Here is a 54910-nt window from a genome sequence, read left to right as displayed (position 1 = left end):
CCGCAGGCACAATCGGTTGGGGACTACGAAGCCTTGCTGCCATGGAACTGCTCGCCAGAGATGCCACGGTAAACGACTGCCTCATCTTGAGGTAGGTGTAGTTCGTGGATCGGTTACGAAAGTCCGTCATTGCTGTGCCTTACTCCAGACACAACTCATGGAGCCACGTCGATGCGGCGTAGAGGCACAAAATTCTGGTTGTGGACCAACACGCGGTTACCCCTCCATACGCATGAAGAGGTACTCAGCAATGGCGTGCACATCGAGGTGCAGGCACGGGTCAGTCATGAGGGGGTTACCCAGGTATTTATAGGCGTCTACGACACCGATGGCTGGACGATTTGCGAGGAGTTTCATGACCGCTACGCGGGTGAGCATTACTGTGTGGCGTTGAAGTGGGGGGCGCAGCGGGCGAGGGAAGTTGTGGCGGACACGCAGGAATTCGTCTCGCCGCACCGGGTGCAGCTGACCTTGAGTCCGGTGATCACCGATGAGTCGGTACTGGCGCTGCGGCGGATGGAAATGACCGAGCGCGAGTCGTTGAAGCTCAGGTCTGACGATGCCTGGGTGGAGTACTTGGCTGCCAAGGCAGCCATGCTGGTGCTGATGCGCTCAACCAAAGTCGACCCCAGGGTCTGGGCTGATCACAAGGATCGACTCAGGCAGGCCATCGATCGACGAGCCTGCGTACAACGCGCCTACCTGCGCTGACTCTGTCTCAGGTCTGGGAGCGTCGCAGAGCCTCAATGGTTTCGATCAGCTCATCGTAGGACAGCGGTTTTCCAATGTGCTGGTCAAAGCCCGATTGCTGTGACTTTTGAATGTCGCTGTGGGCGCCATAGCCGGTCAGCGCAATGGCCGGCACATCTTTGACGAGCGGCAACTGACGCAATGCGTTTATCAGCTCGTGGCCGTTCATGACCGGCATGCCCACGTCAGAAATGATCAGGTCGAAACGGGTGCTTTTTGCCGCGTCCAAAGCCGCCACCGGTCGATCGAATGCAATCACTTGCGCGTCTTCCATTTCCAGCAGCATTTTCAAGGTTTCCAGCACATCGGCGGAGTCGTCGACCAGCAGGATCGTCAAACCACTCAGCCTGCCAGAGGATTCTTCGACCTGAGTCGGGGATTGCGGTTCATCTTTGGTGTGGGCCAGGGGCAGGTAAATCGTGAAGGTACAACCTGTTCCCACCCCGGCAGAGTTCACCTCAACCGTTCCCCGTTGGGCCTCGGTCAACTGGCGGACCAGTGACAAGCCGATTCCAAGGCCTTCACGGTTGTGGCTGACGTGCTGCTTTTCAGCCTGGCCGAACAGGTCGAACACGTGATCGAGATTCTCGGGTGCGATGCCTGCACCGTTGTCTTTGACGTCCAGCCGGGCCATGTTTCCAACCTGGCTGGCGATCAATTGCACGTGGCCGTTGGAGGGCGTGAACTTCAGTGCGTTGTTCACCAGGTTCCAGATAATTTGTTCCAGGCGCGTCGGGTCGGCATGGACCATCAAGGCGCCTGAAGGCACGTGCAGTTCGACGATGGCGTCGTGTCGGTCGTTGAGCACGACGGCGTGAATGTCGCGCAACACACCGGCCAGATCCACGGCGATTGGTTTCAGTTTGAGTTTGCCGGTGCGCACCCGGGCAACATCCAGCAGATCATCGATGATCCGTGCCTGGCTGTTGACGGCGTCGCAGATGGTGTTGACGGCCTTGGCGGCCGGCTCCACCGACTTGGTCACCGGCAAGCGACGCAGCAGTTCTGCATTGAGCTGAATCAGGTTCAACGGATGCTTGAGTTCGTGGGACATGACCGCGAAGAATTCGTCCTTGAGGTCATTGGTGTTGCGCGTTTCGGCCAGTTGTTGGCTCTGCTCTTCATGCTGGCGCTTATGGCCGGTCAGGTCCCGGGCAATTTTCACGTAGCCCTGAAGGTTATCGCCGCTGAGCAGGGTCACCTCGCCGCTGCAAAAGAAGCGGCTGCCGTCCTTGCGCAGATGCCAGCGCTCATCTTCGCTGCGGCCATGGGTGCGCACCGCCAGCAGTTCGTTTTCAGGCACGCCGGACGCGCGATCTTCAGCCGAGAAAATGAAGTCGTAATAGGCGCCCTCGGCCTCAGCCTTGCTGTAACCGAAGATCAATTCGGCACCTTTGTTCCACGTGGTGATCAAGCCCTGCTCATCAAGGGTAATGATGGCGTAGTCGCGAGTGCTTTCGGCGACCAGGCGCATGCGTTCTTCGCCCATTCGCATCTCTTCTTCAGCCGCTCGACGTTTGGTGATGTCGATGAACGTCAGCACGGTGCCGTCGATGTGGTCTTCGCTGGAGCGATAGGGCAGCAGGCGGGCGATGTACCAGCGGTTGTCGGTGCTGCTGACTTCGCGTTCGATCATGTTCAGCGATTCGAACACTTGCGACGCGTCTGCGACCAGGTTCTCGTAATGCAGGCGATGGGTAATGTCGAGCAAGGAGCGCCCGGTATCCACCGCCAACATGCTGAAGATGTCAGTGGCGCGCGGGGTGAACCACTTGATGCGCATGCTGCGATCGACAAACACCGTGGCGATGTCGGTGGAGGCGATCAGGTTGGTCAGGTAGTCGTTGATCCTGTCGGTTTCTTCGACCTTGGTTTTCAGCTCGTAGTTGACCGTCAGCAGCTCTTCCTTGCTGGTCTCTAGTTCTTTCGCGCTCAAGGTTGGACAGCACCTGGCTTTCCGTCTGTAGCACGGTGGTGGCCGCTCGTTCGGAAGGGTCGACCTCGACTTCTTCGAAAATCACCAGAACGTATTCGCCGTCCGATTTTTCATCCTTGTAGGGATGCGCGACCAGATCGATCAGGCAACTGCGCTCATCACGCTTGCGCCGTTCCGGAAGAATCAGCGTCAGCAAGTTGCGCGACAATTCCGCCGACATGGCGCAAGAAACGCCCGGGGCGTCGACGATCACGCTCGGTGGTGCGGACTGTTCTGACCAATTGCGGCACGACATCCCGCTCGAGGGCTTCGAAAGCCTCCCTGTCACGGAAGAAGTTGGTCACGCCGATCAACATGTCGCCCAGCAACGCCTTGGTTTCTTCGGGGTTGGCTTGCAGATACTGGTAATAGGCGCTCAGGTCCGGCTGGCGGGTCACCTGCATCCGGCGTTCGATCCGGCGCAACACGGTGGCGCGTTTGTAGTGTTTGAAGTCATGGCCGGTACCGGTGCGCAACTGAATCAGGACGTCGCGCAGCATTTGTTCGGCAAGTGTCGCGTCACGCTCGGACACCGCTGCAATGGTTTGCAGTTCCGGATCGTTGGCGGTGGGCAAACAGATTTCTCTGGAGTTGCGCCAAAGCTCCAGAAGCTTTTACGGCATTTCCACCACGGGCAGCACGAGGTCAACCATGCGGGTTTCGATGGCGGCGCAAGGCATGCCATCGAATTTGGCATCTTCCGGTGCCTGGGCCAGGGTAATGCCACCTTGTTCCTTGATCCGTGACAAGCCAACCGCGCCGTCCGAACCGGTGCCCGACAACACCAGACAGAAGGCGCGCTCGCGGTGCAGATCGGCAAGGTCGCGGAAGAACAGACCGATGGACGCGTGGCGACCTTCGCGCGGATCTGTGGCGCTGACCTCCAGAAAGCCATCGTTCATTGCCAGCCGTTGCGCCGGTGAAATGACGTACACCCGGTTTTTCTCGATGGCCACCGTTTCGGTCACCTGCAGAACCGGCATCTTGGTCGACTCCTGGATGATCTTGTCAGCGATGCTCTGGTAGTCGGGCGACAGATGGAGAATGATCACGAATGCCATGCCATTGTCTTGAGGCAAGTTTTCAAAGAACAGTTTGATCGCTTGCAGCCCGCCCGCCGACACACCGATGCCCACCACCGGAAAATCCAGGGTGCTGGGGCTCAGGGCCTTTCGCTCAGGAGCAGGGGCCGAGTGCTTGGGAGTGGTGGTCATAACGCTTGCCTTTGGCGAGGGGGAAACGCCTCGAACTCAAGTGGGGTGTGGGTGCGCCTTAATAAATCAGGATAATCCCGATTTTCAATAACACCTTCAAATATTAAGCGCGTACTGAGCGGCATGACTTCATTAAGGGAACGCCACTACTGGCCGATAACCCGAACACTCATGGTCTTCTTCTTAAAATTGCCTGGAAATCTTCGATGCTGTCGTATCACCAAAAGCGTTTTTTGATCGTCGATGATTTCTCGGATTTCCGCAGTTCCGTCAGGTCCATGCTGCGCGAACTGGGCGTCAAGGATGTCGACACCGCCGACTCCGGTGAACAGGCGCTGCGTATGTGTTCGCAGAAGGCCTACGATTTCATCCTGCAGGACTTTCACCTGGGCGACGGCAAGAAGAACGGTCAGCAGGTGCTTGAAGACCTGATGATCGAGAAGCTGATCAGCCATGAGGCCGTGTTCGTCATGGTCACCGCCGAGACCAGTCAAGCAATGGTTCTCAGTGCGTTGGAACACGAACCCGATGCGTACCTGACCAAACCGTTCAACCGTTCCGGCCTGGCTCAACGGCTGGAGCGGCTGGAGCAGCGCAAGACCTTGCTCAAGCCGATTCTGCAGGCCCTTGACCGGGGCAAACCGGTTGAAGTGCTCAATGCCTGCATCGCCCTGTGCAAGCAAGACATCCGCTACTCGCCGTTGTGCCTGCGCTACCGCGCCGATGCCTTGCGCGACCTGAATCAGAACGAGGCGCTGGAGCGTCTCTACGACAGCATCATTGCTGATCGACCGTTGCCGTGGGCGTTTGCCGGTCTGGGCAAATTGCTGTTCAAGCGTGGCCAGGTCGCTCAGGCCAAAGGCGTGTATGAAAAAGCCCTGAAAGTGTTCCCGATGATGCCGGCGCTCTACGACGGCATGGCCGATGTGCTGGTCGCCGAAGGCGACACCAAGGCGGCCCAGAGTGTGCTGGAAGAGGCGATCCGTTTGTCGCCGCTGGCGGTGCGCCGGCAAGCGCAGTTGGGCAAGTTGGCGATGGCCAACGAAGATTTCGACACCGCCTCCAAAGCCTATCGCCAGGCCGTGGCGCAGGGCGCGCAGTCACGTTTCAAGGATGCGGAGAGCAACCTTGGCCTGGCCCATGCCTTGATCAGTAAAGGCAGCGAAAAAGGTCTGGATACCCGGACTCGACTGGAAATCAACACGACGCTGAGTGCGGTGGCCAAGGAAAACCCTTCCGACCCGGGTCTGCAGATTCGTGCGCGGTTGATGAAAGCCACCAGCCTGCTGCTCAACGATGCCGAGACCGCCGAGAAGCTCACCGAGCAGGCGATGATGCGCCTCGATGGCATGGAGCAGTTCATGAGCGCCGAAGCGGCGCTGCTGGTGGCCAAGCAACTGCAGATGCTCGGCCAGGCCAGCGCCGGTGCCTCGATGCTGAAAAACTGCGCGGAAATCTACGGCGACGACCCGACGGTGATGAAGGGCATCGCCAAGTTGACCGACGATCCGACCATTCTCAACTCCGGCAACGCCGCTGCCGACCTCAACCGTCAGGGCGTGCGGGTGTACAAGACCGGCAACCTGGTGGAGGCGCGGCAGGTGTTCCGCAAAGCCCTGGCGCTGCAACCCAAGAACATCAGTATCGCGCTGAACATGGCGCAGTCGCTGCTGCATGGCACCGACACCAGTGTCCCCTCGGCGGAGCTGGAGGAATGTCGGACGTGCCTGAAAATGGTCGGCCTGATGCCCGACTCCGATGCGCGTTTTCCCCGTTATCAGAAGTTGCGAAGCAAGGCGTTTGGCTAATGAACGACAGCGAACAGGCACTCGATTTTTCCACGGTGATTGCCTCCACCGTGCACGACATTAAGAACTCTCTGGCAATGCTGATGCAGGCCCACAGCCAATGGTTGGCGCGCTTGCCGGATCCGCAGCAGCACACCCCGGAGCAGGGCGTGATCGAATTCGAGTTCGCGCATCTCAATGGCATGCTGGTGCAGTTGCTGGGGCTGTACAAACTCGGCGTCAACCAGATGCCGTTGCAACCGGCCTACCATGAACTGGATGACTTCATCGAAGCGCAATTGGCCTGCCATCAGGACGTGTTTGCCAGTCGCGGCATCATGGCGACCTATGAAGTGGACCCGTTGAGCCCTTTGGGTTTCTTCGACCGGGAACTGATTGCTTCGGTGCTGGGCAACAGCATCAACAACGCCATTCGTTACGCCCGCCACGCGGTGTTGATTAGCGTCAGCGATGAAGCCGGGCAACTGGTGCTGACCGTCAACGACGATGGCGAGGGTTATCCACCCGAAATGATCGAGCGTCAGGCCGATTACGTGCAGGGCATCAACCACAGCAGCGGAAGCACTGGCCTGGGCCTGTATTTTGCCGGGCGGATTGCCGCACTTCATCAACGCAATGGCGAGGGCGGACGCACCGAAATCAGCAATGGCGGCCCGCTGGGCGGCGGCGTGTTCAGCCTTTACCTCCCCTGACGGGCACATCCCCCCGTAGGAGCTGGCGGAGCCTGCGATCTTTTGACGTTGCTGTCTAAACTAAAGGCAAGATCAAAAGATCGCAGGCTTCGCCAGCTCCTACCGGATTGTGGTGGCCGAAAATCAGAGGTGTTCAGCCAATGATTTTCTTTTTGTGCGGTGCTTGATATTCCGAACAGGTGGAGCCTATTTTGTACGGGTCGCCGTTCGCGGCTTGCACAACAACAAAGGATTGCGTCATGACAACCGATGGCCATAGTTCATTCGCGGAGCGATTGACGGGCATTGATGAGATCGAATGTGTTACGCCGGATTTGAATGGCGTACCCCGCGGCAAGGTAATGACCGCCGAGGGCTTCCTCGAAGGACGACGTTTGCAGATGGCGCGGGGTGTGCTGCTGCAATGCATCATGGGCGGATACCCGCCAGCGCGTTTTTACGGCAGCGATGATGGCGACCTGGCGCTGGTGCCCGACCCGGCACAGATCCATCGCTTGCCGTGGAGCCAGCAGCCGCGCGCCTTGGCCATTTGCGATGCGGATGAGTTGACCGGCGAAAGCTCGTCTCTGTCGACCCGCGGCCAACTCAAAGCCGTGATCGCGCGTTACGCGGCCCTCGGCCTGGCGCCGGTGGTGGCGACCGAGCTGGAGTTTTTTGTCTTCGCACCCAATACCGACCCAACTCAACCGTTCCAGCCGCCGCTGGGCCTGGACGGTCGTCGCGAGGACGGTCATTCGGCGTTCAGTATCAGTTCCAATAATGGTTTGCGGCCGTTCTTCAGTGAAGTCTACGCATGCATGGCGGCCCTGGGCTTGCCGCGCGATACCTTCATGCACGAGATGGGCGTCAGCCAGTTCGAGATCAACCTGCTGCACGGCGATCCGCTGCTGCTGGCTGACCAGACACTCCTGTTCAAACATCTGCTTAAAGAAGTCGCGCTCAAGCATGGCCTGACCGTGGTTTGCATGGCCAAGCCGCTGGCGCACACGCCGGGCAGTTCGATGCATATTCACCAGAGCATCATCGAGATCGGCAGCGGGCGTAACGTGTTCAGCGACAAGGCTGGTGAGCCGACCGCGACCTTCCGTCATTTCATCGCGGGTCAGCAGGCCGGCATGGCGGATTTCACCGCGTTGTTCGCACCGAACGTGAACTCGTATCAGCGCTTGTGCCATCCGTATGCGTCGCCGAATAATGCCTGCTGGTCCCACGACAACCGTGCGGCCGGATTGCGTATTCCGGCCAGTTCGCCCGCCGCTCGTCGGGTCGAGAACCGCTTGCCGGGGGCTGATGCAAATCCTTACCTGGCGATCGCCGCCAGTCTTGCCGCAGGGTTGTATGGCATTGAACACAAACTGGAGCCGAGCGAGCCTATTCAGGGTGAATTCGAAGTGCCGGACAATCTTTCGTTGCCGTGTACCTTGCATGCGGCTCTTGAGCGTCTGAAACGTAGCCAATTGGCGAAGGAACTGTTTGGCAAGGAGTTCATCGAAGGCTACATCGCCTCGAAGACCATGGAGTTGACCAGCTTCTTTGATGAAATTACTCCCTGGGAGCGGCGTGTTTTAGCGGCCCAGGCCTGACGATCCGTCGACATCAGGCTATCGTTTGTCGGTAGCCTGAAACTCACTGCAAGGAGCCGCTCGGAACGCCGATGCGCCAAATCTGGAAACCCTTTCGAGCGCTTTATTTTGCCTCGCTGATGATGTTGATCGGCTCTGGCCTGTTGAGTACTTACCTGGCCTTGCGCCTGGCCGCCGATCACGTCGACAGCCTGTGGGTCGGTGCGTTGATGGCGGCCAACTATTGCGGCCTGGTGCTGGGTGGCAAGATCGGCCACCGGCTGATTGCCCGGGTCGGGCATATTCGCGCCTATTCGGCCTGCGCCGGGATTGTCGGCGCGGCGGTGCTGGGCCATGGCCTGGTGGACTGGTTGCCTGCCTGGATATTCCTGCGGGTCATCGTCGGCCTCGGCATGATGTGCCAGTACATGGTCATCGAAAGCTGGCTCAATGAGCAGGCCGAAGCCTCGCAGCGCGGAACGGTGTTCAGCGGCTACATGATTGCCTCGTACCTGGGGCTGGTGCTGGGTCAGTTGATTCTGGTCATGCACCCGGGCCTGGGTCTTGAGCTGCTGATGCTGGTCGCCTTGTGCTTCGCGCTGTGTCTGGTGCCGGTGGCCCTGACCCGGCGGATTCACCCGGCACCGTTGCACCCGGCACCGATGGAGCCGCGGTTCTTCATCAAGCGCGTGCCGCAGTCGTTGAGCACGGTGCTGGGGGCGGGACTGATCATTGGTTCGTTCTACGGTCTGGCACCGCTGTATGCCTCACAGCAAGGGTTGTCCACGGAGCAGGTCGGTCTGTTCATGGGTAGCTGCATTTTTGCGGGCTTGCTGGTGCAATGGCCGTTGGGCTGGCTGTCCGATCGTTATGACCGGGCGCTGTTGATCCGTTGTTTTGCGCTGGTCCTGGCGCTTACCGCATTGCCGCTGGCAATCATGCAACAGGTACCGCTGGAGATTTTGTTTATCACCGGGTTCTGCTGTTCGCTGGTGATGTTCTGCCTGTATCCGCTGGCGGTGGCGTTCTCCAACGACCACGTCGAGGGTGATCGTCGGGTGTCCCTGACAGCGATGCTGTTGGTGACCTACGGTGTCGGCGCCAGTATCGGGCCGCTGGTGGCGGGGGTGCTGATGAAACTGTTCGGTAGCCACATGCTCTATGCCTTCTTCAGTTTCTTCGCGTTGGTGCTGGTGTGGCGGATTCGCCCGAAAGCGGTGACCAACCTGCATCAGGTCGACGATGCACCGCTGCATCACGTCGCCATGCCGGACAGTATGTCGAGTTCGCCGTTGGTGGCTTGCCTTGATCCGCGTGTCGATGAGCAGGTGGTGCAAGACCAGATGCAGAGCCCGATCCACCCTGAGCCGGACCCGGAACCCGAATCAGACCCCGAAACCGATCCGCCGCCCGAAGACCCTGATGCAGCTCGCGAGCAAAGTTTTACCGAGGCCAGACCTTAATGCATAAAAACAACGCATAAAAAAACGGGCAGTCACCGCAAGGGACTGCCCGTTTTCTATTGAAGCGTCGTATTACATGTCGTCTTTGTCGAAGCGTCGCGCTTCACGCTGAAGCTGATAGACGAACCGCTCGACCTGCCGCTGTACCAGCCCGCTCATGTTGTGAAAGCGTACGCCGGCGAAGGTGATGGAGATCCTTTCTTCGAAGTGCAGGTAACGCAGCTCGACGGGTGCCGTCATGTTGCCAAAGGGCAGGGCGGCGATGAAGCGGTCATAGACCTGGCCCAGTTGCAGGCTGTCCGTGATGTCGCCTTCGAAGCGCAACTTGCAGCCGGTGGCTGAGATGTCCAATAGCTTGCCGCTGATCGGCGACTTGAGCTTTTCACCGCCCAGATCGACGTTGACCAGTTGTGCCAGCTTCAATGCTGCGCGGAATGCATTGCGACGCTGGTGGTAAACCACTTCGGCGGGCAGGGCGCCACGGTAGCAGCGACCGCCACCAGATTCGTCGATGGTCAACGGGCCGTTGCTTTCCCAGGCAATACGCACGCCGTCGTGAAAGCCTTCGACCTTGAACGGTTCGCCGGCGAGCAGGAAGCGTTCACCATCGCGGGGAATCATTTCGTCCAGGGCAATCATGTTGCTGTCACGGTCAATGTCCACCAGATAACTCTGGAAGCGCTGGCTGCGCTCATGGAACGTGATGATCAGCGGATCATGGCTGTCTTGCAGCTGGCGCAGGTTGCCGGAGATCTCCAACGGCGTGGTGAGCACCTTGGGTGGCTGCGGAGCATCTTCCGCGCTTAAGGCATTGAACACGGTTCATCAATCTCCAGACAAAATATGACTACGGCTGGCCAGCATATTGCCAGCATGTTGCGCGTCTTGATAGTGCGCGCTTTTCAGCAAGCTCAAGCCTGACTGAGCGGGCGTGGCTTCGCAAGCATGGAGGTTGATCCGCGCGCATCGTAGAGCGCTGGCGGCTCGCCGCCGTTGAGGATTTTCAGCTGATTGGCCGTCGCGGCCTGTTGCACCAGGATCGACTGGCCATTCTTGACGTTGGCCGCCTGGCACTGAGCCAGAAGATCGGTCAATACATCGCTTTGTTCCAACAGCTGATCGCCAATACTCGAATGGCTGGCAAGTTGCTCCAGGCCGTTGCGGTTGGTCGGCAGGTTGAGGCTGGCGAGGATTTCACTGCGCTTGCGGCCATGCTGATCGAGCAAAATGATCAATGCCTGTTTCTGCGCCAGAATCTCTTCGAGCAGTGGCATGTCGCGACCATGCAAGGCGAGGGACTCGGTTTGCAGTAACTCCAGCAAGTGCTGTGCTGGAGCGAAATCGTCGGTGATCAGTTGCAGTAAATTAGTGTCGTGCATGGCTGGCCTTGGGTTTTAAGCGTCCAAAAGCCTGGCGCAGGCCTTGGCCTAGCGCTGGGCTTCGAAGTTGAGCAGTTTGCTGGCTACACGGTTGCTGTCGACTTTGTAGCTGCCATCGGCAATCGCTGCTTTCAACTCGGCCACGCGGGCGTTGTCGACGGCAGGCTGATCGCGCAGCTTGTCAGTGACCTTCTGCAACTGTTGAGCCTCATTGCTGAGATGTACCGATTCCCCGCTTTTGACGGTACTGGCCTGTTCGGCCGGGGTATTCAGCGGCGCGGATTTGCCGGCTTCGGCGGTTTCCTTCGCTGCGCTGGTACGTGTACTACCGGTAAGTGACGAGGAACTGTTTAAACGGCTGAAATCGATGACCATGACAAAAAACCTCTGGGTATTTGGACGCTTGCCATGTTTTCGGCCATACCCGGAAAAACTTTAGGCCCAATTATCAATGAGCTTGCGCGCGTCAGCGCTTGCCCTGCATAGGGCACAGTCTAGGGAACAGTCGAGTGGCGCGCCACATCTTCACAAGCAGAGAGTTCTACATGGCCACTTCCACCTGGCCGGGCGCGGTGACTTGCGCCTTGATGACCCGCTGGGAGTTGAGGTTTTTCACCCGAATCTGTTCGCGCAAGCCGCCGTTGGACAGCGCTTCACCCGGCATGCGCACGCTGAGCGTTCCACTGCGGGCGGTAATCACCACCTGGTCGCCCTTGCTGATGACTTCTGCCTGTTCCATGTGCACCAGGGTCATGACCTGGTCGGCGACCATTGGTCGGGTAAGTTTCTGCCCTATCGCCTGGTCGACGGAGGTCAGGTAACCCTGATTGATCAGGCTGATGTCGCGCTCGCGCAGGGTCACATCCTGAGGCTCGACGATGCCGGCGCGCCGCAGCGCACGGGTGGTGGTCACAATGTCGCGAAACAGGCGCACTTGAGCGGGTACGAACACGGTCCAGGGGGACGTGCCTTCGCAAGCAACCTTGACGGTAACCCGCCCCAGCGGCCTTGCCGGACTCTCAAGCGTGGCTGTCAATTCCTTGTCACACATGGGCATGCGCAGCCGTGGATCGAGCTGCTTGACCTCGATCTCGTAGCGGCCTTCCGTTTGACTGGTTGCCAAATAGTCTTCTACGGTGAATTCAAGAAAGCCCTGAGTGACGCCGATAAGCATGTCAGGCAAGGTAACCGCGTCAGCAAGGGCAGGGCAGCCAGCGTTGAACAGGCAGACGGCCGACACCGCGCAAAGCAATTTGCGGGCGTTTGATGTCAGGCGTCGGAAAAATGTCGGTTCTGTGTTCATAAGAGTTAAAAAGCAAGCGCCGTGCCGTTTAGTGATGAATGCGCGTCGCAACACACTTAAGCGTTGGTGTAGGAGTCTGTGCATGGCTGGTGTAATGGATGCGGTAAACCAGCGCACGCAACTGGTAGGGCAGAATCGCCTTGAGCTGTTGTTGTTCCGTCTCGACGGCCAGCAGCTGTATGGGATCAACGTGTTCAAGGTTCGGGAGGTGCTGCAATGCCCCAAACTGACGCTGATGCCCAAGTCCAGTCCTGTCGTGTGCGGTGTGGCAAATATCCGGGGGGCGACCATTCCGATCCTTGATCTGGCGATGGCGACCGGTTCCGGTGCGCTGAAAGATCAAAGCAATCCCTTCGTGATCATCACGGAGTACAACACCAAGACCCAGGGTTTCCTGGTGCGGTCGGTGGAACGCATCGTCAACATGAATTGGGAGGAGATTCATCCGCCCCCCAAGGGCACGGGACGCGATCATTACCTGACGGCTGTGACTCGGGTCGACAATCAGTTAGTCGAAATCATCGACGTCGAGAAAGTGCTGGCAGAAGTGGCGCCGACACCGGAAGCGATTTCCGTTGGCGTGGTGGATGTCGAAACCCAGCACAAGGCGCTCTCTTTGCGAGTACTGACGGTCGATGACTCGTCGGTGGCGCGCAAGCAGGTGACCCGTTGCCTGCAGACGGTCGGTGTCGAAGTGGTGGCGTTGAACGACGGTCGGCAAGCGCTGGATTACCTGCGCAAGCTGGTCGACGAGGGCAAGAAGCCGGAAGAAGAGTTCCTGATGATGATTTCCGACATCGAGATGCCGGAGATGGACGGGTACACCCTCACGGCCGAGATCCGCAACGACCCTCGCATGCAAAAGCTTCACATCATCCTGCATACTTCGTTGTCGGGTGTATTCAATCAGGCGATGGTCAAGAAGGTCGGTGCCGATGACTTCCTTGCCAAATTCCGTCCTGATGACCTGGCATCCCGGGTAGTCAACCGGATCAAAGCAGCAGACATCAGCTAGGGGCCTTCTGCCCCTAACGGTTAATACGATTTAAGAGGCGGCATCTTTGTCTACGGGTAATTTGGATTTCGAACAGTTCCGGGTCTTCCTGGAAAAAGCCTGTGGCATTTTGCTCGGTGAAAACAAGCAGTACCTGGTCTCGAGCCGTCTCAACAAACTGATGGAACAGCAAGCCATCAAGTCCCTGGGTGAGCTGGTCCAGCGCATCCAGACCCAGCCGCGCAGCGGTTTGCGCGAGATGGTGGTGGATGCCATGACCACCAACGAAACCTTGTGGTTTCGTGACACCTATCCGTTTGAAGTCTTGAAGAACAAGGTGCTGCCCGCAGCGATCAAGGCCGCCCCTGGCCAGCGTCTGCGGATCTGGTCGGCGGCCTGTTCGTCGGGTCAGGAACCGTATTCGCTGTCGATGTCGATCGATGAGTTCGAGCGCGTGAACATGGGCCAGTTGAAGATGGGCGTGCAGATCGTTGCCACCGACCTGTCCGGCACCATGCTGACCAACTGCAAGACCGGCGAATACGACAGCCTGGCCATCGGCCGTGGTCTGTCGCCCGAGCGCCTTCAACGTTACTTCGACCCGAAAGGGCCGGGGCGCTGGGCAATCAAGGCACCGATCAAGAGCCGGGTGGAGTTTCGCTCGTTCAACCTGCTGGACAGCTACGCGAGCCTCGGCAAGTTCGACATCGTGTTCTGCCGCAACGTGCTGATCTACTTCTCCGCCGAGGTGAAGAAGGACATCCTGTTGCGCATTCACAGCACGTTGAAGCCCGGCGGTTATCTGTTCCTCGGTGCTTCCGAGGCGCTGAACGGTTTGCCGGATCATTACCAGATGGTCCAATGCAGCCCGGGGATCATTTACCAGGCGAAGTGATGCAAAAGCGGCAAAAAAAACGGGAGTCCCTTAAGGGCTCCCTTTTTTTATGCCTGCCGCTTTTGCATCACGTAGGAGCTGCCGAAGGCTGCGATCTTTTGATCTTGTTTTTTACGATCAAGATCAAAAGATCGCAGCCTTCGGCAGCTCCTACAGGGGGCGGGTGCAATCCAGGAAAGCGGCAGAAAAGCGGCAGGCGGCGGAAATCGGTTGCCGCTTTTCTGGCATTGCCACGTTGCCACTGCCCGCAAAGCCCCGGTTTACGGCCTTTTTTTAATTGGCACGACGCTTGCTATGTCCATGTTACGAAAAATCAGGTCACCCGAAGGTTTCCGACATGAGCATCAGCTTCGATAAAGCGCTCGGTATCCACGAACAAGCCCTGGGCTTCCGCGCTCAGCGTGCCGAAGTCCTGGCCAACAACATCGCCAACGCCGACACCCCGAACTACAAGGCTCGGGACCTGGACTTCTCGAAAGTGCTCGCCGCACAGAACGAGAAGACCAAGAGCGGATCTTTCGCCTTGAACATGACCAACAGCCGTCATATCGAAGCCGAAGGCCTGGGCAATGGCGACGAATCGCTGCTGTATCGCACGCCGATGCAACCGTCGATCGACCAGAACACCGTGGACGCCCAGCTGGAACAGTCGAACTACGCGGAAAACGCGGTCAACTTTCAGGCCAGCTTCACCCTGCTCAACAGCAAATTCAAAGGGCTGGTGTCAGCCCTTCGTGGAGAGTAAGTCATGTCTCTAGCCAGCGTTTTCAACATTGCCGGTAGCGGCATGAGTGCCCAGACCACTCGCTTGAACACCGTCGCCAGTAACATCGCCAACGCCGAGACGGTCTCGTCGAGCATCGACCAGACCTACCGTGCACGGCACCCGGTATTCGCCACCATGTTCCAGGGTGGCCAGAGCGGCGGCAGTGACTCGCTGTTTCAGAACCAGGACGCCGCCGGTCAAGGCGTGCAAGTGCTGGGCGTGGTCGAGGACCAAAGCAACCTTGAAGCGCGCTACGAGCCGAACCATCCGGCGGCCGACGCCAAGGGCTACGTCTACTACCCGAACGTCAACGTGGTGGAAGAAATGGCTGACATGATTTCCGCGAGCCGTTCGTTCCAGACCAACGCCGAAATGATGAACACCGCCAAAACCATGATGCAGAAGGTCCTGACCCTCGGTCAGTGATAAGGGGCGACTGAGATGAGTGTTACCGATACCACCAGTGGCATTAGCCTCAAGGACATCCTGGCCAACTCCTCGATCAAGACCAACACCAGTGCCGACGGCCTGGCGTCGGCGACGAATAGCGCCACCGGTAAAAAGGCCCTGGGCAAGGACGCGTTTCTGCAGTTGCTGGTAACGCAACTGAAAAACCAGAACCCGCTGGAACCGCAAGACAACGGTGCGTTCGTCGCCCAGTTGGCGCAGTTCAGTAGCCTGGAAGGCATCACCACGCTCAACGACACCGTCAGTGGCCTGGCGAGTAATTACAACTCGTCCCAAGCGTTGCAGGCGTCGTCGCTGGTCGGGCGTTCGGTTATTGCACCGGGCGGCACGGCGGTGGTCGATACCTCCAAGAGTTTCAGCGGCACCATTGCCGTACCGGCGTCGGTGGACCCGGTCAAGGTCAAGATCACCGATGCCGATGGCAAGGTTGTCCGCACCATCGACATGGGCAGCGAAGTCGCCGGTACTTCCACTTTCATCTGGGACGGCAAAAACGACGCAGGCGAAGTGGCCAAGGCGGGTACCTATACCTTCGGCGCTACGGCGACCTACGACGGCAAGGCGACCTCGCTGGTGACGTACCTGCCGGCGACGGTCAACAGCGTGACCATCAGCCAGACAGGCGGTGAGTTGATGCTCAACCTGGCCGGGGCGGGCAGCATCGCGCTGTCCAAAGTACAAACCATTGGTATGTAGAGCCGACTAACACGGCACAAAGGAGTGGAATATGTCTTTCAATATCGGCCTTAGCGGTCTCTATGCAGCCAACAAACAACTGGACGTGACCGGCAACAACATCGCCAACGTCGCGACCACCGGCTTCAAATCGTCCCGTGCGGAATTCGAAGACGTTTACTCGGCCACCAAGCTGGGGTCCGGCAGCAAAACCATCGGTAACGGCGTGCGCCTGGCCAACGTTTCCCAGCAGTTCACCCAGGGCGACGTCAACAACACCGGCAACGTGCTGGACATGGGCATCAACGGTTCCGGCTTCTTCGTGCTGAGCGAGAATGGTTCGATGTCCTACACCCGTGCCGGTACGTTCAAGGTCGACAAAGACGGTTACGTTACCAACACCGATGGCTCTGCGCGTCTGCAGGGTTATGGCGTGGATGCCAATGGCAAGATCCTCAATGGCGTTTTGACTGACCTGCGCATCGATACGTCGAACCTGGCGCCAAAAAACACCTCCACGGTTTCGTCGACGATCAACCTGAACTCCACAGCTCCCATCATCAACCAGACTACCAATCCGTTTGACCCGTCCAAGGAAGCGTCCTTCACCAAGCAGTTCAGTACCCCTATTTACGATACCCAGGGTAACAAGCACGTCATGGACCAATTCATGGTCAAGACTGCTGACAACACCTGGAAGACCTACACCCTGATCGAGGGTCGCAACCCGGATGGTAGCGACCCTACTCTTACTCCTCCTGTCGCTTCGACCATGGCGTTCGATTCGTCAGGCAAACTGGTTTCCGTCACCACTCCAGCTGCCCCTTTGCCGATTGTCAGCCCTGACCTGAAAGTCACCGGCTGGATTCCGGGTACCGTGACCAATGGCGTGTGGACAGCCAACGGCGCTGCCTCCGGCGTCGTTACGGTCTCCATGGACAAAACCACGCAGTACAACGCTGACACCGCGCGTTCGATTCCTTCACAGAACGGCTACGCCACTGGCCAGATCACCAACCTGACCATCGACACCAGCGGTATCATGCTGGCCAACTTCAGCAACAGCCAGACCAAGCCCATCGGCCAGATCTCGCTCGCCAGCTTCACCAACGAACAAGGTTTGCAGCCTGTAGGCGGCACCAGTTGGAAAGAAACCTACTCGTCGGGTATCCCGGGCTACGATGCGCCGAACACCGGTACCTTGGGCGAGATCCACTCCAACTCTCTGGAAGAGTCCAACGTCAACCTGACCAATGAACTGGTCGACCTGATCAAGGCACAGAGCAACTACCAGGCGAACGCCAAGACCATCTCGACTCAGAGCACCATCATGCAAACCATCATTCAGATGACCTGATGCGGGTTGGCTGAAAGCGCTGCACAAAAAGCCCCTCAATCGAGGGGCTTTTTTTTTATGGCTGGCAAAAAGATCGCTGCCTCGTTTCACTCGACAGCTCCTACAGGAAATAGCGGTCCCCTGTAGGAGCTGTCGAGTGAAACGAGGCAGCGATCTTTTGATCTTGAAAGGCAGGCAAAAGAAAACCCCCGACAATCCAGAGGACCGATCGGGGGTTGTCCAGGTAAGCGCCTTTCAGCGCTCACCGGCTCAGCTTATTGGCAAGCTTCGCAATCCGGCTCGTCGATGGCGCAAGCCTTCGGTACTGGAGCAGGGCCGGCAGGCGCTGCCAGGACCGAATCTTCACCGTGGTTGCCGCCGCTGGAAACAGCGTTCAGCTTACCGGTGTTGATGGTCGACTTCTCGGTGCTGGTCGCGGCCAGGGCACGGAGGTAGTAAGTGGTTTTCAGGCCACGGTACCAGGCCATGCGGTAGGTCACGTCCAGCTTCTTGCCCGATGCGCCAGCGATGTACAGGTTCAGCGATTGAGCCTGGTCGATCCACTTCTGACGACGGCTTGCCGCGTCAACGATCCACTTGGTGTCCACTTCGAAAGCGGTCGCGTAGAGCTCTTTGAGTTCTTGCGGGATGCGCTCGATCTGTTGCACCGAACCGTCGTAGTACTTCAGGTCGTTGATCATGACCGAGTCCCACAGACCGCGAGCCTTCAGGTCGCGAACCAGGTACGGGTTGATCACGGTGAATTCGCCCGACAGGTTCGATTTCACGTAGAGGTTCTGGTAGGTCGGTTCGATCGACTGCGATACGCCAGTGATGTTGGCGATGGTCGCGGTCGGTGCGATGGCCATGATGTTGGAGTTACGAATGCCTTTCTGCACACGGGCACGAACCGGTGCCCAGTCCAGGGATTCGTTCAGGTCAACATCGATGTACTTCTGGCCACGTTGCTCGATCAGGATCTGTTGCGAATCCAGCGGCAGGATGCCTTTGGACCACAGCGAACCCTGGAACGTCTCGTAGGCGCCGCGCTCGTCGGCCAGGTCGCAGGAAGCCTGGATCGCGTAGTAGCTGACCGCTTCCATCGACTTGTCGGCGAACTCGACGGCAGCGTCGGAACCGTAAGGAATGTGCTGCAGGTACAGCGCGTCCTGGAAGCCCATGATGCCCAGACCGACCGGACGGTGCTTGAAGTTGGAGTTCTTCGCTTGTGGCACCGAGTAGTAGTTGATGTCGATAACGTTATCGAGCATGCGAACGGCGGTGTTCACGGTGCGTTCCAGCTTGGCGGTGTCCAGCTTGCCGTTGGTGATGTGGTTCGGCAGGTTGATCGAGCCCAGGTTGCAAACGGCGATCTCGTCCTTGTTGGTGTTCAAGGTGATCTCGGTGCACAGGTTCGAGCTGTGAACCACGCCGACGTGCTGCTGCGGGCTGCGCAGGTTGCATGGGTCTTTGAAGGTTAGCCATGGGTGGCCGGTTTCAAACAGCATGGACAGCATTTTGCGCCACAGGTCTTTGGCCTGGATGGTCTTGAACAGCTTGATCTTGCCCGGGTACTCGGACAGGGCTTCGTAGTACTCGTAACGCTCTTCGAAGGCCTTGCCGGTCAGGTCGTGCAGGTCCGGCACTTCGGACGGCGAGAACAGGGTCCACTTGCCGTCATCGAAGACGCGCTTCATGAACAGGTCAGGGATCCAGTTGGCCGTGTTCATGTCGTGGGTACGACGACGATCATCACCGGTGTTCTTACGGAGTTCGATGAACTCTTCGATGTCCATGTGCCAGGTTTCCAGGTAGGCACAGACAGCGCCTTTGCGCTTGCCACCCTGGTTAACGGCGACGGCGGTGTCGTTCACGACTTTCAGGAACGGAACAACGCCCTGGGATTTGCCGTTGGTGCCCTTGATGTACGAACCGAGTGCACGAACCGGGGTCCAGTCGTTGCCCAGGCCGCCCGCAAATTTCGACAACATGGCGTTGTCGTGGATCGCGTGGTAGATGCCCGACAGGTCATCCGGCACGGTGGTCAGGTAGCAGCTGGACAGCTGTGGACGCAGGGTACCGGCATTGAACAGGGTCGGGGTCGAGGACATGTAGTCGAAGGACGACAACAGGTTGTAGAACTCGATTGCACGGTCTTCTTTGTTCTTCTCTTCGATCGCCAGGCCCATGGCCACGCGCATGAAGAAGATCTGCGGCAGTTCGAAGCGGATACCGTCCTTGTGGATGAAGTAACGGTCGTACAGGGTTTGCAGGCCCAGGTACGTGAACTGCTGATCGCGCTCGTGGTTGATCGCCTTGCCGAGTTTTTCCAGGTCGAAGGTCGCCAGGATCGGGTTCAGCAATTCGAATTCGATGCCTTTCGCGATATAGGCTGGAAGAGCCTTGGCGTACAGGTCGACCATTTCGTGGTGGGTCGCGCTTTCGGCGACTTCCAGGAAGCTCAGGCCTTCGGCACGCAGGGTGTCCATCAGCAGGCGAGCGGTCACGAACGAGTAGTTCGGTTCACGCTCAACCAGGGTACGGGCGGTCATCACCAAAGCGGTGTTGACGTCGGTCAGGGCCACGCCGTCGTACAGGTTTTTCAGGGTTTCACGCTGGATCAGGTCGCCGTCGACTTCTGCAAGGCCTTCGCACGCTTCGGTGACGATGGTGTTCAGGCGGCCCATGTCCAGAGGCGCAAAGGTGCCATCGGCGCGGGTGATGCGGATCGACGGGTGAGCGTTGACGGCTTCTTCGGCCGGTGCGTGGGCGGCGCGTTCTTTCGAACGACCGTCACGGTAGATCACGTAGTCGCGGGCCACTTTCTGCTCGCCGGCACGCATCAGGGCCAGTTCGACCTGGTCCTGGATTTCTTCGATGTGGATCGTGCCGCCCGAGGGCATGCGACGCTTGAAGGTCGCGGTGACTTGTTCGGTCAGACGGGCAACGGTGTCGTGGATTCGCGACGAAGCGGCAGCGGTGCCGCCCTCAACTGCGAGAAACGCTTTGGTGATAGCGACGGTGATCTTGTCATCGGTGTAAGGAACGACAGTGCCGTTACGCTTGATCACGCGCAGCTGGCCAGGCGCGGTGGCGGACAGATCCGAAGTCGAATCAGCGGCCTGCGGCAAGGTGCCCTGCGGGTTCTCGCGAGTTGTGTCGGTTTGCATGGGGGGTTGTCTCCACATTCTCTATGTTTGTTTGGGCACCATCACGGTGCCCACCGTTCCGTCCTGAAGCACTACAACCGGCGAGGGGCCGGGCATACCAACTTCGGGACAGATCAGGAAGGGGCAATTGGGGCGCCGCTTCCATGCCGAAGTCTTTGGTCCCAGGCCTTGAACCTGAAACCGGGATCCTTTTGGGTGACAGTAATTGACTGCAACACCCGTACCGTTAACGCCGTTTTCGGCTCAAAAACAGTAGCCATCCGCACGCGCGGTTTGGTCTTTCGAAAATACGTTTGGTTCAACCGGAAAGAGGCAATAAAAGCGCTTGAAATCGGTATCCGGTTTGTGTTTGGTTTTTGGCGTAAAACCCTACATGTAGGGTTTTTTTCGCGACGAGGTACAAGATAATGCGTTTTGGAGGGTGTTGCAACGTACTGCCTGTGGATAAACCTGTGCGTAAATTGTGTGTGAAACGTGGAACGAGCGTGTAGGCCGCGACCTAGCTGGAGCGGACCGTTTTTCACTGATTTTCACTGATTGAAAACAGTCGCTCGGGTTTTTAAGGGCGCGAACCCTATCACAAAAATCCGGGTTGTCCGAACGCATTTACCGGCTTGTGTTCTCGGCGGGCGGCGTTTATACAATCGGCCAGTGCGTACGCATTCTTATCCTCCCCAATCATTACAAAAAGACGGGTGGATCCTTCCTTATTAAGTGTTGTTGGCAAGCAGAGGTCACCGTGGAGCAAGAAGCCTGGCAGGTATTGATTGTGGAGGACGACCAGCGTCTGGCCGAACTGACCCGCGATTACCTGGAAGCCAATGGCCTGCGCGTATCGATCGAGGGCAACGGCGCCTTGGCCGCGGCCCGCATCATCAAGGAGAAACCGGACCTGGTGATCCTCGACCTCATGTTGCCGGGCGAAGATGGCCTGAGCATCTGCCGCAAGGTCCGCGACAAGTATGACGGCCCGATCCTGATGCTCACCGCCCGCACCGACGACACCGATCAGATTCTTGGCCTGGACCTGGGTGCCGACGACTACGTGTGCAAACCGGTTCGCCCACGCCTGCTGCTGGCGCGCATCCAGGCCCTGTTGCGACGCAGTGAAGCCCCTGAAGTGGCGCCGGAAAAACAACGGCGTCTGCAGTTCGGTCCCTTGGTGGTCGACAACGCATTGCGCGAAGCCTGGCTGAACGACAACGGCATCGAGTTGACCAGTGCCGAGTTCGATCTGCTTTGGCTGCTGGTCGCCAACGCCGGACGCATCCTGTCCAGGGAAGAGATTTTCACTGCATTGCGCGGCATCGGCTATGACGGCCAGGACCGTTCCATCGACGTGCGCATCTCGCGCATCCGCCCGAAAATCGGCGACGACCCGGAGCATCCACGACTGATCAAGACCATCCGCAGCAAAGGTTATCTGTTCGTTCCGGAAGCCTGCACCCTGTGAACTCGATCTTCCTGCGCATCTACGGCGGCATGTGCGCGGCGCTGATTCTGGTGGCGGTACTCGGCGTGCTGGCCTTGCACCTGCTCAACCAGGTGCGCGGCGAGCAATACCGCGAGCGCCTGGCCCACGGCACGTTCTCGCTTATGGCCGACAATCTGAACCCGATGAACGAAACCGAGCGCCACCGGGCCTTGCTGGTGTGGGAGCGGTTGCTGGGGATTCCGTTGGCGCTGAAAACCTTTGCCCAGACCGATCTCGACCTCACCCAGCGCACCCGCGTGCTGCGCGGTCAGGCGCTGGTGGAGCAGACCGGTCCGCATGCAGCGAAGGTGTATCGACTGGTCAGCGACAAGGAACAGCTGGTGCTGACCGGCGAAGTCCAACAGATCAGCGAACAACTGGCCCGGGCGACTATTTACCTGCTGGCCGACGAACTGGTGCGCTACCCGGTGGCTGAGCAACCCGAGCGCCTGGCGCAGTTGAAGCGCGATAAAGGGTTTGGTTTCGACTTGCGGCTGGTGACGATCGAGCAGGCGGACATGGACGAGGACCAGAGTCGCCGGGTGTCCGAGGGCGACACGGTGATGGCGCTGGGCAAGGGCGGCGATTCAATCCGGGTGTTTGCCGGCATGGTCGGTACGCCGTGGGTGCTGGAGATCGGCCCGTTGTATCAGATGAATCCTTATCCGCCGGAATGGCTGGTGCTGATCGCCGCCCTGGGTTTGAGCCTGATCGGTTTGATCGTCTATTTGTTGGTGCGCCAACTTGAGCGCCGCTTGCGTGGCCTGGAAGCGGCCGCCACGCGCATCGCCAAGGGCAGCCTGGAAACCCGCGTGCCGGCACGCGGCGCGGACTCGGTGGGACGGCTGGCTTCGGCGTTCAACGGCATGGCCGAGCACCTGCAGCAGTTGCTGGCGATCCAGCGTGAGCTGGTGCGCGCCGTGTCTCATGAGCTGCGCACCCCCGTGGCGCGGTTGCGTTTTGGTCTGGAAATGATCGGCTCGGCCACCACGCCGCAGGCGTTGGAAAAATACTGTGAAGGCATGGACCACGACATCGAGGATCTCGATCGACTGGTGGACGAGATGCTCACCTACGCACGACTGGAGCAGGGTTCGCCGGCGCTGAATTTTCAGCGGATCGATCTGGATACGTTGGTCAATCAGGTGATCGAAGAACTGGCGCCGTTACGCGCCGAGGTCACGGTGCAGCGCGGTTTGTGTTTGTCCGCCGCTGACAACGACGACGCCTGGGTCGAGGCCGAGCCGCGTTACCTGCACCGGGCGTTGCAGAACCTGGTGAGCAATGCCATGCGCCACGCTCAATCACGGGTGACCGTCAGCTATCAGGTCGGGCAGCAGCGCTGTCGGGTGGATGTCGAGGATGACGGGCCGGGCGTACCGGAAACAGCCTGGGAGAAGATTTTTACACCATTCCTGCGCCTTGATGACAGTCGCACCCGCGCCTCCGGTGGGCATGGGTTGGGGCTGTCCATCGTGCGGCGAATCATCCATTGGCATGATGGCCGGGCGTTGATCAGCAAGAGCAAGAGTTTGGGGGGGGCGTGTTTCAGCCTGAGCTGGCCGAGGAATCAGGAGAAGCGGTGAGACATGTGGTGAATGAACCACCGCTTTCGCGAGCAAGCCCGCTCCCACATTGGATCTATGTCTCACCGCAAATCCCCTGTGGGAGCGGGCTTGCTCGCGAAGAGGCCCTCCCAAACACTGAAGATCCTCAGGCCTTGATGCTGACCAGACTCAACAACTGCCCATCCACCACCCCGAACTGCGCATCCAGCTCAGTGCCATTGCGCCATTCGCTGGACAAATCAGTCAGCAGCCGCAGCCGCACTTCACCGCTTTCCGCCCACTCCAGAACTTCGGCATGTTCAAAATAAAAGCGCTGCTGAACGATCGGATACAGCGCCTTGAACAGGCTTTCCTTCACCGAAAACGTCAGGGTCACCAGCATCGCCAACTGATCGCGACGGCCAGCGGTCATGCGTTGCAACTCGGGCGGGGTGAGGATTTCCCCGGCCAGTCGTTCGGCCCGTTCAGGGTTGAGCAGGTTTTCCAGATCCATTCCCAGGCCGCGCCAGTGGGTTTTCTTCGCGACAATCGCCGAGGCCCGGCCGGTGCTGTGGGTGATCGAGCCCGTGATGTGCGTCGGCCATACCGGTGCCCGGTCCTCGCCGATGGCCGGGATGAAGTTCAGCCCTTCCAACTGTTGTAACGCAGCCCGAGCGCAAACCCGCCCGGCGAGGAACTCCGCCTGACGCTTGGCGACCGAACGCTGGATGGTGGGCGGTGGCTCGATGGCGCTGCGCTGGAAATCATCGCTGGCCAGTTGCGAGGTATCGAAGTGAGTGCTCAACAGCACCGTATCCGGCAGCGCAAACGGCAGCGGCCAATGGGCATCGAGTGGAGTGCAGCAGACGGGGAGGGCGGGGGCGCGATTCATGTGGGGCATTTTGCCGGGTTGCTCTCAGGCTGGGTAGTACAAAGCTTTGGATTGGCGTCGCGGCCATCGTCGGATCGCCGCGCCGCGGTCTACCTGATCAACCAAAAATCTTCTTGAAAAACGCCTGCATGTCCGCCCAGGATTTTTCATCCGCCGCCTTGTTGTAGCCAATATCCGGCCCACCATGATCGCCATGGCTCAACCGATCCGCATCAGGGTTGCTGAACCCATGCTTGGCGCCTTCCAGGCTGACGAACTTATAGTCAGCCCCGGCCTTGTCCATTTCAGCCTTGAACGCTGCCACGTTATCCGGCGTGATCATGCTGTCCATCGCCCCATGTTCAACAAGGATTTTAGCTTTCACACGGCCGGAGAAACAGCCGCAAACCGACCCGAACAAAGGCCAGTAATACGAGGGCGAGGAAAATACGCATCGTCGGATCTCCTGCAAAAGTTATCAAAACAGCCTAGTCGATTTGATTCAGCTCAGGTTCAGAGTGCGTTCAGGGGGAGTTCAGGGTCGGGTGAGTAACCTTGCCCCGTACCCAAATAGCACATAGCGCATAAGGAACTCCCCTATGACTGGCTTCAAAAAACTTCTTCTGGCTTTCACTGTCCTGAGCGCGAGTACCGCGGCTTTCGCTTCCGACGACAATTTCGCCAGCCTTACTTTTGGACAGACCAGCGACAAGGTCAAAAAGTCTCACGCCCTGAACGACAATCTCAACCACCCGAACGCAGACGGCGTGATCGGCAAGGACAACACCTGGGGTGTGCGTCTAGGCCAGCAAAACAGCCAAGGCCGCTACTACGCCACCTACGACAACGTGTCGGGCTCACACAATGGCATTAAACTGCGTCAGGAAAACCTCCTGGGCAGCTACGATCTGTTCTACCCGGTGGGCGGCAGCACCAAACTGTTCGGCGGCGCCACGGCCGGTTTGACCAAAATGACTCAGGAGTCGCCAGGCTTCAGCCGCGACAGCGACATCGGTTACGCCATCGGCGGCCAGTTGGGTGTCCTGCAACAGGTTTCGCAAAATACCTCGGTGGAACTGGGTTACCGTTACCTGCGCAGCAACGCCAGCACCGAGATGAGCGAGCGCGGTGGCAGCAAACAGGGTTCGCTGGACCTGACCAGCAGCGCCCAGACCTACCTGTCGGCGAACTACGCTTTCTAAGAAGCGCGTCCGAAAAGGCCTGCGCCGGATCAATCCAAAAGACTGATCCGGCGTCGCCATGTTAGCCATCGAGGTACGCATGCCTCTGGAGATGATGATTTGCCTGGGAGAGCGTTATGAAACTGCTGGTCGTCGAAGATGAAGCGCTGTTGCGCCATCACCTGCAAACCCGCCTCACGGACAGCGGCCACGTGGTCGAGTCCGTGGCCAATGCCGAAGAGGCGCTGTACCAGACCGAGCAGTTCAACCATGACCTGGCGGTGATCGACCTCGGCCTGCCGGGCATGGGCGGGCTCGAGCTGATTCGTCAACTGCGCTCGCGCGGCAAGACGTTCCCGATCCTGATCCTCACCGCCCGCGGCAACTGGCAGGACAAGGTCGAAGGCCTCGCCGCCGGCGCCGACGATTACGTGGTCAAGCCGTTCCAGTTCGAAGAACTCGATGCGCGCCTGAATGCCTTGCTGCGCCGCTCCAGCGGTTTCACCCAATCGACCATCGTCGCCGGGCCGTTGCTGCTGGACCTCAATCGCAAACAGGCGTCCCTCGATGAACAGCCGCTGGCGCTGACCGCTTACGAGTATCGGATCCTCGAGTACCTGATGCGGCATCACCAGCAAGTGGTGGCCAAGGACCGCTTGATGGAGCAGCTCTACCCGGACGACGACGAGCGCGATCCGAACGTGATCGAAGTGTTGGTCGGCCGTCTGCGCCGCAAACTTGAAGGTCCGGCCGGCTTCAAACCGATCGATACCGTGCGTGGCCTCGGCTACCTGTTCAATGAGCGCTGCACTTGATTCGTTCCCTTCGTGTCCGTTTGATGCTCGCCGCCACGATCCTGGCGGTGTTGTTCATGCTGGCGTTGCTGCCGGCGATGCAGGGCGCGTTCAGCCTGGCGTTGCAGGACTCGATCGAACAACGCCTGGCGTCGGACGTCACCACGCTGATCTCCGCTGCGCGGGTGGAAAATAACACCCTGCAAATGCCGGCGCAGTTGCCCGACGAGCGCTTCAACCTGACCGACAGCCGTTTGCTCGGCTACATCTACGACCGCGAAGCTCACTTGGTGTGGCGTTCGAAAGCCACCCGCGAAGAGAAGATCAACTACAAACCGCGTTACGACGGACGCGGCAACGAGTTCGCCCGAATTCGCGAGGCCGACGGTCAGGAATTCTTCGTCTACGACGTCGAAGTCAAACTGCTCGGCGGTAAAAGCGCGGCGTTCAGCATCGTCGCGCTGCAACCGGTACGTGAGTACGAAGCCACCCTCGAGGGCCTGCGGGAAAACCTCTACCTCGGATTCGGTGCCGCCTTGCTGGTGTTGCTCGCGCTGCTGTGGATCGGTTTGACCTGGGGCTTGCAGGCGTTGCGCCGGCTCAGTCAGGAACTGGACGAGATCGAAAGCGGCACCCGCGAAAGCCTCAGCGAACAACACCCGCGCGAACTGCTGCGCCTGACCGGCTCCCTCAACCGCTTACTGCACAGCGAGCGTGAACAGCGCAGCCGTTATCGCGATTCCCTCGACGACCTGGCCCACAGCCTGAAAACCCCGCTGACCGTGCTGCAAGGCGTCAGCGAAGACATGGCCCAGCGCCCGGCCGATCGCGATCAGGCCTGGGTGCTGCAAACCCAGATCGAACGCATGAGCCAGCAGATCAGCTATCAACTGCAACGCGCCAGCCTGCGCAAAAGCGGTCTGGTGCGCCATCAGGTACGCCTGCGCCCGGTGCTGCAAAGCCTGTGCGACACATTGGACAAGGTCTACCGCGACAAACGCGTGAGCGTCGCCTTCGATCTGCCGGACCCGTGTTACGTGCCGATCGAACAGGGTGCCTTGCTGGAAATGATGGGCAACCTGCTGGAAAACGCCTATCGCCTGTGCCTCGGCGAAGTGCGCATCAGCGTGCGCGAAAGCCTTGGCGGGGTTGAGTTGTGCGTTGAGGATGATGGGCCGGGCGTGCCGCCGGATCAGCGAGCGCGGATTCTGCAAAGGGGCGAGCGGCTGGATCGGCAGCATCCGGGGCAGGGGATTGGGTTGGCGGTGGTCAAGGATATTATCGAGAGCTACAGCGCGAAGCTGACGCTGGGGGACTCGCCCATGGGTGGGGCGGCGTTTCGGATTCATTTTCCGGTGGTTTGATGGTGTTCTTACGGGCCTCTTCGCGAGCAAGCCCGCTCCCACATTTGATTTCTGTCGTACACAAATGCTGTGTTCACTGAAGGTTAAATGTGGGAGCGAGCTTGCTCGCGATGGGGTCAGTGGCTACGCCAGAAAAAACCAGCGCAAGAACTCAATTTTCTTGAGCCCGATACGCCCCAGGCGTCAACCCGGTCCACTTCTTGAACGCCCGATGAAACGCCGAAGGCTCTGAAAACCCCAGTTGCTCGGCAATCTGCTGCAACGACAAATCCGCCCGCCCCAGGTGATAGATCGCGATGTCCCGGCGCAGCTGATCCTTCAATTCCTTCTGTCCGACCATTCATCGCTACTGTCAGATCTGACAGTAGTTCTTTTCATTTCTTCAGTCCAAGTTACTTCAGTTCGTCGCGTAGCTGGGCCGAAGCTCAGGTTTGCACCGATGCGCGTGATGTTAATGAAAACAAGGAGACTGAAAATGGTTGAGTTCGTGGCGGTTCAAAATCGAAAACGGATTGTTGAAGAATTGACTGGTGCCCAGATCGTATTGCCGCCGGCATCCATCGATGAGGCTCGGGAAGGTTTTATCAGTCTAGAGCAGTTGGGCAGGGGGCTTACCGTGCGTATTCCTTCTTTTGAAGGACAACAAGTCGGTGCGCGTTTTCACGTTATTGTTGTAAGTGAAGATCCGGATGTCTCATGGGGGGAGCCCGGAATAATCGAAACACTTGTCGGGGATACACTTGTACCCATTCCTGCCGATCGCGCTCTGGCATTCAGAGGTCTGCAGTTAGAACTCTTTTATTTTTATTTCGACACTGATCCCCCGACTTCTCCATCTGCCACGTATTTTGCGGGGGACGACATTTATCGACCTGTCGTGGATGAGGCAGAAGGTCGTGTTATCCCGTTGGCTTCCGTCAACAACGGCGTGAACCTGCGCCTCAGGGCATCCGAAGCGCTGTCAGGCGGGGCTCTGGTTTCTGTCTATTGGCTCGGTACTGCTTGCGAGGCCTGCCTTGTCAGGCATCTTCGGATCGAGACCGACGACGAAGGCAAAGATGTGGTGCTTCCCATTGAACCCCGCTATCTGAGGCCAAACAAATACGGCACGGTTCAGGTGGTTTACACGGTGGAAAATGCGGGCCGGAAGTGGATCTCTCACCTGGTTGAACTGGACGTCGAGGGCGACCTGCTGATTCCGCAAGCCGTCTATGAATACGAACCTGGACACTACAAACCTGGCCAGCTCCAGCTCGTAGACGAGGGCGGGAGGATTCCGATGAAGCTCAGCACACATGGAATGAGCGTTGGCGATGTGGTGACCTTTTTCTTTGTTGGCAATAAAACTGGCACTTCCTATGTTTTGCGTCAGACGTTGGCACCTCACCAAATCGGTCATGACCTGCTAATCGGCGTGCCGATCAGGTTCGATCAATTGGGTGGGGGTGCCAAGGCTATGAGTTTCGTTGAGCGGCAATCTGGAGACATCGTCGGTGCACCGCTGCTTCGGCTTTCATTAATGAGTTAGCTCGTCCGGGGATTGCCCGGATCAAGGAAGCAGGGGGATATTTGGTGTGCACCCCTGCGTTCTTGCACGAATACGAAATAACGAATAAACGCGGTTGTTTAAAACACATCTCCAGACACTCACTCCGGCTACACATCCTTGCGCCGCTGCCTACGACTACGCCAGAATCCGCCGGCTTGTGCGCCTTGGGTCTGGGGCTCTATCGTTTCCCTGTCGCTGACCATCAGCGATCGGGTTTAGCAGCTCGGGTCATCTCTAGACGTACAGCGTCCGCCGTAGATGTTATGGCGGCTTTGCGTGGGGCACTTCGGTGCGCCGGGTTCTAGAGTCCTGGTCTGCTAACCCGCGTACAGCCGCCACCCCTTTTTCGTTTAGCAGCGATGCGTAGCGGCTCCATTACTCTAGGAGCTCAAATGTTCAAGATCACCCCCAATCCGCCTGAAACCCCGCGCACACCCAGCAAGATGTTCATCGTCAACCCGGAGCTCGATACCGAAACCCTGCTGGCCCATGCGTGCGAGTCGCTGGCCTCGGCCAATGTCATGACCATGGATCTCGCGGATCATATGGAGGGGACGAGTCGCAATTCGCTGTTGGGCATTGCGCAAATCATCATGCTGGGTGAACTGGCGGTGAATCGGGCGCTGGATAGGCTCGATCTTCAGTAGTAGCGGTAGATCAAAAGATCGCAGCCTCGTTTCACTCGACAGCTCCTACAGGTGTACGCCAAACCCCGTAGGAGCTGTCGAGTGAAACGAGGCTGCGATCTTTTGATCTTAATTCTCTTGCGCGCGGTAGGCCCCAGGCGTCAACCCGGTCCACTTCTTGAACGCCCGGTGAAACGCCGAAGGCTCTGAAAACCCCAGTTGCTCGGCAATCTGCTGCAACGACAAATCCGCCCGCCCCAGGTGATAAATCGCAATGTCCCGCCGCAGCTGGTCCTTCAACTCCTGAAAACTCGACCCTTCTTCACGCAAATGCCGACGCAAGGTCTGCGGGCTGATGTGCAGGTGTGCGGCCACCGCTTCCAGGTCCGGCCAGTGTGAACTGTCGCGGCTGAGCAACCGGCGCAACTGGCTGCTCAAACTGTCGCCATCATCTGGGCGCGACAACAGGTCGGCGGGGGAGCGTTCGAGGAAATGTTTGAGCGTCCGTTCGTCCTGCAACAGCGGCATATTCAAGTAGCGACTGTGAAACAGCAGACTGCTCTGGGCCGTTGAAAACTTCATCGGGCAGGGGAACAACAAGTCGTATTCGGCGCCGTGCTCGGGCCTTGGGTAGCTGAACGTCGCCTGTTCCAGCCGAATGCGCTGGCCGATCAGCCAGCTGCCGAGTCGATGCCACACCATCAGCTGGCTCTCGGTGAGGAAGTGGTCCGGGTCGCGGAACTGCGAATCGTCGAGGCTGAGGCGAATCATGTCGTCTTCGCGGGTCAGGGTCAGACGCGGACCGTCGGGGAATAAGCTATAAAACAATAAGCCGCGGTGGAGTGCTTTCTCCAGATTGCGGCAGTGGATCACCGCATGGCACATCATCGCGAAGCTGCCGGTTTTGCTCGGGACCGGCCCGAAGCCCAGGTATTCGTCGTCCAGTGCCAGCCACAGTCCCTGGATCAATCGGGTGAACTGTTCAGGCGCGATTCTCGCTCGTGGCTCTTCAAGCAACTCCGGGCTGATGCCGAGTTGTTGCAGCAGGTTTGAATAGTCATAACCCAGCCGTCGCGCACCACCGAGGGCGGCACGGGCGAAATGACTGGCGATGGTGCGTTCGCGCATAGAAGGCAAGTCCGTCCATTGAACGGCGGATGGTAGCCGTGGTGCCTGATGATGAACAAGGCGGATATCCGCCAAATTGTAGGACGAGGTCTGGTCGATGGGCGGAAATCCGCCACTTTGCCGTGCCTGTTTGGTGACAAAGATAAACCTGTAACCCTTGATGTCAAAAGGCGTGCTGGCGATTTGACGAAGGTGGCACGGGCCTTGCGATACAACCCGCAGATGCCTGCCGTTGCGCAGCTCGACAAAACAAATCCCTCCAGTGCAGGAGGGTTCGCAATTGAAGTGTCTTGGGCAACAGATGGATGTTGTCACCGGGCACTCTTGAGGAACTTTGCAATGACGACTCGTCAGCCACTGTACAAATCCCTGTATTTCCAGGTGATCGTTGCTATTGCCATCGGCATCCTGCTCGGTCATTTCTACCCGCAGACCGGTGTAGCCCTCAAGCCGCTGGGTGACGGGTTCATCAAACTGATCAAAATGATCATCGCCCCGATCATCTTCTGCACCGTCGTCAGCGGTATCGCGGGCATGCAGAACATGAAGTCGGTCGGCAAGACCGGCGGTTACGCGCTGCTCTACTTCGAAATCGTTTCGACCATTGCATTGTTGGTCGGTCTGGTGGTGGTCAATATCGTGCAGCCGGGTGCTGGCATGCACATCGACGTCACTACGCTGGATGCCTCCAAAGTCGCTGCATATGTAGCGGCCGGTGCTGATCAAAGCGTTGTTGGCTTCCTGTTGAACGTGATCCCGTCCACCATCGTCGGCGCGTTCGCCACAGGCGATATCCTGCAAGTGCTGATGTTCTCGGTGATCTTCGGTTTCGCCCTGCATCGCCTGGGTGCCTACGGCAAGCCGATCCTGGACTTCATCGATCGCTTCGCCCACGTGATGTTCAACATCATCAACATGATCATGAAGCTCGCGCCACTCGGTGCCTTCGGTGCCATGGCGTTCACCATCGGCGCCTACGGTGTGGGTTCGCTGGTGCAACTGGGTCAGTTGATGGCGTGCTTCTACATCACTTGCCTGTTGTTCGTTCTGGTGGTGCTGGGCGGTATCGCTCGCGCTCACGGCTTCAGCGTGCTGAAAGTGATTCGCTACATCCGTGAAGAACTGCTGATCGTGCTGGGTACTTCTTCTTCGGAATCGGTGCTGCCACGCATGCTGATCAAGATGGAGCGTCTGGGTGCGAAGAAATCTGTTGTGGGTCTGGTGATCCCGACCGGTTACTCGTTCAACCTCGACGGTACGGCGATCTACCTGACCATGGCGGCGGTGTTCATTGCTCAGGCAACCGACACCCACATGGACATCACTCACCAGATCACCCTGCTGGTGGTGTTGCTGCTGTCCTCCAAAGGCGCCGCCGGTGTGACCGGTAGTGGCTTCATTGTGTTGGCTGCCACCTTGTCCGCCGTTGGCCACTTGCCGGTTGCCGGCCTGGCGCTGATCCTCGGTATCGACCGCTTCATGTCCGAAGCCCGTGCCCTGACCAACCTGGTCGGTAACGCTGTTGCCACCCTGGTTGTGGCCAAGTGGGTCAAGGAGCTGGACACCGACGTGATGCACGCGGAACTGGCTTCTGGCGGTCGCGGTATTTCCGACGAGCGTGAAGAAGACGACCTGGGCGTGGCCGAAGGCCCAACCCCAAGCAACGTCAAGTAAGACGGCTGCACTGAAAAAACCCGCTTCGGCGGGTTTTTTCATGCCTGGGATTTGAGCGCAACGGTCAGCGCATCTGACGCATAAGGTGATTGCTGCAATGCCGTCGGCTGCCTAGTCTGGGAACATCGTTTACGGAGAACGCCCATGCTCGGTCCACTGGCATCACTCAAGGTTCTGGATTTCTCGACACTGCTGCCGGGGCCGTTCGCCTCGTTGTTGCTGGCAGACATGGGCGCCGAGGTGCTGCGCATAGAATCGCCTACGCGCATGGACCTGCTGCGGGTATTGCCGCCTCACGATCAGGGTGTTTCTGCCAGCCACGCCTACCTCAATCGCAACAAGCGCAGCCTGGCGCTGGACCTCAAGCAACCTGAGGCGCTGGAGGTGATCAAGCAGTTGCTTGCGGACTACGACATCGTGCTGGAGCAGTTCCGCCCGGGTGTGATGGAACGATTGGGCCTGGGTTATGAAGCCTTGAAGGCGATCAATCCGAAACTGATCTACGTGTCGATCACCGGTTACGGCCAGACCGGCCCCTACAAGGACCGCGCCGGCCACGACATCAACTACCTGGCGCTGGCGGGGCTGGCGAGCTACACCGGCCGCGCCGACAGCGGGCCGCTGCCGTTGGGCATGCAAGTGGCGGATATCGCCGGTGGCTCGTTGCACGGGGTGATCGGGCTGCTGGCGGCAGTCATCGCCCGGCAGCAGACCGGGCAGGGGCAGCATCTGGATGTGAGCATGACCGACTGCGTGTTCAGCCTGAACGCCATGGCCGGCGCCGGGTATCTGGCCTGTGGCGTGGAGCCGGGAAGGGAGGATCAGATGCTCAACGGTGGCAGTTTCTATGACTATTACCGTTCCCGCGATGGGCGCTGGTTCTCGGTGGGCAGTCTGGAGCCCGCGTTTATGAAACAACTGTGTGCGGCGCTGGGGCTGGAGGAGCTGGAAACTTTGGGCTTATCGCCTGAACCAGCCTTGCAGAAGGCGCTGAAGAACGCGCTGAGGATTGAATTCGAGACGCGCGATTTCGCCGAGTTGTGCGCGCTGTTTGCCACGTTGGATGCGTGTGTCGAGCCGGTGTTGAGTTTGGGCGAAGCGGTGCGGCATCCGCAGTTGAAGGCTCGGGCGCTGGTGACCGAAGTGCCGCGTGGTGACGGGACGACTCAGGCGCAGATGGCGTGTCCGTTGAAGTTTTCAGAGGGGTTGCCTGAGCCGAAGCACATTGGCGCGGCGCTGGGGCAGCATACGGATCAGGTGTTGGGGGAGTTGGGGGTTAGTGCTGAGCGGATCGAGCAATTGCGGGCTGCCAAGGTGGTTGTGTAGCGCCTGCCAGGACGCCTTCGCGAGCAAGCCCGCTCCCACAGGGGATCTTCGGCGTGACATAAATCCAGTATGGGAGCGGGCTTGCTCGCGAAGAGGCCGGCACAAACACAGAAAATCTAACTACTCGACCCGCATTTCCCCGCTGAACACCAACGTACTCCGGCACCGCCGACACAAATACCGCCGCCCTTGCCGCACCAAGCCATGGCGCTGGGCCGAAAACGGAAAGTCACTGTCCGCACACGGACACTTGTAGATGTAGCGGGTCACGCTGCGGCGTTTGACGTCATAGGTGTGGCAACGATTGGGCGGCAGCTCGTACACGCCGCGCATGATCAGTTGCCACTCTTCGCCATGCGGCTGGATGCGATCGCCGAACAGTTGATGGGCGATCAGGTGCGCCACCTCGTGGGCCACGGTCTGCTTGAGGAAGTCTTCGGTGTTTTCCCGGTACAGCTGCGGATTGAAGCGCAGCAGGTTCTCGTGCAAATGCGCGACACCGGCTTTTTGCCCGCGCAGCTTGAGGCTCACCACGGGGCGTTTGAAAGGTCGTTTGAAAAAGGATTCGGCGAGTTGGTAACAGTCTTCGACGCGGGTATTGAGTTGCTCGGGCATGCTTGATGGATCTCCAGAGACGTCGAGTATGCCGCAACCCTCGAGAGTTGCGAATCGCCGAGGCGCCGAATGGTCGTCACCGTTTTCTATCCTTGAGCATTAGAAGGCCGCCTTGCGGCGGCCTGTGTTGGCAGATCTTGTTTTTGGGTGATGTGTTGCTAATTGGTGTAGACCGGCCCCACGCCGAGTCCCCAGACAATTACAGTGAACGCCATGATGGCCACCAACACCACCAGGCCTACAGCAAGCACCGAACTTGAAAACAGAAATCCCTCGTCTGATGGAATGTTCATGAAAGTGGGTAGCCCCACATACAGCAGGTACACCGTGTAGCAGATGGCCGCGGTGCCGACGATCATCCCAAGCCACATGTGTGGGTACAGCGCCGCCAGACCGCCGATAAACAGCGGTGTCGCGGTGTAGGTCGCAAATGCAACGCAGCGTGCCAGACTAGGGTTGGCGTCATAGGTACGAGCCATCCAGTGGATGAACGCGCCCATTACCGCCACACCGCCGAGCATCGCCAGGTACGACATGACCGTCATCCATATCGCGCTTTCCACCGTGAGCATCACCGGTGCGCGACTGCCAATGACCCAGCCAACCTGAGTGGTGCCGATAAACGCGGACACCGCGGGGATCGCCGCCAGAATCAGGGTATGAGTGAGATACATGTGGCTGATGCTTTCCTCCTGATCGCCACGGATCTCTTTCCATTCTTGGTCAGGGTGGGTGAAGAGCCCCACTACGTGATGGATCATGCCAGTCACTCCTCTTGTTTTTGCCGTCGCCCCCCAGTGGAGCGCCTACGGGCCAAAGTGGCCGAGTAAGGAAAGGTCTGGATATGTGTGCGACCTTATGTCGCAGTATAGGAAGGACTTAACGACGCAGGTTGCAGGGCTTTAGAGCAAATTGCGCTGTAAACACGCCTGCTAATCGCCGCAGGGTCTGTCACCACAATCCATGTGGGAGCGGGCTTGCTCGCGAATGCGGTGTGTCAGGCAATATGGTTTCGACTGACACACCGCATTCGCGAGCAAGCCCGCTCCCACAGAGGATAGGGGGCTCTTCGCCCGTGACCGGTTTTTGCGTAAAATGCCGGCCTTTCGTCACACCTCACGGATTTCGCGTCATGGGCACTCTTACGGTCAACCAGAACAAACTGCAAAAGCGCCTTCGCCGCCAGGCCGGTGAGGCTGTTGCCGATTTCAACATGATTGAAGATGGCGACAAGGTCATGGTCTGCCTGTCCGGTGGCAAGGACAGCTACACCATGCTCGACGTGCTGATGCACTTGCAGAAGGTCGCTCCGATCAAGTTCGAGATCGTGGCCGTGAACATGGACCAGAAGCAGCCGGGTTTTCCTGAGCACGTGCTACCGGCCTACCTCAAAGAGTTGGGCATTGAGTACCACATCGTCGAGAAAGACACCTATTCGGTGGTCAAGGAGCTGATCCCGGAGGGCAAGACCACCTGTTCGCTGTGCTCGCGCCTGCGTCGCGGCACGCTCTACACCTTCGCTGACGAAATCGGCGCGACCAAAATGGCCCTCGGTCATCACCGCGACGACATCGTCGAGACCTTTTTCCTGAACATGTTCTTCAACGGTTCGCTCAAAGCCATGCCGCCGAAGTTGCGCGCCGACGATGGCCGCAACGTGGTGATCCGCCCGCTGGCCTACTGCAACGAAAAAGACATCCAGGCCTACTCGGACTTCAAGCAATTCCCGATCATCCCGTGCAACCTCTGCGGTTCTCAGGAAAACCTGCAACGTCAGGTGGTCAAGGACATGCTTCAGGAGTGGGAACGCAAGACGCCAGGCCGGACCGAAAGCATATTCCGCAGCTTGCAGAACGTGATCCCGTCGCAGCTGGCGGACCGCAATCTGTTCGACTTCACCAACCTCAAGATCGATGAAACCGCAGCTTCGCGCTTCGTCAATGTTGTAAACATCTGAACAAATTTGTGGGAGCGAGCTTGCTCGCGATAGCGGTGTGTCATTCAGCAGAGATGTCGACTGATACTCCGCAATCGTCGGAACGCCGCCCGGACCAAGCTCGCTCCCACAGGTTTTTCGATTACCTCAGGAGAGGGCATGCGCGATTACAAGTGGCTACACGAATACTGTCTGAACCGCTTCGGTTCAGCGGCTGAACTGGAAGCCCATCTGCCCGTTCCGAAAACCCCGGCGCAATTGCGCAAGATCAGCGACGACCGCTACCTCTCGACCATGGCACTGCGCGTCTTCCGCGCCGGGCTCAAGCACAGCCTGGTGGACGCCAAATGGCCAGCGTTCGAAGAGGTGTTCTTCAAGTTCGACCCTGAGAAAGTCGTGCTGATGAGCGCCGAACACCTTGAGCGTTTGATGCAGGATGCGCGGATCATTCGTCACCTGGGCAAACTCAAGAGCGTGCCGCGCAACGCGCAGTTCATTCTGGATGTGGTGCATGAGAAGGGCAGCTTCGGCGCGTTGATCGCCGATTGGCCGGTCACGGATATCGTTGGGTTGTGGACCTGCCTGAAAAAGCGCGGTCATCAATTGGGCGGGTTGTCGGCACCGCGGTTCTTGCGGATGGTGGGTAAGGACACGTTTGTGCCGAGCTACGACGTGGTCGCGGCGTTGAATGCGCAGAAGATCGTCGACAAGGTGCCGACCAGTCTGCGGGATCTGGCCACGGTGCAGGGCGTGTTCAACCAGTGGCATGAAGAGAGTGGTGGGCGGCCGATGAGCCAGATATCGATGATGCTCGCCTACACAGTGAATCATTAACACCGAGTCGCGCCCTTCGCGAGCAAGCCCGCTCCCACAAGGACAGCGTGAACCCTGTGGGAGCGAGCTTGCTCGCGATGGCGGCCTATCAGGCGACGGAAATCTCCCCCTCGCCAGCCAACTTGCGGTTCAACTGAAACCGCCACCGCACATACAACAGCGCCGAGCAGAACACCGCCAGGCTCGCGCCCATTTCCAGCAAACCGAACAGCTGCCGGTTCGGGTCATACGCGGCCAATGCGCCCTTGATGAAATACAGGTTCACCACAAAGCACATCCATGAATGCCCGCGCGCACTGCCGATAATCATCCCCGGCGCCAGCAACAGCAGCGGCACCAGTTCGATCAGCAGAATCACCCACGGCCGGGCGCCGTGCAGGTCGGCGACCACCAGGTAGTAGGCGCACAGCAAACCCACCAAACCGAAGTAGCACAGCAGGCTGATGACACGCATCGCTCGGACCCGCGGTTCGAGCCATTCGATGGAGGGTAAAATCTTCGGCTTTTTGGCCACGTCAGTTCCCCAGTTTCTGTGCAGTCTTCGCCAAGCGCAGGCCCAAGGCCCGACACAGCGCGACTTCATGTTCATTCAAGCCGCTTTTGCCATCGGCCCCGGCGTGATGGCTGGCGCCGTAAGGCGTGCCGCCGCCACGGGTTTCCAACAGGGCCGATTCGCTATAAGGCAGGCCGGTGATCAGCATGCCGTGGTGCAGCAAGGGCAACATCATCGACAGCAGCGTGGTTTCCTGGCCGCCGTGCAGGCTCGCGGTGGAGGTAAAAACGCCAGCCGGTTTGCCCACCAAAGCGCCGGTCAGCCACAGGTTGCTGGTGCCGTCGAGGAAGTACTTGAGCGGCGCGGCCATGTTGCCGAACCGGGTCGGGCTGCCCATGGCCAGGCCCGCGCAGTTCTTCAAATCGTCGAGGCTGGCGTACAGCGCACCTTCGTCGGGGATGTCCGGCGACACGGCTTCGCATTCGGTCGAGATCGGCGGGACCGTGCGCAACCGGGCTTCAAGGCCGGCCTGCTCGACACCCCGGGCGATCTGCCGGGCCATTTCATTGGTCGAGCCGCTGCGGCTGTAATACAGAACCAGAATGTACGGCGCACTCACGGCAGCAACTCCAGCACATTCTCCGGCGGCCGGCCGATGATGGCTTTGTCGCCGACTTCCAGAATCGGTCGTTCCATGAGTTTCGGGTTGGCGGCGATGGCGGCGATCAATTGCGCCTCGCTGAGGCTGCTGTCGGCCAGGTTGAGAGTCTTGTACTCGTCCTCACCGGTGCGCAGCAGTTGCCGGGCGCTGATGCCGAGCTTGGTCAGCAGGCTCTGGATTTGCGCGGCATTGAGCGGGGTGTCCAGGTAGCGGACCACCGTCGGGGTCAGGCCACGGGCTTCGAGCAGTTCGAGCGCACCGCGGGATTTCGAGCAGCGCGGGTTGTGATAAAGCGTCAGATCGGTCATGTGCGGTTCGCATCTTGCGTAAGGTGACGGCTATTCTAACTGTGCAGCGCGTAATCCAGAACCTTGGGAGGCGATGGGTCGCAGGCGCATTCAATTTTGAACAAGGAATACGACATGACTAGGCGACTGGCAGCGGCATTGGCGATCATCGGTACGTTATTGCTGGGGGGCTGTGGTAACGACTATGGCATCGACCAGAGCGGCCAGAAAGTCGCCGCCGAACGTCTGGACAAACAATGGCTGGTGCTCAATTACTGGGCGGAATGGTGCGGGCCGTGCCGGACCGAGATCCCGGAATTGAACACCCTGGCCGATCAGCTAAAGGCCAAGAAGATTGGTGTGTTCGGGGTCAACTTCGACAATCTGCAGGGTGAAGAGCTGAAAAGCGCCAGTGAAAAACTGGGCATCAAGTTCACCGTGCTGGCTTCTGATCCGGCCGATCTTTTCGAGTTGCCGCGCAGTGAGGCGTTGCCGGTGACTTACATCATCGATAACAAGGGCAAGGTACGGGAACAGTTGATGGGCGAGCAGACGGCGGCGGGGGTGATGGCGAAGCTTGAGGCGTTGCAGGCGAAGAACTAAAAGCAAAAGATCGCAGCCTCGCCAAGGCTCGACAGCTCCTACATGGATTGCCGAACACCCTGTAGGAGCTGTCGAGCCTTGGCGAGGCTGCGATCTTTTCGGGGCTGATGATCAACCCTCTTCAAGCCACCAACGTAGCGGCTTCCCTTCTGCCGGCCAGAAACGCATCTGGTCGATCGGCGAGACGTCCCAACGCTGAACGTTTTCCAGCGCCTGAAGGAAACGTTTCTCCTGCTCCATCAACGCCGGCGCACACAGTTTGCGCGTGCTGCCGACCTTGCCGAAGCTCAGCTTGTCGCCTTCCAGGGTGTACGGCGCGAACCAATGGTTGCAGCCGCCGTTGCCGTAGGCCCGACCGTCTTCACCGAGGGTGACGGTCAGGTGGCTGTAGTCCATCAATGGACGTTCGCCAATCCACTCCAGAATGTAGCTGCGGTTCTGTTGCAATTGCACCGGCTCGGCGGCGCAGCCCAGCAGGCTGGCGCCAACCATAGCGGTCAGAGCGAGGCGTTTCATCACGCGGGCTCCTGGCATTTCGGGCACAGGTGCTTCTCGCCAACCGTGGTCCAGCCCAGTTCGGTGATCCGCGCGGTGGCAGCAGGCTTTTCAGCCTTGTTGCCCAGCTTGGCGTCGACCGCGAACTCGAAGCTCAGCTCTTTGGCGCAGCTGTCGCAGTTGACTTTCCAGGTATGGATCGCCAGTTCGCCGAACACCGGACCACTGGCCACCGCGACCCATTGGCCTGGCGGATTGATCAAGTGGCGAACCGTTTCGACGGTCAGGCGCATGGACAAGTCCTTGGCGCCTTTGAGGGTCACTACCAGCACGTCGTTGTTACGAATCGAGCCGCCGTTGCCGGTGACTTGATAACGCCCCGGCACAAGGGCGCGGCATTCGGTGAGGGTGTGTTGCGGGTTCATCAGGCTATAGCGGAAATCGTGTTCGACCATGGGTCCTCCAAATATGCGCGGCATGCTAGCACGGACATCAGCGCAGCATGGCGCGGGCGTATGACCTTCGATCTGGTTCAGTCACCCTTTACCAGATTCGCAGGTGCACCCGCCGCCCAGGCGGCGATGTTCTGCAGGGTGGTCGCGGCAATCGCGCCCAGGGCCTCGCGGGTCAGGAAGGCCTGGTGAGCGGTGATGATCACGTTCGGAAAGGTCAGCAGCCGCGCCAGCACATCGTCCTGCAGTGGAAGGTCGGAACGGTCCTCGAAGAACAGCTGTGCCTCCTCTTCATACACATCCAGTCCCAGATAACCCAGTTGACCGTCCTTCAACGCGTCGATCAGCGCCGGTGTGTCCACCAGACCACCGCGGCCGGTGTTGATCAGCATCGCACCCGCTTGCATGTGCGCCAGTGACTCGCGATTGATCAAGTGTTTGCTTTGTTCGTTGAGCGGGCAGTGCAGGCTGATGATCTGCGACTCGGCCAGCAGTTCCGGCAGGCTCAGGTAACGGGCGCCGAGGGCTTCGACTTGCGGGTTGGGGTAAGGGTCGTAGGCCAGCAATTGGCAGCCAAAGCCGTTCATGATTTTCGCGAAGGTCGCGCCGATCTGCCCGGTGCCGACCACGCCGACGGTCTTGCCCACCAGGTCGAAGCCGGTCAGCCCGTGCAGGCTGAAATCCCCTTCGCGCGTGCGGTTGTAGGCGCGGTGCAGGCGTCGGTTGAGCGCCAGGATCAGCGCCACCGCATGTTCCGCCACCGCGTGGGGCGAGTAGGCGGGGACTCGCACAATCGCCAGCCCCAGACGCTTTGCCACTGCCAGATCGACATGGTTGTAACCGGCCGAGCGCAGGGCGATCAGGCGCGTGCCGCCCGCGGCCAGGCGTTCGAGCATCGGCGCGCTGAGGTCATCATTAATGAAAGCACAGACCACCTCGTGATGCTCCGCCAGCGCCACCGTATCAAGGCTCAGTCGCGCCGATTGAAAGTGCAGTTCAATGCCGGCCGGTAGCTCGGCACTGAGAAAACTGTCGCGGTCGTAGGTCTGGCTGCTGAAAAGAATCGTGCGCATGCGGTCCTCCTGGAATGTACATCAGGCATTTATACGGGCATGGGCGGCCAGGCGATTGATGGCCCGGTCGAGGTCTTCCAGCGCGCCGGGGGCTTTGGGGTCCTGTTGCTTGAGCAGGGTTTCGCTGCGCTGGCAGGCGGCGCGCAGTTGCGGGACGCCGCAATAGCGTGTCGCGCCATGCAGACGATGGACGCGCTCGATCAGGGCGTTCTGGTCGTTGTTTTCCCGGGCGAAGCGAATCGCCTCGCGGTCGGCTTCCAGCGACGCCAGCAGCATTGCCAGCATGTCCGCCGCCAGATCAGCCTTGCCGGCGGCCAGGCGCAAACCTTCTTCGTGATCGAGCACCTGCAATTCATGACCGCCACCGTGGCTGTCGCTGGAGTGCTCGGGCCCATGGTTACGCAGCGCGAGGCCGGTCCACTTCAGCACCACTTGGGCCAGTTGTCGTTCGCTGATCGGTTTGGTCAGGTAATCGTCCATGCCGCTTTGCAGCAGCGCACGCTTTTCGTTGGCCATGGCGTGAGCGGTGAGGGCAACGATCGGCAGCGGCGTGCAATGCCGTTCACTTTCCCACTGGCGAATCGCTTCAGTGCTTTGCCGCCCGTCCATGCCGGGCATCTGAACGTCCATCAGCACCAGGTCGAAGGTTTCGGTCTGCACGGCCTTGACCGCGGCGTAACCGCTTTCTACCGCGAGGACTTTGGCGCCCATGTCTTCGAGCAGGGTTTGCACCAGCAGCAGGTTGGCCGGGTTGTCGTCGACACAAAGCACTTTTGGCGCACGGCTGGACACCGGTTCGCCGGGTTCGCTGCGGTGCTGACGCGGGTTGACCAGGTCGGACAAGGCCCGCCGCAGCTTGCGGGTGCAGGCCGGTTTGGCCTGGAGCTGGCTGTGCGGGTTGGGCACCGAGAGGTGGAACAGCGTCTGTTCAGTGGTCGGGCACAACACCAGCACCTTGCAGCCCAGATGTTCGAGGTCCCAGATGTGCTGATTGAGGCGCTCTGGCGGCATGTCGTTGCTGGTGATGCCGAGCACCGCCAGGTCGATCGCCTGATCGGTCTGATGCGCGCCGGTCACGCCATTGGTCAGGCTTTCCAACGTATTGAACGGGGTGACTTCGAGGCCGCAGTCTTCCAGTTGATGCTGCAACGCCTGACGGGCCAGTTCGTGGTTTTCCAGCACTGCCACCCGACGCCCGAGCAACGGTGGACCGGGCAGGTCTTCGGCATCGTCGCGGGTTTTGGGCAGGCTCAGGCTGATCCAGAATTCCGAGCCTTCACCGGGCGTACTGTCGACGCCAATCTCGCCACCCATCTGTTCGATCAGACGTTTGGATATCACCAACCCCAGACCGGTGCCGCCAGGTTGCCTGGACAGCGAATTGTCGGCCTGGCTGAAGGCCTGGAACAAGGCGCGCACGTCCTGGTTCGACAGCCCGATGCCGGTGTCCTGAATGCTGATGCGCAGTTGCACGCTGTCTTCATGCTCTTCTTCAAGCATGGCCCGGGCGACGATGGTGCCTTCGCGGGTGAACTTGATCGCATTGCTGACCAGATTGGTGAGGATCTGCTTGAGCCGCAGCGGATCACCCACCAGCGACAGCGGCGTATCGCGATAAACCAGGCTCACCAGCTCCAGTTGCTTGGCGTGGGCGGCCGGGGCGAGGATGGTCAGCGTGTCCTGGAGCAGGTCGCGCAAGTTGAACGGAATATGGTCGAGCACCAGTTTGCCGGCCTCGATTTTCGAGAAATCGAGAATCTCGTTGATGATCCCCAGCAGGCTGTCGGCGGATTTTTCGATGGTACCCAGATAGTCGAGCTGGCGCGGGGTCAGCTCGCTTTTTTGCAGCAGATGCGTGAAGCCGAGAATGCCATTGAGCGGCGTGCGGATTTCATGGCTCATGTTGGCCAGGAACTCGGATTTGATCCGGCTGGCTTCAAGGGCTTCCTTGCGTGCCAGGTCCAGTTCGATGTTCTGGATCTCGATGGTTTCCAGGTTCTGGCGTACGTCTTCGGTTGCCTGGTCGATGCTGTGCTGCAATTCTTCCTGCGCATTCTGCAAGGTGCCGGCCATACGGTTGATGCCGGACGCCAGTGTGTCCAGCTCCTGGCTGCCGAGGGGCGGCAGGCGGGTTTCCAGATGACCGTCCTTGAGTTGCGCCACCGCTTGCTTGATCTGACTCAGCGGCCGATTGATGCTCCGACCCATGCGCAACGCCAGTAACGCCGCACCGGCCAGGCCTGCGCCGATCAGCAGCAGGCTGGCGAACAGGCTGCGGTAACCGCGCAGCAGCATGCCGTTGTGGGACAGTTCGAGTTCGACCCAGCCCAGCAGGCGGTCGGCTTCATCGGGAATCACGTCACCGGCCAGATTGCGGTGCTTGCCGAACACTGGCAGCAAGTAACGCGTCGCGTCATTGCCGCTGCGGCGCAGCATCTGCGAACTGTTGCCGACCGGCGCCTGATTGAGCATGGTCGGGCCGGCATGGGCCAACAGGGAGCGGTCGGGCGCGAGGAACGAAACGGCGCGCACGTCTGTTTGTTCGAGGGATTGGGTGGCAATGCGTTCCAGCAAGTCGGTGTTCTTGTGGCCCATGGCCGGGGCCACCAGGGGCGCCAGTTGTTCGGCGATCATCTCGCCACGCTGCATAAGCTGGGTTTGCAGGTCGGATTGCTGCATCCAGGTGAAATAGCCGCCCAGAACCAAGGCCATCAGGCTGGTCGGCAACAGGGTCAGCAATAGCACGCGGCCTTTAATTCCCAGTTTCTTGAGCACGCATCTCTCCTGCATCCAGCGATTTAATGACCTGCACGTACGTCCAGCACGCGCCACCTGCGCAGTGTAGCGATTTGCAGGCGGGCAATCTTCGTAAAATTGATGTCGGCATTCGTCGGCCGGATCACCACTTTTACGTCACGGGCAAACCTTGTGTTGCCCACAGCGAGGCAATCTTGAATAATCGCCAACTGAGAATTATTTGCAGATAGTCATGACTCCCATCACTGCTGGCCACCCTCGTATCCTGTCTATAGAAGACGACCTCGTACTCGGCGCCTATGTTCATGAGCACCTGGGACGTTGCGGTTTTCAGGTGACGTGGTGCCAGAACGGTCTGGAAGGCTTGACCATCGCCCGCCAGCAAGCCTTCGATGTGGTGCTGATGGATATTCTGCTGCCGGGCCTGGACGGGCTGAATGTACTGACGCAGTTGCGCCAGAGCCATTCCACCCCGGTGGTGCTGATGTCGGCGCTCGGTGCCGAGGCGGATCGCATCAGTGGTTTTCGGCTGGGCGCCGATGATTACCTGCCCAAACCTTTCAGCATGGTCGAGTTGCGGGTGCGCATCGAAGCGATCCTGCGGCGCGTCGCGCTCGACCGCCGGCCGGCGCCGGCACCGATTGCCCCTTCGGCGGACAGCCTGCGTTTCGACGATGAATGCTGTGATGTCTTTTATGGCGAACACGCTGCCGGCCTGACCCGCAGCGAATACCGGTTGCTGGAAACGCTGAACCGCAATGGCGATGAAGTCCTGAGCAAAGCCTTCCTTTACCAGCATGTACTGCAGCGCGGTTACGCGCCCCATGACCGCAGCCTCGACATGCACATCAGCCAGATCCGTCGCAAGCTCAAGGCCGTCGGTTACACCGAGCGGGAAGTGCGCACGGTGTGGGGCAAGGGTTACGTATTGAGTGCTGTCGATGAAGTGGACTGACCTGCCGGGCAGGCATTCGCTGTTCTGGAAACTGGCGTGTTTGTTGGTGGCGTTCTGTCTGCTGATGATCTGGCTCAGTTGGTCCTGGGGGCGCTACATGGAACAGAAAAACCTGTTCCTGTCCGACGAGGCACGGGGCACGCTGATGCGCTACGCCGCCGAGGCCGAGCAGGTGTGGAATGAGCGCCAGAGTGCGGGCATCGATGCCTGGTTGCAGAGTGTCGGCCATCGCGAGTCGACATGGGTCGGTGTGATTGGCGGCGATTTGCAGTCATTGAGCAGTTACCCGCTGACTGAAAAAGAAATCCAGCGCCTGACCTTTTTACGCGGTCTGGATTGGCCGACGAGTCGCCATACCAAAGGCTTGCCGTGGTTGAGAGTGCCTTTTCCCAACGATCCGTCCGCCGGCAGTCTGGTGATCGAACTGCCCCGGCGTTTCGTGCCCGGGCAATACCGGGTGTTCTGGCGGGTGATCACCAACGGGGTGATTCCCGGACTGTTCACCTTACTGTTGTGCGTCGGTCTGTATCGGTTGCTGGTCGTGCCTTTGAACAGTCTGCGCGAACAAGCCAATGCCTGGCGTGCCGACCCGTTGAATGTGCGGTTGTCGAGCCGCATTACCAATCGCCCGGATGAGCTTGGTGAACTGGGCCGGGCCTTCGATCACATGTCCGAGCGCCTGCAAAGCACGGTGGCCCTGCAACAACAACTGCTGCGCGACCTGTCCCACGAATTGCGCACGCCACTGAGTCGCCTGCGGGTGGCCAGCGAAAGCGAGCAGGGGTTGACGCAATTGCGCGAGCGCATCGGCCGAGAGGTCGATGGCATGCAGCGTCTGGTGGAAGACACCCTGCAACTGGCCTGGCTTGACACCGAGCGCGCGCCGCTGCCCGACGAATCGATCCAGATTCAGGCGTTGTGGGAAATGCTCACGGAAAATGCCTGCTATGAAAGTGGCTGGCCGGCGAGCCGGTTGCAGTGCGCGGTGGATTCGTCCTGCTGGGTGCGCGGCAATCTCAATACGTTGGCTCAAGCGCTGGAAAACATCCTGCGCAATGCCATTCGTCATTCACCGCAGGGCAGCGTTGTACGCCTTGGTGGGCAGCGCGATGGCGACTTCTGGCATGTGTGGCTGGAGGATGAGGGCGGCGGGGTGGCAGAGGCGGATCTTGAGCGGATCTTCTGTCCGTTCATTCGACTCGACGGTTCACGGCCGGGGGATGGTGGATTTGGCTTGGGGTTGAGCATTGCGAGGAATGCGGTGCAGCGGCAGGGTGGGAGTCTTTGGGCTGAGAACACTGAGGTAGGGTTGCGGCTTAATATTCGATTAGTGGCTGATGACGGTGGTGTCAGTGACGACGCCATCGTCGGATCGCCGCCCGGAGACAAGCTCGCTCCCACAGTGGAGGTGTGTCGGCCACAAATGGTGTGATCAACGCCTAGCCCTGTGGGAGCGAGCCTGCTCGCGAAGAGGCCCTTCCCTACACCACCGTTCTGTTTTTACCGGAGCGTTCCCGTTATTTTGTACGACCTTTCCTAAAGGGTATCGCCGACACCTTAAGCCTGACTTGACGGAATAGACTCGCGTTTTTCCTCGTCCTCCAGGAGTTCGGCATGAATGCATCCAGCGTCCCCGGCAACGCAGCCGACGACCGTTTCAATGAAGTGCTTGCACTGATTCACAGTGCCAAGCAGCAGGCCATGCAAGCGGTGAATACCCAGTTGATCGAGCTGTATTGGCAGGTGGGTGCTTACATCAGTCGCAAGCTGGAACAGGCTGAGTGGGGAGATGCCGTGGTCAATCAACTGGCCGAGCATCTGGCTCAGACTCAACCAGGGTTGCGCGGGTTTACCCGGCGCAATCTGTTCCGTATGCGCCAGTTCTACGAGGCTTATCGGGGCGATGAAAAAGTGTCAGCGCTGCTGACACAATTACCCTGGACTCACAACCTGCTCATTCTAAGTCAGAGCAAACTTCCGCAAGAGCGTGAGTTCTATCTGCGATTGACCGTCCAGGAAAAGTGGTCGACGCGTGAGCTGGAACGCCAGCTAAAAGCTGCACTGTTCGAGCGCAGCATTACCCAACCAGCAAAAGTCTCAGCAGTGCTGAAACAAACTCACCCGGCAGCGCTGGAGATATTCCGCGACGCCTACATGGTCGAGTTTCTCGAGCTGCCCGGCGGCCATGCCGAAACCGATCTGCACAAAGGGTTACTGGCGCGTCTCAAGGAATTTCTGATCGAACTGGGTCGCGACTTTTGTTTTGTCGGGTCTGAACACCCGATGCAAGTCGGGGGGCGTGATTTCGCCCTGGATCTGCTGTTCTTCCACCGTGGGCTCAACTGCCTGGTGGCCATTGAGCTTAAGGTCGGCCGTTTTGAGCCGGAGTATCTGGGCAAGCTGAGCTTCTATCTGGAAGCGCTGGATCGCGATGAGCGCAAACCCCACGAAAACCCGGCCATTGGTGTGTTGCTTTGTGCCAGCAAGGATGACGAGGTGGTCGAGTACGCCCTTAACCGCAGCCTGTCGCCAGCGCTGATCGCTGAATACCAGGTGCAGCTACCGGACAAACAGTTGTTGCAGGCCAAGTTGCATGAGTTCTATGCATTGAATGTCGCGCAAGGCGAAGAATACTGATCCCGCCCCTTATTCCCATAAACCATAAGCACCGTACTTTGCGTGATATGGCCTGGGTCGGTTTGCCGGTATGATAGGCGCCCCCGCAGTCTGGATTGCGAATACGCCATGACCTTGCAGTACCCAACCATCGCCGATTGCGTCGGCAACACCCCGCTGGTCCGTTTGCAGCGCCTGCCTGGCGCCACCAGCAATACCCTTTTGCTCAAGCTCGAAGGGAATAACCCGGCGGGTTCGGTCAAGGACCGTCCGGCGCTGTCGATGATCACCCGCGCTGAATTGCGCGGGCAGATCCACGTCGGCGATACGCTGATCGAAGCGACCTCGGGTAACACCGGTATCGCCCTGGCGATGGCCGCCGCGATCAAGGGTTACAAGATGATCCTGATCATGCCGGACAATTCCAGCGCCGAACGTAAAGCCGCCATGACGGCGTATGGCGCCGAGCTGATTCTGGTCACTCAGGAAGAGGGCATGGAAGGCGCTCGTGACCTCGCCCAGCGAATGGAAGCCGAAGGCCGCGGCAAGGTGCTGGATCAGTTCGCCAACGGGGACAACCCGCAAGCGCACTACACCACCACCGGCCCGGAAATCTGGCGTCAGACCGAAGGCACCATCACCCATTTCGTCAGCTCCATGGGCACCACCGGTACCATCATGGGCGTCTCGCGCTACTTGAAAGAGCAGAACGAGAGCGTGCAGATCATCGGCCTGCAACCGATGGAAGGCTCGGCGATTCCGGGTATCCGTCGCTGGCCGCAGGAATACCTGCCGAAGATCTACCAGGCCGAGCGCGTGGACCGGATCGTCGACATGGCGCAAAGCGAAGCCGAAGACGTGACCCGTCGTCTGGCCCGCGAAGAAGGCATCTTCTGCGGCGTGTCCTCGGGCGGTGCCGTGGCAGCCATGCTGCGTCTGTCCAAAGAAGTTGAAAACGCGGTGATCGTCGCGATCATCTGCGACCGTGGCGACCGTTACTTGTCGACCGGCATTTTCGACGCGCCCAACTGATGGCCAAGCAAGAGAGAGGCCTGCGCTTCCAGCCCACCGGCGGCAGCAAGGCCCCGCAAATTCCGACCGGCAAAAAGCAGCGCTTGAGTATTGAGCGCCTGGCTAATGACGGTCGCGGTATCGCGTTTTTTGAAGGTCGCACCTGGTTCGTCATCGGCGCATTGGCCGGTGAAGAAGTCGAAGCACGCGTGTTGGGCGCCCACGGCAAAGTGGTCGAGGCGCGCACCGAACGGGTGTTCCAGGCCAGCGAACTGCGCCGCCCGGCACCGTGTCCGCATGCCGGTCGCTGTGGCGGTTGCAGCGTGCAGCATCTGCCGCACAACGAACAACTCGCCCTGAAACAGCGCATGCTCGCCGAGCAATTGTCGAAGGTCGCCGGTGTTGAACCCGAAGAATGGGCCGCGCCTTTGAGCGGTCCGGAATTCGGTTACCGGCGTCGCGCCCGAGTGGCGGTGCGCTGGGACATGAAGGCGAAGAAGCTCGAAGTCGGTTTCCGCGCCGCTGGCAGTCAGGACATCGTTGCGATCAACGAATGCATGGTGCTGGTACAGCCCTTGCAACCGATCATGACCCGCTTGCCGGAAATGCTTCGGCGCTTGAGCAAACCTCAGGCGCTGGGGCATGTGGAGTTGTTCAGCGGTTCGTCGTTGGCGGTGTTGCTGCGGCACATGGCGCCGCTGTCCGACGCTGACATGACGATCCTCAAGGATTTCTGCGCGTTCCATGAAGCCCAACTGTGGCTGCACGGTGACGGCGAACCGCAACCGGTCGAGGCTGACCAGTCGTTGGGTTATCGGCTTGAACAGTGGGACTTGAACCTGGCCTATCGGCCGGGCGATTTCATCCAGGTCAACGCCGGGGTCAACGAAGCGATGATCGCTCAAGCGTTGGAGTGGCTGAAGCCGACGGCGGAGGAACGAGTTCTCGATCTATTCTGTGGTTTGGGTAACTTTGCCTTGCCGCTGGCCAAGGTCGTTCGTGAAGTGGTGGCGGTGGAAGGTGTGCAGGCGATGGTCGAGCGAGCAGCCGCGAACGCTGCTAGCAACAATCTTCATAATGCGAAGTTTTTTCAGGCCGATTTATCCCAGCCTTTGACCGATGCCGAATGGGCGCGCGAAGGCTTTTGTGCGGTACTCTTGGACCCACCGCGTGACGGTGCTTTCGAGGCAGTGCGCAAGCTTGCGTCCCTGGGCGCCAAACGGTTGGTGTATGTGTCGTGCAATCCGGCAACGCTGGCGCGCGATACGGTCGAATTGATCAAGCAGGGCTACCGGTTAAAACGTGCCGGGATTCTCGATATGTTTCCTCAGACGGCACATGTCGAGGCCATGGCGTTATTTGAAGCGAGCTAGGACGGCTCGTCTGGTCCGACTGGCCCGCCCGTGCAGCCGCGTACCGGCCCTGATGTGGGCGCACGGGCAACGAAGGTCAGCGATTTGACGCATTGAATCTGCGTCGTAGGGAAGGTAAGCAAGATGGTACAGGTGAGAGCACACCAGCCGATCAACACCGACGGCAGTATCAATCTCGAGGCTTGGCTCGATCACGCGGTCAGTGTCGATCCGGCACTGGATCGCGAAGCCTTGAAAGAAGCGTGCGAGTTTGCTCGTGCGTCTGAACAACAAGCCAATGCGGCGAAAAACCTGTGGTCCGAAGGGACCTCGAGTTTCCGCACGGGCCTTGAGATCGCCGAGATTCTCGCCGACCTCAAACTCGATCAGGATTCGTTGGTTGCCGCGATCCTGTATCGCGGCGTGCGCGAAGGCCAGATTGAGTTGCCGGCGATCAGCCAGCGCTTCGGTCCGGTGGTCGCCAAACTCATCGACGGCGTGTTGCGCATGGCGGCGATCAGCGCCAGCCTCAGCCCCCGTCAATCCCTGGTACTGGGCACGCAGGGCCAGGTCGAAAACCTGCGCAAGATGCTGGTCGCCATGGTCGACGACGTTCGCGTTGCGCTGATCAAACTGGCCGAACGCACCTGCGCGATTCGTGCGGTGAAAACCGCCGATGACGAAAAACGCAACCGCGTCGCCCGTGAAGTCTTCGACATCTACGCGCCTTTGGCTCACCGTCTCGGTATCGGTCACATCAAGTGGGAACTGGAGGACTTGTCCTTCCGTTACCTTGAGCCCGATCAGTACAAGCAGATCGCCAAGTTGCTTCATGAGCGGCGTCTGGATCGCGAGCGCTTCATCGCCGACGTGATGAGCCAACTGAAGAATGAGCTGACCGCCACCGGCGTCGACGCCGACATCAGCGGTCGGGCCAAACACATCTATTCGATCTGGCGCAAAATGCAGCGCAAGGGTCTGGAGTTCAGCCAGATCTACGACGTGCGCGCCGTTCGCGTGCTGGTGCCGGAAATGCGCGACTGCTACACCGCGCTCGGTATCGTCCACACCCTGTGGCGGCACATCCCGAAAGAATTCGACGACTACATCGCCAACCCGAAAGAGAACGGCTACCGCTCGCTGCACACCGCGGTGATTGGCCCCGAGGGCAAGGTGCTGGAAGTGCAGATCCGCACCCACGCCATGCACGAAGAAGCCGAGCTGGGCGTTTGCGCGCACTGGCGCTACAAGGGCACCGACGTCAAATCCGGCTCCAACCACTACGAAGAGAAAATCTCCTGGCTGCGTCAGGTCCTCGAGTGGCATGAAGAATTGGGTGACATCGGCGGCCTGGCTGAACAGCTGCGGGTCGATATCGAACCGGATCGGGTGTACATCTTCACCCCGGACGGTCACGCCATCGACTTGCCGAAGGGCGCGACACCGCTGGACTTCGCCTACCGCGTGCACACCGAAATCGGTCACAACTGTCGTGGCGCGAAGATCAACGGGCGCATCGTGCCGCTCAACTACAGCCTGCAAACCGGTGAACAGGTCGAGATCATCACCAGCAAGCACGGCACCCCGAGCCGCGACTGGCTGAACCCGAATCTGGGTTACATCACCACCTCGCGGGCACGGGCGAAGATCGTTCACTGGTTCAAATTGCAGGCGCGCGATCAGAACGTCGCCGCCGGTAAAACCTTGCTGGAGCGCGAACTCAACCGCCTCGGTCTGCCAGCGGTAGATTTCGACAAGCTGGCCGAAAAGGCCAACATGAAAATGGCCGAAGACATGTTCGCCGCGTTGGGTGCAGGCGATTTGCGTCTGGCACAACTGGTGAACCTGGCGCAGCAACTGGTCGAGCCGGAACGCGGCAGCGAACAGCTGGAACTGATTCCACGCAAAGCCACCGGTTACAAACCGGGCAAGCGCGGCGACATCCAGATCCAGGGCGTCGGCAACCTGATGACCCAGATGGCCGGCTGCTGCCAGCCGCTGCCGGGGGATGCGATTGTCGGTTACATCACCGTGGGCCGCGGTGTGAGTATTCACCGTCAGGACTGCGCCTCGGTGCTGCAACTGGGCGGGCGCGAGCCCGAGCGGATCATCCAGGTCAGCTGGGGGCCGGTGCCGGTGCTCACCTATCCGGTGGACATCATCATCCGCGCCTACGACCGGTCCGGTCTGCTGCGTGACGTTTCGCAAGTGCTGCTCAACGAGCGGATCAATGTGCTGGCGGTCAACACCCGCTCGAACAAGGAGGACAACACGGCGTTGATGTCCCTGACCATCGAGATTCCGGGGCTGGATGCACTGGGGCGGTTGCTGGGGCGGATTTCCCAGTTGCCGAACATCATCGAAACCCGTCGTAACCGTACGCCGTGATGGTGATCCCCTGTGGGAGCGAGCTTGCTCGCGATGAGGGCCGTTCAGTCAACAGTGATGTTGGATGTGCCGGCCCTATCGCGAGCAAGCTCGCTCCCACATTGGTTTTGAGTAGAGATTGATTGATGTATTCACTTGAAGACTTGCTGCACCTGATGAACCGTCTGCGCGACCCGCAGTTCGGCTGCCCGTGGGACATCAAGCAAACCTACGAAACCATCGTCCCGCACACCCTTGAGGAAGCCTATGAAGTCGCCGACGCCATCGAGCGCGGTGACTTCGATCACTTGCAGGGTGAGTTGGGGGATTTGCTGTTCCAGGTGGTTTATTACAGCCAGCTGGCACGGGAAGAAGGGCGCTTCGAATTCGCCGGCGTCATCGACAGCATCACCCGCAAGTTGATTCGCCGTCATCCGCACGTGTTTCCTACCGGTGATCTGTACGCGCCGCTGGATGTTCCGCGCCTGAGTGAAGAGCAGGTCAAACAACGCTGGGAAGAGATCAAGGCTGAAGAACGCGCCGAGAAATCATCCACGCCAACGCAACTGTCCTTGCTCGACGATGTACCCGCAGCACTGCCGGCATTGTCCCGTTCGGCGAAGTTGCAGAAGCGTGCAGGGCAGGTCGGGTTCGACTGGCCTGACGCCTTGCCGGTGCTCGACAAAGTGCGCGAAGAGCTCGATGAAGTGCTCGAAGCCATGGCCGACAATGACTCGGCAGCGATTGCCGATGAAGTCGGTGATCTGTTGTTTTCCGTGGTCAATCTGGCACGCCATCTCAAGGTCGATCCCGAAACTGCACTGCGTGGCGCCAACAGCAAGTTCGAAAGACGCTTCCGTTTTATCGAACAGGCATTGCGCGACACCCACCGTCCCATAGAAGATTGCACCCTCGAAGAGTTGGACGCCTTGTGGGGCGAAGCCAAACGTCAGGAAAAGAATTTGCCCAGCTGCGGTTGAGCAGTTGCCTAAGTGAGTAATAAGCACCATGAGCATTTCCCTTCGCGACCAGTTGCTCAAAGCAGGGCTGGTCAACCAGAAGCAGGCCAAACAGGTCGGCAAAGAGAAACAGAAGCAGCAGCGTCTGGCCCACAAAGGTCAGATCGAACTTGATGACTCGCAGCAGCGTGCCGCCCAGGAAGCCATGGCCGAGAAGGTCAAGCGCGACCAGGAGCTGAACCGCCAGCAACAGGAGAAGGCCGAGGCGAAAGCCCGCGCCGCCCAGGTCAAGCAATTGATCGAAGTCTCGCGTCTGCCGAAGCTGACGACCGAGGACTACTACAACTTCGTCGATGACAAGAAGGTCAAGCGCATTTCCGTCAACACGCTGATGCGCAACAAGCTCAGTAATGGTTTCCTGGCGATCGTGCACCACGCCGGCGGTTACGAAGTGATCCCCCGTGAGGCGGCCCTGAAGATCCAGGAGCGCGATCCGCAGCGCATCGTGCAGCTGAATGTAAAGACCGAAGAAGTCGCTGCCGAAGACGATCCGTACGCGGCCTATCAGATCCCGGACGATCTGATGTGGTAAGCCGTTAAAGGCTGCAACAACGACGTGCTGTTCACTTAGTCTCGGGGCTTCAGGCGGACCTACACATTGGTGGTGGGTGCTGATCGGGGGCTTTGATTGGGTGTATATCCGTCATTTAGGTGATGGCTGAGGGCGGTTTCGCTTTTACAGCGAGTCACTTGGAAAAGCCCCAAGTAACCAAGGGCTCTTGCCCCTTTCGTTCGGTGCCTCGCCCNGTGGGCCCGCCGCCATCGGCCATCCATGGCCGGGGGCGGCTAACCCGGCATCCATGCCGGGTTGCCCACTGCGCAGAACCTGCGCTCGGCCTCTCGAGGGGGCGTGCACCGCAAACGCCAACGCGAGGCGGCCTATACTGGCCGGCCTGGCTTCAAGTGAATGCATTTCCCTGTAGGAGCTGTCGAGCGAAGCGAGGCTGCGATCTTTTGATCTTTTGATCTTTTGATCTTTTGATCTTTTGATCTTTTGATCTTTTGATCTTTTGATCTTTTGATCTTTTGATCTTTTGATCTTTTGATCTTGCCGTTGCTGTTGCTTTGCTTTGGCTTCAGATCTGCTGCCCCTTTCCCAGAGGCCGAACGCAGGCGTTGCGCAGGGGGCACCGCGGCAAGGATGCCGCGGTAGCCGCCACCGGCCATGGATGGCCGATGACGGCGGGCCCCCGGAGCAGTGCCGGAGTGAGGGCATGCCGAGCCTGGGCGAGGCACCGAATGGCGGGGCAAAGCGCTTTGGTTACTTTCGCGCTTTTCGAATCGGCATAGGGGACGGCCATCTGGCCGTGCCCCTGCCACACCACCCGGCATGCGGGTCCGCACCGGGCGGTTCGAGAAGTTGAGGTCAGCAGAGTCGAGGTAGACCCAACCGGTCGAAC

General features: G+C 59.2%; 48 protein-coding genes and 3 pseudogenes. 31 read left to right on the top strand and 20 right to left on the bottom strand.

Annotated elements, in window-relative coordinates:
• The first annotated feature begins 171 nt into the window (after positions 1-171).
• A complete protein-coding gene (locus E3W21_RS27685; protein ID WP_134422754.1) occupies positions 172-711 on the top strand; it encodes a hypothetical protein in 540 nt (179 codons plus the stop codon).
• A 7-nt stretch (positions 712-718) separates the two neighbouring features.
• On the opposite strand, the pseudogene E3W21_RS27680 reads toward E3W21_RS27685, so the two are convergent.
• A pseudogene (locus tag E3W21_RS27680) lies at positions 719-3939 on the bottom strand (chemotaxis protein CheB).
• 206 nt (positions 3940-4145) lie between these two features.
• On the opposite strand from E3W21_RS27680, the gene E3W21_RS27675 reads away from it, so the two are divergent.
• The 4 genes from E3W21_RS27675 (at position 4146) to E3W21_RS27660 (ending at position 9464) form a co-directional block, all read left to right on the top strand.
• Complete coding sequence (locus E3W21_RS27675; protein ID WP_134422752.1) at positions 4146-5747, top strand: tetratricopeptide repeat-containing response regulator; 1602 nt, start codon at positions 4146-4148, stop codon at positions 5745-5747.
• Entirely contained in the window at positions 5747-6439 is a 693-nt protein-coding gene (locus E3W21_RS27670; RefSeq protein ID WP_134422750.1) for a sensor histidine kinase KdpD, read from the top strand. Before E3W21_RS27675 ends, E3W21_RS27670 begins: the two co-directional genes overlap by 1 nt.
• A 341-nt stretch (positions 6440-6780) precedes the next feature.
• Positions 6781-8022 carry a glutamine synthetase family protein gene (locus E3W21_RS27665; RefSeq protein WP_178082692.1) on the top strand — a complete coding sequence of 414 codons (1242 nt, stop codon included), beginning with the start codon at positions 6781-6783 and terminating at the stop codon, positions 8020-8022.
• 71 nt (positions 8023-8093) lie between these two features.
• Complete coding sequence (locus tag E3W21_RS27660; protein WP_129437611.1) at positions 8094-9464, top strand: MFS transporter; 1371 nt, start codon at positions 8094-8096, stop codon at positions 9462-9464.
• Positions 9465-9536: 72 nt separating this feature from the next.
• Here the strand turns inward: E3W21_RS27660 and E3W21_RS27655 are convergent, their stop codons facing one another.
• The 4 genes from E3W21_RS27655 to flgA form a co-directional block, all read right to left on the bottom strand.
• The gene (locus E3W21_RS27655) at positions 9537-10283 is read right to left on the bottom strand and encodes a flagellar brake protein (RefSeq protein WP_129437609.1); all 747 of its coding nucleotides are present in this window, start codon (positions 10281-10283) and stop codon (positions 9537-9539) included.
• Positions 10284-10375: 92 nt separating this feature from the next.
• Positions 10376-10843, bottom strand: coding sequence for a flagella synthesis protein FlgN (locus E3W21_RS27650; protein ID WP_123368748.1), 468 nt, complete (start codon positions 10841-10843; stop codon positions 10376-10378).
• Between the two features lie 48 nt (positions 10844-10891).
• Positions 10892-11218 (bottom strand): flagellar biosynthesis anti-sigma factor FlgM, encoded by a 327-nt coding sequence (gene flgM / locus E3W21_RS27645; protein WP_129437605.1) that lies wholly within the window; start codon positions 11216-11218, stop codon positions 10892-10894.
• 166 nt (positions 11219-11384) lie between these two features.
• Positions 11385-12146, bottom strand: a complete 762-nt coding sequence (gene flgA / locus E3W21_RS27640; RefSeq protein ID WP_046046517.1) for a flagellar basal body P-ring formation chaperone FlgA — start codon at positions 12144-12146, stop codon at positions 11385-11387.
• An 82-nt stretch (positions 12147-12228) separates the two neighbouring features.
• Here flgA and E3W21_RS27635 point away from each other — a divergent pair, with 82 nt between their 5' ends.
• From E3W21_RS27635 to flgE, 6 genes are all read left to right on the top strand, one after another.
• Complete coding sequence (locus tag E3W21_RS27635; RefSeq protein ID WP_008147956.1) at positions 12229-13161, top strand: chemotaxis protein CheV; 933 nt, start codon at positions 12229-12231, stop codon at positions 13159-13161.
• 46 nt (positions 13162-13207) lie between these two features.
• Positions 13208-14035: a protein-glutamate O-methyltransferase CheR gene (cheR, locus tag E3W21_RS27630; RefSeq protein WP_129437601.1), complete on the top strand. Its 828-nt coding sequence runs from the start codon at positions 13208-13210 to the stop codon at positions 14033-14035.
• Positions 14036-14372: 337 nt separating this feature from the next.
• Positions 14373-14780: a flagellar basal body rod protein FlgB gene (gene flgB / locus E3W21_RS27620; protein ID WP_129437599.1), complete on the top strand. Its 408-nt coding sequence runs from the start codon at positions 14373-14375 to the stop codon at positions 14778-14780.
• A 3-nt stretch (positions 14781-14783) separates the two neighbouring features.
• Positions 14784-15227 carry a flagellar basal body rod protein FlgC gene (gene flgC, locus E3W21_RS27615; RefSeq protein WP_046046514.1) on the top strand — a complete coding sequence of 148 codons (444 nt, stop codon included), beginning with the start codon at positions 14784-14786 and terminating at the stop codon, positions 15225-15227.
• Positions 15228-15242: 15 nt separating this feature from the next.
• On the top strand, positions 15243-15965 hold the full coding sequence (flgD, locus tag E3W21_RS27610; protein ID WP_134422748.1) for a flagellar hook assembly protein FlgD: 723 nt from the start codon (positions 15243-15245) through the stop codon (positions 15963-15965).
• 31 nt (positions 15966-15996) lie between these two features.
• A complete protein-coding gene (gene flgE / locus E3W21_RS27605) occupies positions 15997-17301 on the top strand; it encodes a flagellar hook protein FlgE (protein WP_134422746.1) in 1305 nt (434 codons plus the stop codon).
• A 254-nt stretch (positions 17302-17555) separates the two neighbouring features.
• Here flgE and E3W21_RS27600 read toward each other — a convergent pair whose 3' ends face one another.
• The gene (locus E3W21_RS27600; RefSeq protein ID WP_134103925.1) at positions 17556-20450 is read right to left on the bottom strand and encodes a ribonucleoside-diphosphate reductase subunit alpha; all 2895 of its coding nucleotides are present in this window, start codon (positions 20448-20450) and stop codon (positions 17556-17558) included.
• 739 nt (positions 20451-21189) lie between these two features.
• On the opposite strand from E3W21_RS27600, the gene E3W21_RS27595 reads away from it, so the two are divergent.
• A complete protein-coding gene (locus E3W21_RS27595) occupies positions 21190-21903 on the top strand; it encodes a response regulator (RefSeq protein WP_074879161.1) in 714 nt (237 codons plus the stop codon).
• Entirely contained in the window at positions 21900-23510 is a 1611-nt protein-coding gene (locus E3W21_RS27590; RefSeq protein WP_129437591.1) for an ATP-binding protein, read from the top strand. The genes E3W21_RS27595 and E3W21_RS27590 overlap by 4 nt, the downstream gene beginning before the upstream one ends.
• 127 nt (positions 23511-23637) lie before the next feature.
• Here the strand turns inward: E3W21_RS27590 and E3W21_RS27585 are convergent, their stop codons facing one another.
• Together E3W21_RS27585 and E3W21_RS27580 are read right to left on the bottom strand one after the other, a co-directional pair.
• Positions 23638-24363 carry a 4'-phosphopantetheinyl transferase gene (locus tag E3W21_RS27585; protein ID WP_218570142.1) on the bottom strand — a complete coding sequence of 242 codons (726 nt, stop codon included), beginning with the start codon at positions 24361-24363 and terminating at the stop codon, positions 23638-23640.
• Positions 24364-24460: 97 nt separating this feature from the next.
• Positions 24461-24733 (bottom strand): annotated as a pseudogene (locus E3W21_RS27580) (dienelactone hydrolase family protein); the annotation flags it as partial.
• 208 nt (positions 24734-24941) lie between these two features.
• Here E3W21_RS27580 and E3W21_RS27575 point away from each other — a divergent pair.
• From E3W21_RS27575 to E3W21_RS27565, 3 genes are all read left to right on the top strand, one after another.
• On the top strand, positions 24942-25544 hold the full coding sequence (locus E3W21_RS27575; protein WP_134422744.1) for a hypothetical protein: 603 nt from the start codon (positions 24942-24944) through the stop codon (positions 25542-25544).
• Between the two features lie 116 nt (positions 25545-25660).
• Positions 25661-26338: a response regulator gene (locus tag E3W21_RS27570; RefSeq protein WP_134422742.1), complete on the top strand. Its 678-nt coding sequence runs from the start codon at positions 25661-25663 to the stop codon at positions 26336-26338.
• Positions 26335-27681, top strand: a complete 1347-nt coding sequence (locus E3W21_RS27565; protein ID WP_134422740.1) for an ATP-binding protein — start codon at positions 26335-26337, stop codon at positions 27679-27681. Before E3W21_RS27570 ends, E3W21_RS27565 begins: the two co-directional genes overlap by 4 nt.
• A 151-nt stretch (positions 27682-27832) precedes the next feature.
• Here the strand turns inward: E3W21_RS27565 and E3W21_RS27560 are convergent.
• A pseudogene (locus E3W21_RS27560) lies at positions 27833-28009 on the bottom strand (helix-turn-helix domain-containing protein); the annotation flags it as partial.
• A gap of 147 nt (positions 28010-28156) precedes the next feature.
• On the opposite strand from E3W21_RS27560, the gene E3W21_RS27555 reads away from it, so the two are divergent.
• Complete coding sequence (locus E3W21_RS27555; RefSeq protein ID WP_129437581.1) at positions 28157-29209, top strand: hypothetical protein; 1053 nt, start codon at positions 28157-28159, stop codon at positions 29207-29209.
• Between the two features lie 413 nt (positions 29210-29622).
• Complete coding sequence (locus E3W21_RS27550; protein WP_134422738.1) at positions 29623-29877, top strand: DUF6124 family protein; 255 nt, start codon at positions 29623-29625, stop codon at positions 29875-29877.
• 108 nt (positions 29878-29985) lie between these two features.
• Here the strand turns inward: E3W21_RS27550 and E3W21_RS27545 are convergent, their stop codons facing one another.
• The gene (locus E3W21_RS27545) at positions 29986-30984 is read right to left on the bottom strand and encodes an AraC family transcriptional regulator (RefSeq protein ID WP_134422736.1); all 999 of its coding nucleotides are present in this window, start codon (positions 30982-30984) and stop codon (positions 29986-29988) included.
• 339 nt (positions 30985-31323) lie between these two features.
• On the opposite strand from E3W21_RS27545, the gene E3W21_RS27540 reads away from it, so the two are divergent.
• Both E3W21_RS27540 and E3W21_RS27535 read left to right on the top strand, forming a co-directional pair.
• Positions 31324-32658: a dicarboxylate/amino acid:cation symporter gene (locus E3W21_RS27540; RefSeq protein WP_134422734.1), complete on the top strand. Its 1335-nt coding sequence runs from the start codon at positions 31324-31326 to the stop codon at positions 32656-32658.
• Between the two features lie 144 nt (positions 32659-32802).
• Positions 32803-33984: a CaiB/BaiF CoA-transferase family protein gene (locus E3W21_RS27535; RefSeq protein ID WP_134422732.1), complete on the top strand. Its 1182-nt coding sequence runs from the start codon at positions 32803-32805 to the stop codon at positions 33982-33984.
• Positions 33985-34104: 120 nt separating this feature from the next.
• On the opposite strand, the gene E3W21_RS27530 is transcribed toward E3W21_RS27535, so the two are convergent.
• Complete coding sequence (locus tag E3W21_RS27530; protein WP_033055255.1) at positions 34105-34599, bottom strand: SprT family zinc-dependent metalloprotease; 495 nt, start codon at positions 34597-34599, stop codon at positions 34105-34107.
• 158 nt (positions 34600-34757) lie between these two features.
• A complete protein-coding gene (locus E3W21_RS27525; RefSeq protein ID WP_008147981.1) occupies positions 34758-35360 on the bottom strand; it encodes a Yip1 family protein in 603 nt (200 codons plus the stop codon).
• Positions 35361-35731: 371 nt separating this feature from the next.
• On the opposite strand from E3W21_RS27525, the gene ttcA reads away from it, so the two are divergent.
• Positions 35732-36556: a tRNA 2-thiocytidine(32) synthetase TtcA gene (ttcA, locus tag E3W21_RS27520; protein WP_129437571.1), complete on the top strand. Its 825-nt coding sequence runs from the start codon at positions 35732-35734 to the stop codon at positions 36554-36556.
• 138 nt (positions 36557-36694) lie between these two features.
• Complete coding sequence (locus E3W21_RS27515) at positions 36695-37369, top strand: DNA-3-methyladenine glycosylase I (RefSeq protein WP_134422730.1); 675 nt, start codon at positions 36695-36697, stop codon at positions 37367-37369.
• Between the two features lie 88 nt (positions 37370-37457).
• Here the strand turns inward: E3W21_RS27515 and E3W21_RS27510 are convergent, their stop codons facing one another.
• The 3 genes from E3W21_RS27510 to arsC are packed head-to-tail and all read right to left on the bottom strand — an operon-like array spanning position 37458 to position 38831.
• Positions 37458-37883: a DUF2069 domain-containing protein gene (locus E3W21_RS27510; protein ID WP_111451701.1), complete on the bottom strand. Its 426-nt coding sequence runs from the start codon at positions 37881-37883 to the stop codon at positions 37458-37460.
• 1 nt (position 37884) lies between these two features.
• Positions 37885-38481 carry an NAD(P)H:quinone oxidoreductase gene (gene wrbA, locus E3W21_RS27505; protein ID WP_111451702.1) on the bottom strand — a complete coding sequence of 199 codons (597 nt, stop codon included), beginning with the start codon at positions 38479-38481 and terminating at the stop codon, positions 37885-37887.
• Positions 38478-38831 (bottom strand): arsenate reductase (glutaredoxin), encoded by a 354-nt coding sequence (arsC, locus tag E3W21_RS27500; protein WP_129437568.1) that lies wholly within the window; start codon positions 38829-38831, stop codon positions 38478-38480. The genes wrbA and arsC overlap by 4 nt, the downstream gene beginning before the upstream one ends.
• A gap of 114 nt (positions 38832-38945) precedes the next feature.
• Here arsC and E3W21_RS27495 point away from each other — a divergent pair, with 114 nt between their 5' ends.
• Positions 38946-39413 (top strand): TlpA disulfide reductase family protein, encoded by a 468-nt coding sequence (locus E3W21_RS27495; protein ID WP_129437566.1) that lies wholly within the window; start codon positions 38946-38948, stop codon positions 39411-39413.
• Between the two features lie 111 nt (positions 39414-39524).
• Here the strand turns inward: E3W21_RS27495 and E3W21_RS27490 are convergent, their stop codons facing one another.
• The 4 genes from E3W21_RS27490 to E3W21_RS27475 form a co-directional block, all read right to left on the bottom strand.
• A complete protein-coding gene (locus tag E3W21_RS27490) occupies positions 39525-39929 on the bottom strand; it encodes an META domain-containing protein (RefSeq protein ID WP_134422728.1) in 405 nt (134 codons plus the stop codon).
• On the bottom strand, positions 39929-40363 hold the full coding sequence (locus E3W21_RS27485; protein ID WP_129437562.1) for a hypothetical protein: 435 nt from the start codon (positions 40361-40363) through the stop codon (positions 39929-39931). The genes E3W21_RS27490 and E3W21_RS27485 overlap by 1 nt, the downstream gene beginning before the upstream one ends.
• Before the next feature lie 77 nt (positions 40364-40440).
• Complete coding sequence (locus E3W21_RS27480) at positions 40441-41433, bottom strand: 2-hydroxyacid dehydrogenase (protein ID WP_134422726.1); 993 nt, start codon at positions 41431-41433, stop codon at positions 40441-40443.
• A gap of 21 nt (positions 41434-41454) precedes the next feature.
• Entirely contained in the window at positions 41455-44208 is a 2754-nt protein-coding gene (locus tag E3W21_RS27475) for a response regulator (protein ID WP_134422724.1), read from the bottom strand.
• 214 nt (positions 44209-44422) lie between these two features.
• Here E3W21_RS27475 and E3W21_RS27470 point away from each other — a divergent pair, with 214 nt between their 5' ends.
• The 8 genes from E3W21_RS27470 (at position 44423) to E3W21_RS27435 (ending at position 54042) form a co-directional block, all read left to right on the top strand.
• On the top strand, positions 44423-45145 hold the full coding sequence (locus E3W21_RS27470; RefSeq protein ID WP_134422722.1) for a response regulator transcription factor: 723 nt from the start codon (positions 44423-44425) through the stop codon (positions 45143-45145).
• The gene (locus E3W21_RS27465; protein ID WP_134422720.1) at positions 45132-46577 is read left to right on the top strand and encodes a sensor histidine kinase; all 1446 of its coding nucleotides are present in this window, start codon (positions 45132-45134) and stop codon (positions 46575-46577) included. The genes E3W21_RS27470 and E3W21_RS27465 overlap by 14 nt, the downstream gene beginning before the upstream one ends.
• 182 nt (positions 46578-46759) lie before the next feature.
• Positions 46760-47782 carry a YhcG family protein gene (locus E3W21_RS27460; RefSeq protein WP_129437554.1) on the top strand — a complete coding sequence of 341 codons (1023 nt, stop codon included), beginning with the start codon at positions 46760-46762 and terminating at the stop codon, positions 47780-47782.
• A gap of 108 nt (positions 47783-47890) precedes the next feature.
• Positions 47891-48793 (top strand): cysteine synthase CysM, encoded by a 903-nt coding sequence (gene cysM, locus E3W21_RS27455; RefSeq protein ID WP_129437552.1) that lies wholly within the window; start codon positions 47891-47893, stop codon positions 48791-48793.
• Positions 48793-50145 (top strand): 23S rRNA (uracil(1939)-C(5))-methyltransferase RlmD, encoded by a 1353-nt coding sequence (gene rlmD / locus E3W21_RS27450; protein ID WP_134422718.1) that lies wholly within the window; start codon positions 48793-48795, stop codon positions 50143-50145. Before cysM ends, rlmD begins: the two co-directional genes overlap by 1 nt.
• A 123-nt stretch (positions 50146-50268) precedes the next feature.
• Positions 50269-52512 carry a GTP diphosphokinase gene (relA, locus tag E3W21_RS27445; protein ID WP_129437548.1) on the top strand — a complete coding sequence of 748 codons (2244 nt, stop codon included), beginning with the start codon at positions 50269-50271 and terminating at the stop codon, positions 52510-52512.
• Between the two features lie 125 nt (positions 52513-52637).
• Positions 52638-53471: a nucleoside triphosphate pyrophosphohydrolase gene (mazG, locus tag E3W21_RS27440; RefSeq protein ID WP_134422716.1), complete on the top strand. Its 834-nt coding sequence runs from the start codon at positions 52638-52640 to the stop codon at positions 53469-53471.
• 28 nt (positions 53472-53499) lie between these two features.
• Positions 53500-54042 (top strand): DUF2058 domain-containing protein, encoded by a 543-nt coding sequence (locus E3W21_RS27435; RefSeq protein ID WP_134422714.1) that lies wholly within the window; start codon positions 53500-53502, stop codon positions 54040-54042.
• A 347-nt stretch (positions 54043-54389) separates the two neighbouring features.
• Here E3W21_RS27435 and E3W21_RS31485 read toward each other — a convergent pair.
• On the bottom strand, positions 54390-54910 hold a 521-nt coding region (locus E3W21_RS31485), incomplete at its 5' end, for a hypothetical protein (RefSeq protein ID WP_218570180.1).

The organism is Pseudomonas sp. F01002 (genome assembly GCF_004402115.1).
Classification (GTDB): Bacteria; Pseudomonadota; Gammaproteobacteria; order Pseudomonadales; family Pseudomonadaceae; genus Aquipseudomonas; species Aquipseudomonas frigoris.
Note: the sequence above shows the minus strand (reverse complement) of the source record. Positions and strands in the feature narration are given on the sequence as shown.

Bases quoted from the DNA above. Each gene is read 5' to 3' on its own strand.
- E3W21_RS27685 (WP_134422754.1), top strand. From the start codon at position 172: ATGCGGCGTAGAGGCACAAAATTCTGGTTGTGGACCAACACGCGGTTA.
- E3W21_RS27675 (WP_134422752.1), top strand. From the start codon at position 4,146: ATGCTGTCGTATCACCAAAAGCGTTTTTTGATCGTCGATGATTTCTCG.
- E3W21_RS27670 (WP_134422750.1), top strand. From the start codon at position 5,747: ATGAACGACAGCGAACAGGCACTCGATTTTTCCACGGTGATTGCCTCC.
- E3W21_RS27665 (WP_178082692.1), top strand. From the start codon at position 6,781: ATGACCGCCGAGGGCTTCCTCGAAGGACGACGTTTGCAGATGGCGCGG.
- E3W21_RS27660 (WP_129437611.1), top strand. From the start codon at position 8,094: ATGCGCCAAATCTGGAAACCCTTTCGAGCGCTTTATTTTGCCTCGCTG.
- E3W21_RS27650 (WP_123368748.1), bottom strand. From the start codon at position 10,843: ATGCACGACACTAATTTACTGCAACTGATCACCGACGATTTCGCTCCA.
- flgM (WP_129437605.1), bottom strand. From the start codon at position 11,218: ATGGTCATCGATTTCAGCCGTTTAAACAGTTCCTCGTCACTTACCGGT.
- flgA (WP_046046517.1), bottom strand. From the start codon at position 12,146: ATGAACACAGAACCGACATTTTTCCGACGCCTGACATCAAACGCCCGC.
- E3W21_RS27635 (WP_008147956.1), top strand. From the start codon at position 12,229: ATGGCTGGTGTAATGGATGCGGTAAACCAGCGCACGCAACTGGTAGGG.
- flgB (WP_129437599.1), top strand. From the start codon at position 14,373: ATGAGCATCAGCTTCGATAAAGCGCTCGGTATCCACGAACAAGCCCTG.
- flgC (WP_046046514.1), top strand. From the start codon at position 14,784: ATGTCTCTAGCCAGCGTTTTCAACATTGCCGGTAGCGGCATGAGTGCC.
- flgD (WP_134422748.1), top strand. From the start codon at position 15,243: ATGAGTGTTACCGATACCACCAGTGGCATTAGCCTCAAGGACATCCTG.
- flgE (WP_134422746.1), top strand. From the start codon at position 15,997: ATGTCTTTCAATATCGGCCTTAGCGGTCTCTATGCAGCCAACAAACAA.
- E3W21_RS27600 (WP_134103925.1), bottom strand. From the start codon at position 20,450: ATGCAAACCGACACAACTCGCGAGAACCCGCAGGGCACCTTGCCGCAG.
- E3W21_RS27585 (WP_218570142.1), bottom strand. From the start codon at position 24,363: ATGAATCGCGCCCCCGCCCTCCCCGTCTGCTGCACTCCACTCGATGCC.
- E3W21_RS27575 (WP_134422744.1), top strand. From the start codon at position 24,942: ATGACTGGCTTCAAAAAACTTCTTCTGGCTTTCACTGTCCTGAGCGCG.
- E3W21_RS27570 (WP_134422742.1), top strand. From the start codon at position 25,661: ATGAAACTGCTGGTCGTCGAAGATGAAGCGCTGTTGCGCCATCACCTG.
- E3W21_RS27555 (WP_129437581.1), top strand. From the start codon at position 28,157: ATGGTTGAGTTCGTGGCGGTTCAAAATCGAAAACGGATTGTTGAAGAA.
- E3W21_RS27550 (WP_134422738.1), top strand. From the start codon at position 29,623: ATGTTCAAGATCACCCCCAATCCGCCTGAAACCCCGCGCACACCCAGC.
- E3W21_RS27545 (WP_134422736.1), bottom strand. From the start codon at position 30,984: ATGCGCGAACGCACCATCGCCAGTCATTTCGCCCGTGCCGCCCTCGGT.
- E3W21_RS27540 (WP_134422734.1), top strand. From the start codon at position 31,324: ATGACGACTCGTCAGCCACTGTACAAATCCCTGTATTTCCAGGTGATC.
- E3W21_RS27535 (WP_134422732.1), top strand. From the start codon at position 32,803: ATGCTCGGTCCACTGGCATCACTCAAGGTTCTGGATTTCTCGACACTG.
- E3W21_RS27530 (WP_033055255.1), bottom strand. From the start codon at position 34,599: ATGCCCGAGCAACTCAATACCCGCGTCGAAGACTGTTACCAACTCGCC.
- E3W21_RS27525 (WP_008147981.1), bottom strand. From the start codon at position 35,360: ATGATCCATCACGTAGTGGGGCTCTTCACCCACCCTGACCAAGAATGG.
- ttcA (WP_129437571.1), top strand. From the start codon at position 35,732: ATGGGCACTCTTACGGTCAACCAGAACAAACTGCAAAAGCGCCTTCGC.
- E3W21_RS27515 (WP_134422730.1), top strand. From the start codon at position 36,695: ATGCGCGATTACAAGTGGCTACACGAATACTGTCTGAACCGCTTCGGT.
- arsC (WP_129437568.1), bottom strand. From the start codon at position 38,831: ATGACCGATCTGACGCTTTATCACAACCCGCGCTGCTCGAAATCCCGC.
- E3W21_RS27495 (WP_129437566.1), top strand. From the start codon at position 38,946: ATGACTAGGCGACTGGCAGCGGCATTGGCGATCATCGGTACGTTATTG.
- E3W21_RS27490 (WP_134422728.1), bottom strand. From the start codon at position 39,929: ATGAAACGCCTCGCTCTGACCGCTATGGTTGGCGCCAGCCTGCTGGGC.
- E3W21_RS27485 (WP_129437562.1), bottom strand. From the start codon at position 40,363: ATGGTCGAACACGATTTCCGCTATAGCCTGATGAACCCGCAACACACC.
- E3W21_RS27480 (WP_134422726.1), bottom strand. From the start codon at position 41,433: ATGCGCACGATTCTTTTCAGCAGCCAGACCTACGACCGCGACAGTTTT.
- E3W21_RS27470 (WP_134422722.1), top strand. From the start codon at position 44,423: ATGACTCCCATCACTGCTGGCCACCCTCGTATCCTGTCTATAGAAGAC.
- E3W21_RS27465 (WP_134422720.1), top strand. From the start codon at position 45,132: ATGAAGTGGACTGACCTGCCGGGCAGGCATTCGCTGTTCTGGAAACTG.
- E3W21_RS27460 (WP_129437554.1), top strand. From the start codon at position 46,760: ATGAATGCATCCAGCGTCCCCGGCAACGCAGCCGACGACCGTTTCAAT.
- cysM (WP_129437552.1), top strand. From the start codon at position 47,891: ATGACCTTGCAGTACCCAACCATCGCCGATTGCGTCGGCAACACCCCG.
- rlmD (WP_134422718.1), top strand. From the start codon at position 48,793: ATGGCCAAGCAAGAGAGAGGCCTGCGCTTCCAGCCCACCGGCGGCAGC.
- relA (WP_129437548.1), top strand. From the start codon at position 50,269: ATGGTACAGGTGAGAGCACACCAGCCGATCAACACCGACGGCAGTATC.
- mazG (WP_134422716.1), top strand. From the start codon at position 52,638: ATGTATTCACTTGAAGACTTGCTGCACCTGATGAACCGTCTGCGCGAC.
- E3W21_RS27435 (WP_134422714.1), top strand. From the start codon at position 53,500: ATGAGCATTTCCCTTCGCGACCAGTTGCTCAAAGCAGGGCTGGTCAAC.